This is a genomic window from Microbacterium sp. PF5 (assembly GCF_004794315.1).
Taxonomy (GTDB): domain Bacteria; phylum Actinomycetota; class Actinomycetes; order Actinomycetales; family Microbacteriaceae; genus Microbacterium; species Microbacterium sufflavum.
The window spans coordinates 1-56,815 of sequence record NZ_SSDQ01000046.1 but is presented as its reverse complement, the minus strand read 5'-3'; the positions used below and the strand labels follow the sequence as shown (position 1 = coordinate 56,815).

General features: G+C 72.1%; 49 protein-coding genes, 1 pseudogene and 1 riboswitch (1 of these 51 cut by a window edge). Of the genes and pseudogenes, 22 read left to right on the top strand and 28 right to left on the bottom strand.

Features of this window, described 5'->3' with window-relative positions:
* Positions 1 to 96, top strand: a riboswitch (FMN riboswitch) (it extends 49 nt beyond the left edge of the window).
* A 65-nt stretch (positions 97 to 161) separates the two neighbouring features.
* Genes ribD through DW297_RS02650 form a run of 5 tightly spaced genes read left to right on the top strand, consistent with a single transcriptional unit; the run spans position 162 to position 3,976 of the window.
* The gene (gene ribD / locus DW297_RS02670) at positions 162 to 1,205 is read left to right on the top strand and encodes a bifunctional diaminohydroxyphosphoribosylaminopyrimidine deaminase/5-amino-6-(5-phosphoribosylamino)uracil reductase RibD (RefSeq protein ID WP_136029098.1); all 1,044 of its coding nucleotides are present in this window, start codon (positions 162 to 164) and stop codon (positions 1,203 to 1,205) included.
* The gene (locus DW297_RS02665; RefSeq protein WP_136029096.1) at positions 1,205 to 1,834 is read left to right on the top strand and encodes a riboflavin synthase; all 630 of its coding nucleotides are present in this window, start codon (positions 1,205 to 1,207) and stop codon (positions 1,832 to 1,834) included. Before ribD ends, DW297_RS02665 begins: the two co-directional genes overlap by 1 nt.
* Complete coding sequence (ribA, locus tag DW297_RS02660; protein ID WP_136029095.1) at positions 1,831 to 3,099, top strand: GTP cyclohydrolase II; 1,269 nt, start codon at positions 1,831 to 1,833, stop codon at positions 3,097 to 3,099. The genes DW297_RS02665 and ribA overlap by 4 nt, the downstream gene beginning before the upstream one ends.
* A complete protein-coding gene (gene ribH / locus DW297_RS02655; protein ID WP_136029093.1) occupies positions 3,096 to 3,569 on the top strand; it encodes a 6,7-dimethyl-8-ribityllumazine synthase in 474 nt (157 codons plus the stop codon). The genes ribA and ribH overlap by 4 nt, the downstream gene beginning before the upstream one ends.
* 53 nt (positions 3,570 to 3,622) lie before the next feature.
* A complete protein-coding gene (locus tag DW297_RS02650; protein ID WP_136029091.1) occupies positions 3,623 to 3,976 on the top strand; it encodes a Fe-S protein in 354 nt (117 codons plus the stop codon).
* Positions 3,977 to 4,057: 81 nt separating this feature from the next.
* On the opposite strand, the gene DW297_RS02645 is transcribed toward DW297_RS02650, so the two are convergent.
* Together DW297_RS02645 and DW297_RS02640 are read right to left on the bottom strand one after the other, a co-directional pair.
* Positions 4,058 to 4,585, bottom strand: a complete 528-nt coding sequence (locus DW297_RS02645) for a GAF domain-containing protein (protein WP_240744496.1) — start codon at positions 4,583 to 4,585, stop codon at positions 4,058 to 4,060.
* The gene (locus DW297_RS02640; RefSeq protein WP_136029089.1) at positions 4,582 to 5,079 is read right to left on the bottom strand and encodes a metallophosphoesterase family protein; all 498 of its coding nucleotides are present in this window, start codon (positions 5,077 to 5,079) and stop codon (positions 4,582 to 4,584) included. The genes DW297_RS02645 and DW297_RS02640 overlap by 4 nt, the downstream gene beginning before the upstream one ends.
* Before the next feature lie 178 nt (positions 5,080 to 5,257).
* Between DW297_RS02640 and DW297_RS02635 the strand changes: the two genes are divergently transcribed.
* The 3 genes from DW297_RS02635 to DW297_RS02620 all read left to right on the top strand — a co-directional run bounded on the left by DW297_RS02635 (position 5,258) and on the right by DW297_RS02620 (position 9,286).
* Entirely contained in the window at positions 5,258 to 6,718 is a 1,461-nt protein-coding gene (locus DW297_RS02635) for an MFS transporter (protein ID WP_136029087.1), read from the top strand.
* A 392-nt stretch (positions 6,719 to 7,110) separates the two neighbouring features.
* A complete protein-coding gene (locus DW297_RS02625) occupies positions 7,111 to 7,314 on the top strand; it encodes an AsnC family protein (protein ID WP_136029086.1) in 204 nt (67 codons plus the stop codon).
* 79 nt (positions 7,315 to 7,393) lie between these two features.
* A complete protein-coding gene (locus tag DW297_RS02620; RefSeq protein WP_136029083.1) occupies positions 7,394 to 9,286 on the top strand; it encodes an ABC transporter ATP-binding protein in 1,893 nt (630 codons plus the stop codon).
* Between the two features lie 142 nt (positions 9,287 to 9,428).
* On the opposite strand, the gene DW297_RS02615 is transcribed toward DW297_RS02620, so the two are convergent.
* Positions 9,429 to 11,294, bottom strand: coding sequence for a phosphoenolpyruvate carboxykinase (GTP) (locus DW297_RS02615; RefSeq protein ID WP_205828210.1), 1,866 nt, complete (start codon positions 11,292 to 11,294; stop codon positions 9,429 to 9,431).
* A gap of 110 nt (positions 11,295 to 11,404) precedes the next feature.
* Between DW297_RS02615 and DW297_RS02610 the strand changes: the two genes are divergently transcribed.
* From DW297_RS02610 to DW297_RS02600, 3 genes are read left to right on the top strand one after another with little or no spacing between them, the layout of a single operon-like run.
* On the top strand, positions 11,405 to 12,847 hold the full coding sequence (locus DW297_RS02610; protein ID WP_136029081.1) for an XRE family transcriptional regulator: 1,443 nt from the start codon (positions 11,405 to 11,407) through the stop codon (positions 12,845 to 12,847).
* 46 nt (positions 12,848 to 12,893) lie between these two features.
* Positions 12,894 to 14,360: a S10 family peptidase gene (locus tag DW297_RS02605; protein ID WP_205828209.1), complete on the top strand. Its 1,467-nt coding sequence runs from the start codon at positions 12,894 to 12,896 to the stop codon at positions 14,358 to 14,360.
* Complete coding sequence (locus DW297_RS02600) at positions 14,360 to 15,751, top strand: S10 family serine carboxypeptidase-like protein (protein ID WP_136029077.1); 1,392 nt, start codon at positions 14,360 to 14,362, stop codon at positions 15,749 to 15,751. The genes DW297_RS02605 and DW297_RS02600 overlap by 1 nt, the downstream gene beginning before the upstream one ends.
* An 8-nt stretch (positions 15,752 to 15,759) precedes the next feature.
* On the opposite strand, the gene DW297_RS02595 is transcribed toward DW297_RS02600, so the two are convergent.
* The 7 genes from DW297_RS02595 to DW297_RS02565 form a co-directional block, all read right to left on the bottom strand.
* On the bottom strand, positions 15,760 to 16,965 hold the full coding sequence (locus tag DW297_RS02595; protein ID WP_136029075.1) for a M20 metallopeptidase family protein: 1,206 nt from the start codon (positions 16,963 to 16,965) through the stop codon (positions 15,760 to 15,762).
* Positions 16,965 to 17,768: an ABC transporter ATP-binding protein gene (locus tag DW297_RS02590; protein ID WP_136029073.1), complete on the bottom strand. Its 804-nt coding sequence runs from the start codon at positions 17,766 to 17,768 to the stop codon at positions 16,965 to 16,967. The genes DW297_RS02595 and DW297_RS02590 overlap by 1 nt, the downstream gene beginning before the upstream one ends.
* The gene (locus tag DW297_RS02585; protein ID WP_136029071.1) at positions 17,768 to 19,714 is read right to left on the bottom strand and encodes a dipeptide/oligopeptide/nickel ABC transporter permease/ATP-binding protein; all 1,947 of its coding nucleotides are present in this window, start codon (positions 19,712 to 19,714) and stop codon (positions 17,768 to 17,770) included. The genes DW297_RS02590 and DW297_RS02585 overlap by 1 nt, the downstream gene beginning before the upstream one ends.
* Complete coding sequence (locus DW297_RS02580; RefSeq protein ID WP_136029069.1) at positions 19,714 to 20,727, bottom strand: ABC transporter permease; 1,014 nt, start codon at positions 20,725 to 20,727, stop codon at positions 19,714 to 19,716. The genes DW297_RS02585 and DW297_RS02580 overlap by 1 nt, the downstream gene beginning before the upstream one ends.
* Before the next feature lie 7 nt (positions 20,728 to 20,734).
* Complete coding sequence (locus DW297_RS02575; RefSeq protein WP_136029067.1) at positions 20,735 to 22,303, bottom strand: ABC transporter substrate-binding protein; 1,569 nt, start codon at positions 22,301 to 22,303, stop codon at positions 20,735 to 20,737.
* Between the two features lie 104 nt (positions 22,304 to 22,407).
* Positions 22,408 to 23,847 carry an aldehyde dehydrogenase family protein gene (locus DW297_RS02570; protein ID WP_136029065.1) on the bottom strand — a complete coding sequence of 480 codons (1,440 nt, stop codon included), beginning with the start codon at positions 23,845 to 23,847 and terminating at the stop codon, positions 22,408 to 22,410.
* Between the two features lies 1 nt (position 23,848).
* Complete coding sequence (locus DW297_RS02565) at positions 23,849 to 25,516, bottom strand: thiamine pyrophosphate-dependent enzyme (protein WP_136029063.1); 1,668 nt, start codon at positions 25,514 to 25,516, stop codon at positions 23,849 to 23,851.
* Positions 25,517 to 25,675: 159 nt separating this feature from the next.
* Here DW297_RS02565 and DW297_RS02560 point away from each other — a divergent pair, with 159 nt between their 5' ends.
* Positions 25,676 to 26,404: a FadR/GntR family transcriptional regulator gene (locus DW297_RS02560; RefSeq protein ID WP_136029061.1), complete on the top strand. Its 729-nt coding sequence runs from the start codon at positions 25,676 to 25,678 to the stop codon at positions 26,402 to 26,404.
* Between the two features lie 64 nt (positions 26,405 to 26,468).
* Here DW297_RS02560 and DW297_RS02555 read toward each other — a convergent pair whose 3' ends face one another.
* The 5 genes from DW297_RS02555 to DW297_RS02535 are packed head-to-tail and all read right to left on the bottom strand — an operon-like array spanning position 26,469 to position 31,561.
* Positions 26,469 to 27,659, bottom strand: a complete 1,191-nt coding sequence (locus tag DW297_RS02555; protein ID WP_136029059.1) for a M20 metallopeptidase family protein — start codon at positions 27,657 to 27,659, stop codon at positions 26,469 to 26,471.
* Positions 27,656 to 28,849, bottom strand: coding sequence for an amidohydrolase (locus tag DW297_RS02550; RefSeq protein WP_136029057.1), 1,194 nt, complete (start codon positions 28,847 to 28,849; stop codon positions 27,656 to 27,658). Before DW297_RS02550 ends, DW297_RS02555 begins: the two co-directional genes overlap by 4 nt.
* The gene (locus DW297_RS02545) at positions 28,846 to 29,367 is read right to left on the bottom strand and encodes a hypothetical protein (protein ID WP_136029055.1); all 522 of its coding nucleotides are present in this window, start codon (positions 29,365 to 29,367) and stop codon (positions 28,846 to 28,848) included. The genes DW297_RS02550 and DW297_RS02545 overlap by 4 nt, the downstream gene beginning before the upstream one ends.
* A gap of 1 nt (position 29,368) precedes the next feature.
* Positions 29,369 to 30,571, bottom strand: coding sequence for an aromatic ring-hydroxylating dioxygenase subunit alpha (locus DW297_RS02540; RefSeq protein ID WP_136029053.1), 1,203 nt, complete (start codon positions 30,569 to 30,571; stop codon positions 29,369 to 29,371).
* A 21-nt stretch (positions 30,572 to 30,592) separates the two neighbouring features.
* Complete coding sequence (locus DW297_RS02535) at positions 30,593 to 31,561, bottom strand: PDR/VanB family oxidoreductase (RefSeq protein ID WP_240744495.1); 969 nt, start codon at positions 31,559 to 31,561, stop codon at positions 30,593 to 30,595.
* A gap of 145 nt (positions 31,562 to 31,706) precedes the next feature.
* Between DW297_RS02535 and hisC the strand changes: the two genes are divergently transcribed.
* Complete coding sequence (gene hisC / locus DW297_RS02530) at positions 31,707 to 32,807, top strand: histidinol-phosphate transaminase (RefSeq protein ID WP_136029051.1); 1,101 nt, start codon at positions 31,707 to 31,709, stop codon at positions 32,805 to 32,807.
* A 21-nt stretch (positions 32,808 to 32,828) separates the two neighbouring features.
* On the opposite strand, the gene DW297_RS02525 is transcribed toward hisC, so the two are convergent.
* Positions 32,829 to 33,875 carry a winged helix DNA-binding domain-containing protein gene (locus DW297_RS02525; protein WP_136029049.1) on the bottom strand — a complete coding sequence of 349 codons (1,047 nt, stop codon included), beginning with the start codon at positions 33,873 to 33,875 and terminating at the stop codon, positions 32,829 to 32,831.
* 36 nt (positions 33,876 to 33,911) lie between these two features.
* Complete coding sequence (locus DW297_RS02520) at positions 33,912 to 35,360, bottom strand: glyceraldehyde-3-phosphate dehydrogenase (protein ID WP_136029047.1); 1,449 nt, start codon at positions 35,358 to 35,360, stop codon at positions 33,912 to 33,914.
* 163 nt (positions 35,361 to 35,523) lie between these two features.
* On the opposite strand from DW297_RS02520, the gene DW297_RS02515 reads away from it, so the two are divergent.
* On the top strand, positions 35,524 to 36,867 hold the full coding sequence (locus tag DW297_RS02515) for an amidohydrolase (RefSeq protein WP_136029045.1): 1,344 nt from the start codon (positions 35,524 to 35,526) through the stop codon (positions 36,865 to 36,867).
* A 272-nt stretch (positions 36,868 to 37,139) separates the two neighbouring features.
* Here DW297_RS02515 and DW297_RS02510 read toward each other — a convergent pair whose 3' ends face one another.
* The 8 genes from DW297_RS02510 to DW297_RS02475 form a co-directional block, all read right to left on the bottom strand.
* Positions 37,140 to 38,129, bottom strand: a complete 990-nt coding sequence (locus DW297_RS02510) for a methyltransferase family protein (RefSeq protein WP_136029043.1) — start codon at positions 38,127 to 38,129, stop codon at positions 37,140 to 37,142.
* Positions 38,130 to 38,200: 71 nt separating this feature from the next.
* Entirely contained in the window at positions 38,201 to 38,875 is a 675-nt protein-coding gene (locus DW297_RS02505; protein ID WP_136029041.1) for an alpha/beta fold hydrolase, read from the bottom strand.
* A 34-nt stretch (positions 38,876 to 38,909) separates the two neighbouring features.
* Positions 38,910 to 39,497 (bottom strand): TetR/AcrR family transcriptional regulator, encoded by a 588-nt coding sequence (locus DW297_RS02500; RefSeq protein WP_136029039.1) that lies wholly within the window; start codon positions 39,495 to 39,497, stop codon positions 38,910 to 38,912.
* A 47-nt stretch (positions 39,498 to 39,544) separates the two neighbouring features.
* Positions 39,545 to 40,402, bottom strand: a complete 858-nt coding sequence (locus DW297_RS02495; RefSeq protein WP_136029037.1) for an ATP-binding cassette domain-containing protein — start codon at positions 40,400 to 40,402, stop codon at positions 39,545 to 39,547.
* Positions 40,399 to 42,186, bottom strand: coding sequence for a dipeptide/oligopeptide/nickel ABC transporter permease/ATP-binding protein (locus DW297_RS02490; protein ID WP_136029035.1), 1,788 nt, complete (start codon positions 42,184 to 42,186; stop codon positions 40,399 to 40,401). Before DW297_RS02490 ends, DW297_RS02495 begins: the two co-directional genes overlap by 4 nt.
* Complete coding sequence (locus DW297_RS02485; protein ID WP_136029033.1) at positions 42,183 to 43,124, bottom strand: ABC transporter permease; 942 nt, start codon at positions 43,122 to 43,124, stop codon at positions 42,183 to 42,185. Before DW297_RS02485 ends, DW297_RS02490 begins: the two co-directional genes overlap by 4 nt.
* Positions 43,125 to 43,203: 79 nt before the next feature.
* Entirely contained in the window at positions 43,204 to 44,733 is a 1,530-nt protein-coding gene (locus tag DW297_RS02480; RefSeq protein WP_206251570.1) for an ABC transporter substrate-binding protein, read from the bottom strand.
* Positions 44,734 to 44,944: 211 nt separating this feature from the next.
* Positions 44,945 to 45,907 (bottom strand): aldo/keto reductase, encoded by a 963-nt coding sequence (locus tag DW297_RS02475; RefSeq protein WP_136029031.1) that lies wholly within the window; start codon positions 45,905 to 45,907, stop codon positions 44,945 to 44,947.
* Between the two features lie 123 nt (positions 45,908 to 46,030).
* Between DW297_RS02475 and DW297_RS02470 the strand changes: the two genes are divergently transcribed.
* From DW297_RS02470 to DW297_RS02445, 6 genes are all read left to right on the top strand, one after another.
* A complete protein-coding gene (locus DW297_RS02470; protein WP_136029029.1) occupies positions 46,031 to 46,765 on the top strand; it encodes an SDR family NAD(P)-dependent oxidoreductase in 735 nt (244 codons plus the stop codon).
* Positions 46,766 to 46,859: 94 nt separating this feature from the next.
* Positions 46,860 to 47,975, top strand: coding sequence for a zinc-binding dehydrogenase (locus DW297_RS02465; RefSeq protein WP_136029027.1), 1,116 nt, complete (start codon positions 46,860 to 46,862; stop codon positions 47,973 to 47,975).
* 8 nt (positions 47,976 to 47,983) lie between these two features.
* Positions 47,984 to 48,943: an aldo/keto reductase gene (locus DW297_RS02460; protein ID WP_136029025.1), complete on the top strand. Its 960-nt coding sequence runs from the start codon at positions 47,984 to 47,986 to the stop codon at positions 48,941 to 48,943.
* Between the two features lie 81 nt (positions 48,944 to 49,024).
* Positions 49,025 to 50,023 (top strand): alpha/beta hydrolase, encoded by a 999-nt coding sequence (locus tag DW297_RS02455; protein WP_136029023.1) that lies wholly within the window; start codon positions 49,025 to 49,027, stop codon positions 50,021 to 50,023.
* Entirely contained in the window at positions 50,020 to 51,003 is a 984-nt protein-coding gene (locus DW297_RS02450) for an alpha/beta hydrolase (RefSeq protein WP_136029021.1), read from the top strand. The genes DW297_RS02455 and DW297_RS02450 overlap by 4 nt, the downstream gene beginning before the upstream one ends.
* Positions 51,000 to 52,211, top strand: coding sequence for a multidrug effflux MFS transporter (locus DW297_RS02445; protein ID WP_240744494.1), 1,212 nt, complete (start codon positions 51,000 to 51,002; stop codon positions 52,209 to 52,211). Before DW297_RS02450 ends, DW297_RS02445 begins: the two co-directional genes overlap by 4 nt.
* Before the next feature lie 40 nt (positions 52,212 to 52,251).
* On the opposite strand, the gene DW297_RS02440 is transcribed toward DW297_RS02445, so the two are convergent.
* Complete coding sequence (locus tag DW297_RS02440) at positions 52,252 to 52,791, bottom strand: hypothetical protein (RefSeq protein ID WP_136029019.1); 540 nt, start codon at positions 52,789 to 52,791, stop codon at positions 52,252 to 52,254.
* A 65-nt stretch (positions 52,792 to 52,856) separates the two neighbouring features.
* Here DW297_RS02440 and DW297_RS02435 point away from each other — a divergent pair, with 65 nt between their 5' ends.
* Both DW297_RS02435 and DW297_RS02430 read left to right on the top strand, forming a co-directional pair.
* Positions 52,857 to 53,441, top strand: a complete 585-nt coding sequence (locus DW297_RS02435) for a TetR/AcrR family transcriptional regulator (protein WP_136029017.1) — start codon at positions 52,857 to 52,859, stop codon at positions 53,439 to 53,441.
* 94 nt (positions 53,442 to 53,535) lie between these two features.
* On the top strand, positions 53,536 to 55,524 hold the full coding sequence (locus DW297_RS02430) for a primary-amine oxidase (protein ID WP_205828207.1): 1,989 nt from the start codon (positions 53,536 to 53,538) through the stop codon (positions 55,522 to 55,524).
* 39 nt (positions 55,525 to 55,563) lie between these two features.
* Here DW297_RS02430 and murQ read toward each other — a convergent pair whose 3' ends face one another.
* Positions 55,564 to 56,499 carry an N-acetylmuramic acid 6-phosphate etherase gene (gene murQ, locus DW297_RS02425; RefSeq protein ID WP_136029015.1) on the bottom strand — a complete coding sequence of 312 codons (936 nt, stop codon included), beginning with the start codon at positions 56,497 to 56,499 and terminating at the stop codon, positions 55,564 to 55,566.
* Positions 56,489 to 56,815, bottom strand: a pseudogene (locus DW297_RS18720) (ATPase); the annotation flags it as partial. The pseudogene DW297_RS18720 and the gene murQ, both read right to left, overlap by 11 nt.

Here is a 56,815-nt window from a genome sequence, read left to right as displayed (position 1 = left end):
AGCGTCTCGAGTGATCGGGATGCCGATCCGGTGGAACTCCGGGACCGACGGTGATGCGAGGGTGACCTCGCTAGTCCGGAAGGGAGGCAGCACGAGGCGCACGCGTGTGCGTCCGTTCCGCCACCCCTGCGAGAGCCCCGAGGCCGCAGAGAGGACGACGGATGGCAGTGACCGCGATCGAGCAGCGTGCGATGGACCGCGCGCTCGAGCTCGCCGCCCGCGGCCCCCGCGGGGTCAATCCGCAGGTGGGCGCCGTGCTCCTCTCCCCCGCCGGTGAGGTGCTGGCCGAGGGGTGGCACCGCGGCTCCGGCACCGCGCACGCCGAGGTCGATGCGCTGTCGAAGCTCCCGGCGGGTGCCGCGCGCGGGGCGACCGCGGTCGTGACGCTCGAGCCGTGCAACCACACCGGCCGCACGGGTCCCTGCGCCGTGGCTCTCATCGAGGCCGGGGTCGCCCGCGTGGTCTACGCCCTCGACGATCCGGGCGAGGTGTCCGGCGGCGGGGCCGAGCGGCTCCGCGCCGCCGGGGTCGACGTGGAGTCGGGCGTGCGCGCCGCGGAGGCCGAGGCGCTGATCGCCTCCTGGCTCACCGCGAAGCGCCTGGGCCGCCCGCACGTCACGGTCAAGTGGGCGCAGAGCCTCGACGGCCGTGCCGCCGCGGACGACGGCTCCAGTCGATGGATCACCGGCCCCGAGGCGCGCGCCGACGTGCACCGCCGTCGTGCCGAGGCCGACGCGATCGTCGTGGGCACCGGCACCGTGCTGGCCGACGACCCGGCTCTGACCGCGCGCGACGGTGACGCCCTCCACCCGCGGCAGCCCGTGCCGGTCGTGATCGGCGCCCGCGCGACGCCCGCACACGCGGCGGTGCACCGGCACCCGCACGCTCCCCTCTTCTACGACACCCACGAGCTGCCCGCGGTGCTCGCCGACCTGCACGATCGCGGCCACCACAGCGTGTTCGTGGAGGGCGGGCCGACCCTGGCCAGCGCATTCGTCGCGGCGGGACTCGCGGATCGCGTGCTCGCGTACGTCGCACCGGTGCTGCTGGGCGGGGGCCGCCTCGCGCTCACCGACATCGGCGTCTCCCGCATCGACGAGGCGCGCCGGCTGACCGTCGAGGAGTGGGTGCCGCTCGGCGCCGACCTCCTGGCCGTCGCCCGCTTCACAGACCCCCACGCCCCCGAGCAGGAAGGTGCCTGGTGATGTTCACCGGAATCATCGAGGAGATCGGCGAGATCACGGCGATCGCGGAGTCCGGCGACGGCTGGCGGCTCACCGTGCGCGCGCCGAGGGCCGCGGCCGACGCCGTGCACGGCGAGTCGATCGCGGTGTCGGGCGTGTGCCTGACCGTGGTCGACTCGACCGCCGACACGTTCGACGCCGACGTGATGAAGCAGACGCTCGACGTCGCCGCGATCGGATCGGCCGTGGTCGGCACGCGCGTGAACATCGAGAAGGCGATGCCGGTGGGCGCGCGGCTCGGCGGGCACATCGTCCAGGGCCACGTCGACGGCACCGGCGAGGTGCGGGAGGTGCGGCCGGGTGCGCAGTGGAGCGTGCTGCGGATCGGCCTGCCCCACGATCTCGCGCCGCTCGTGGTCGACAAGGGCTCCATCTCGGTGGACGGCACCTCGCTGACCGTGAGCGCCGTGAGCGCGCCCGACGAGGCGGCGCCGTGGTTCGAGGTGTCGCTCATCCCGGAGACGCTCGCCGCCACCACGCTCGGAACCCGCGCGGTCGGTGACCGCGTGAACCTCGAGACCGACATCCTCGCGCGGCACGTCGAGCGTCTGCTCGCGTTCCGCGCCGCACCGGAAGGGGGCTCGCGATGAGCCTGTCATCCATCCCCGAGGCCCTGGAGGCACTGCGCGCCGGACGGCCGGTCCTCGTGGCCGACGACGAGAACCGCGAGAACGAGGGCGACGTGGTGCTCTCGGCGGAGCTGGCGACGCCCGAGTGGGTCGCGTGGACCGTGCGCTGGTCGTCGGGGTTCCTGTGCGCGCCCATGCCCGCCGACCTGGCCGATCAGCTGAACCTGCCGCCCATGGTCGCGGCGAGCGAGGACGCCCGCTCCACCGCGTACACGGTGAGCGTGGACGCCGCCGACGGCGTGACCACCGGCATCAGCGCGAGCGACCGGGCCCGCACCCTCAACGTGCTCGCGAACCCCGACTCGACCGCGACGAGCATCATCCGCCCCGGGCACGTGCTGCCGCTGCGCGCGGTGGACGGCGGCGTGCGCGAGCGCAGCGGCCACACCGAGGCCGCTGTCGAGCTGATGAAGCTCGCGGGTCTGCGACCGGTCGGCGCGATCGCCGAGGTCGTGGCGGAGGACGGCAGCATGATGCGGCTGCCGGGACTGATCGAGCTGGGCGCGCGTGACGGTGTGCCCGTCATCACGATCGAGCAGCTCATCGCGCACCTCAACGAGATCGACCCCGCGGGGGCGACGCCGGCCGCGCACCGCGGTCGCCGGGTGAGCCTGCGCGCCGACGCGACCGTGCCCACCGAGCACGGCTCGTTCCGGTTCCTCGCCTATAAGGATCGCGTGACCGGCACCGACCACATCGCGGTCGTGTCGGGCGAGCTGAGCGAGACCGCCCTCGTGCGCGTGCACTCCGAGTGCCTGACGGGCGAGGCGTTCGGGTCGCTGAAGTGCGAGTGCGGACCGCAGCTCGACGCCGCGCTCGACGCGATCGAGCAGGACGGCGGGGTCGTGGTCTACATGCGCGGGCACGAGGGGCGCGGCATCGGGCTGATCAACAAGCTCCGCGCCTACAGCCTTCAAGAGGACGGCCTGGACACGGTCGATGCGAACCTCGCGCTCGGGCTGCCCGCCGATGCGCGCGACTACGCCGCCGCGGCCGGCATCCTCGCCGACCTCGGCGTGTCGAAGGTGCGACTGCTGACCAACAACACCGACAAGGTGAACCAGCTGCGCGAGCTGGGGCTCGACGTGGTGGAGCAGGTGCCGCTGATCGTGGGCGTCGGCCCGAACAACCACCAGTACCTGGAGACCAAGCGTGACCGGATGGGTCACATCATCGGCGAGGCAGAGCTCGCCCAGGCCCTCGCGGCCGGGAAGGACGAGGAATGAGCGGCGCAGGAGCACCGAAGGCCGGGAGCATCGACGGGCGGGGACTGCACGTCGTCGTGATCGCCGGCACGTGGCACGAGACCATCTCGAACGGACTGATCGCGGGCACGCAGCGGGTGCTCGACGAGGCGCAGGCGTCGCACACGCTCGTGCGGGTGCCTGGCTCGTTCGAGCTCGCGGTGGCCGCGCAGGCCGCGTTCGCCGGAGGTGCCGACGCGGTGGTCGCGCTCGGCGTGATCATCCGCGGCGGCACCCCCCACTTCGAGTACGTGTCCGCCGCGGCCACCGACGGCCTCACCCGGGTGTCGCTCGACGCGGGACGGCCGGTCGGCTTCGGCCTGCTGACCCTCGACGACGAGAAGCAGGGCCTGGACCGCGCGGGTCTCGAGGGCTCGAAGGAGGACAAGGGCGCGGAGGCGGCCGACGCTGCGCTGCGCACGGCCCTCGTGATCCGGGAGCTGCGCGGCTGAGGTCAGGGCGGCCTTGCTAGCGGCGCAGTACCCCCCTCACGTACGGTGAGGGCATGGAGATCCTGCGCCACATCGTCGTGTTCGTCCACCTCATCGGCTTCGCGGTGCTGTTCGGCGCCTGGGCGGCCCAGGCGTTCGGCGGCAAGCGGCAGATCACCCGGCTGATGGATTACGGCCTGCTGATCGCCGGTGTCGCCGGACTGGCGCTGGCCGCTCCGTGGGGCATCGAGTACGACCTGAACTACGTCAAGATCGGCGTGAAGCTCGTGGTGCTCCTCGTGATCGGTGCGCTCCTGGGCATCGGCTCCGCGCGGCAGAAGCGCGGCGAGGCGGTGCCCTCCGCCGTGTTCTGGCTCATCGGCATCCTCGCGCTGGCCAACGCCGGCATGGCCGTCATCTGGCGCTGACCCGTCCGGCGCTGACCCGTCTGGCGCTGACCCGTCCGGCGCCGACCCCTGACACCTCCGCGGTCTGAGCGACCGCGGGGATCATCCGCCGACGATGCGCTCCCACACCGCTGCGGTCGCCGCACCCGCTCCCGGCGTCCCGATGCGCTGACCGTTGCGACCGCCGCGCGCGAACGTTGCGGTGACGGCGGCGGGAGCCACGGCCGGGGCCACGGGGGCCGGAAGCCACACGCACGACCGCACGTGCACGAGGTCGACCGCCGCGGCCTCCGCCGAACCGTCGTACCACCACGAGCCGTCGAGCCGCCCGAGCCAGAGCAGGCCGTCTCCGTCACGGGTCCAGACGAAGGTGCCCTCCGGCAGCGCCACGAAGCGCTCGAGGCGTCGGGCGGCGCGCTCGCCCCAGCGGGCGTCCACCGCCGACAGCGCCTCTGCCGGCGACGAGGGCACCCGCTCCAGCCGTCCTCCCATCCCCACCAGGCCGCGCGTGAGACCGCGCTCGGCTCCGGCACCGTCGGGCACCGCGTCGTCGCGCGAGCGCATCGGTGCGCGGTAGGCCAGCGGCTCCGCGACGACCTCGGGGCCGGAGGCGGCGGGAGGCTCTTTCACGAGAGCGGCACGAGGGTCGCGTCGATGTCGGCGCCGTCGATCACGACCGTCATCAGGGTGCACACGGGCTGACGGCGGCGGTCGGTCGGCGACCCCGGGTTCAGCAGACGCAGGCCGCGCGGGGTCACCGTGTCCCACGGGATGTGCGAGTGCCCGAACACCAGGAGGTCGTCGTCGGGGAACGCCGCGTCCATGCGCCGCTCCCGCCCCGCCGCGCCCCCGGTCTCGTGGATCACCGCGACGGACGTGTCCTCCACCCGGAACCGGGCGACCTCGGGCAGCCGGCCGCGCAGACCGGGGCCGTCGTTGTTGCCGAACACGGCGTGCAGCACCGCGGCGCGCTCGGCGAGGAGATCGAGCGTGGCCTCGTCGACCCAGTCGCCCGCGTGCACCACCACGTCGGCCTCGTCGACGGCGCGCAGCACGGCGTCGGGCAGTCGCTTGGCGCGCTTCGGCACGTGCGTGTCGGCCAGCAGCAGCATCCGCGTCGTCATATCGGCTCCCCCGCGTCGTGTGCTCCGTGTCGTGCGTTCCGCGTCGTGTGCTCCGACTCTACGGGGGTGGCGCGCCGCCGGGACCGGGCAGCGTCATCCGCGTTCAGGCAACTCCCAGGAAGGCGTAGACTCGCCCGGGTCCTGGTATACCAGCGGCGACATCCGAGAAAGAGACCCCATGAGCAGCGCCCCCGCCCCCGCGAATCCCCGCTCGCGCGTCATCACCGCGAGCCTCGTCGGCACCACCATCGAGTTCTACGACTTCTACGTCTACGCGACGGCAGCGGTCCTGGTGTTCCCGACGCTCTTCTTCCCCAGCACCAACGACACCGCCTCGCTGCTGTCGTCGTTCGCCGTGTTCGGCGCCGCGATGGTCGCCCGCCCGATCGGCGCAGTCGTGTTCGGCCACTTCGGCGACAAGTTCGGCCGCAAGGCGACGCTCGTCGCGTCCCTGCTCACGATGGGCATCGCGACCTTCGTGATCGGCCTGCTGCCCACGTTCCAGCAGATCAGCTGGGTCGCGCCGCTGCTGCTGCTCGTGCTGCGCCTCGCCCAGGGCTTCGCGCTCGGCGGCGAGTGGTCGGGCGCGGCGCTGGTCGCGACCGAGAACGCCCCGAAGGGCAAGCGCGCCTGGTACGGGTCGTTCCCGCAGCTGGGTGCGCCCCTCGGGTTCATCATCGCGAACGGCATCTTCCTCGCCATCAACTTCGCCCTGCCCCACCCCGAGGACCCGGCGCTGAAGTCGGAGGCGTTCCTGTCGTGGGGCTGGCGGGTGCCGTTCCTGTTCTCGGCCGTCATGGTCATCATCGGCCTGTGGGTGCGCCTGCGCCTGGTCGAGTCGGACACGTTCAAGAAGGCGGAGAAGACCGGCGCCATCCGCAAGCTGCCGCTGGCCACCGTCTTCCGCCACCACTGGAAGCAGCTGATCCTCGGCACGTTCATCATGCTGGCGACCTACGTGCTGTTCTACCTGATGACGAACTTCACCCTGACGTACGGCACCAAGGCCGCCGACGTGGAGACCGCGTCGGCCGCCGCCCGCGCCGCCGCGGAGGCGACCGGCAAGGACTTCGACCCCACGGCGTTCGCGGCCCAGTTCTACCCGGGGCTCGGCTTCGGCTACACCGACTTCGTGCTGATGCAGATCATCGGCGTGGTGTTCTTCGGCATCTTCACGCTGCTGTCGGGTCCGATCGCCGACGCCATCGGCCGCCGCAAGCTGCTGCTGTGGGTCACGGGCCTCATCGTGGTGTTCGGCCTGTCGTTCAACCTCTTCCTGCTGCCCCAGGCCGACCCGAAGTTCACGGGCGCGCTCACGCAGGCGTTCCTGGTGTTCGGGTTCATGCTCATGGGCACGACGTTCGGCCCGATGGGCGCGCTGCTGCCCGAGCTGTTCCCGACGAACGTGCGCTACTCGGGCTCCGCGATCGCCTACAACGTGTCGTCGATCCTCGGCGCGGCCGTGGCCCCGTTCATCGCCGTGGCACTGTGGGCGGCGGTCGGCGGCGAGCCGTGGCTGGTCGGCGTGTACCTCTCCTCGATGGCCGTGCTCACCTTCGTGGCGCTGATCTTCACGCCGGAGACGAAGGACCACGACTACGAGGACGACCTGGGGCTGGCAGCCTCCGCCGAGCTCTGAGCGCCCGACGACGAACCCCGGAACGGCCGCCCTCCCCGCGAGGTGCGGCCGTTTCCGCGTCTCCGGGCCGCCGTCCGCGCGCGGGAGCGCTCAGAGGACGACGACATCGCAGTACCGCGCCGCGGTCTTCGCCAGCCGGCGGTCGAGCGTGAGCAGCGGGACGCCGAGCGCCTCCGCCAGCGCGACGGAGCCGGCGTCGTATGCGGAGACCTCCTCGCGCAGCGTCCAGATGCGCGGGATCAGGCGGCGCAGCGGGTGGCGGGTGATCTGCCCATGCCCCCGTGATCACATGTGGCGCGCATGCGCAGTGTTCGCGATCTGTGGACACCGTGCGTCAACAGAGATTGACAACGGTGGTGCGCGTCAATGATCATTGACGCAGGAGGTGTCCGATGAACACGATCACGATCGCCCAGGCCGAGGGCGGCGAGCCGCTCGCCGAGCTGCACCGCCTGGCCGGGCTCCGCATCGAGATCGCTCGCGCCGAGGAGGCGCAGGTGCGCCGCGCGCGCAACGACGGCTACTCGTGGCAGGCGATCGCCAGCGCCCTGGGCGTGACCAAGCAGGCCGCGCATCGCCGCTTCGGGCGCCACTGAGTGCATACAGCAGCCGCATAGGAAGCGACCGGCCCCCGAGTACGGTCGAAGTACCCCCCTCTCCGGATCGAGGTCCCGCATGTCCACCACGGCGACAGCACGCCGACGCCGCCGGGGCGCACAGCCCGACGGCCCTCGCGCCACCTTCCGTCAGCTCCTCCCCTTCCTGTTCGAGCACAAGCGCACCCTCATCGTCGTCGCGATCCTCAGCGTCATCGGCGCGGCGACCTCGCTCGTGCAGCCGGTGCTGGTCGGCCAGGTCATCGAGGCCGTGCAGACCGACGGCACGATCGGGGTCCTGGTGTGGCTGCTCGTCGGCTTCGTGATCGTGTCGTCGATCATCTCCGGCTTCCAGCACTACCTGCTGCAGCGCACCGGAACGGCCGTGGTGTACTCCAGCCGGCGCAAGCTCATCGCGCGCATCCTGCACCTGCCCACCGCGGAGTTCGACGCCCGCCGCACCGGCGACCTCGTCTCGCGCGTCGGCACCGACACCACCCTGCTGTACGCCGTGCTCACGCAGGGTCTCGCCGATGCGGTCGGCAGCGCGGTCCTGTTCGTGGGCGCCCTGGTCGCGATGCTGCTGATCGATCCGGTGCTGCTGCTGCTCATCGTGGTCGTGATCGGCGTCTCGGTCGTGGTCGTGGTGTCGCTCAGCGGCCGCATCCGCACCGCGTCGACCGCCCAGCAGGAGAAGGTGGGCGAACTCGCCTCCGGCGTCGAGCGTGCCGTGGGCTCGATCCGCACCATCCGCGCCTCGGGGGCGACCGAGCGCGAGACCGCAGCCGTCTCCGACCGGGCCGCCGAGGCCTACGGCATCGGTGTGCGCATCGCCAAGATCTCGTCTCTCGTGGTGCCGGTCTCGGGCATCGCCCTGCAGCTGTCGCTCCTCGTCGTGCTGGGTGTGGGCGGGTTCCGTGTGGCCGCCGGCGCCATCACGATCGCCTCGCTGATCGCGTTCATCATGTTCCTGTTCCTGCTCGTGATGCCACTGGCGACCACCTTCGGGGCGATCACCTCGGTGAACCAGGCCCTCGGCGCGCTCGGCCGCATCCAGGAGGTGCTCGACCTGCCCACCGAGTCGCAGGACGACGCCGCCACCGCCGCATCGATCCCCCGCGAGGCCGACGACCCCGCGGCGCCCGCGATCGAGTTCCGCGATGTACGCTTCCACTACCCCGCGAACGTCGTGGCCGCACGACAGGCCGCGGCGAAGGCGGCCAAGGATCTGCTCGCCGACGCTCACCTCGACTCCGCCGCGCCGGTGCCCGTCGACGCGGAGGCCGCCGATCACGAGGTGCTGCGCGGCGTGTCGTTCACGGTGCCGCGCGGCGCCCGGGTGGCGCTGGTCGGCCCGAGCGGCGCGGGCAAGAGCACGATCCTGTCGCTCATCGAGCGCTTCTACGACCCCACGGGCGGCTCCATCCGGGTGCACGGCCACGACGCCCGCACGTACCCGCGGGAGGAGCTGCGCGCGCACTTCGGCTATGTCGAGCAGGACGCCCCGACCCTCGCCGGCACGCTCGCCGAGAATCTGCGACTCGCGTCGCCCGACGCCAGCGACGCCGACTGCGAACGGGTGCTGCGCGCCGTGAACCTCGGCGACGTGCTCGAGCGCGACCCGCTCGGCATCGACGCGCCGGTCGGCGAGGACGGCGTGATGCTGTCGGGCGGCGAGCGTCAGCGCCTCGCGATCGCGCGCGCACTGCTCACGGACGCCCCGATCCTGCTGCTGGACGAATCCACGTCGTCGCTCGACGGCGTGAACGAGCAGCGCATGCGCGAGGCCATCGAGGCGGCGTCCACCGACCGCACCCTGGTCGTGATCGCCCATCGGCTGTCGACGGTGGTCGACAGCGACCTCATCGTCGTGTTGCAGGACGGCACGGTCGTCGGCCAGGGCACCCACGCGGAGCTGGTCGAGTCGACGCCGCTGTACCGCGACCTCGCGCGCCACCAGCTCCTCGCCTGACCGCACTCGCACGGGCAACGCGAAGGCGGGGTGCCGGAGACCACTCAGCCATGGGTTCGTCTCCGACGCCCCGCCTTCGCGGGTCTGGGGGCCACGGGGGCCCGAAGGTGCCGGCTCCCCCGAACCGGCACCGGTCTGGGGGCTACGACGCCTTCGCGAGCCGGTAGCGCAGCGAGGCCAGCTCGGTGCGCAGCGCCGCGGGCACGCGGTCGCCGAAGGTGTCGTAGAACTCCTCGGTCAGGTCGGCCTCGACCTTCCACGCCTCCGGGTCGACCGAGAAGAGCTCCTCCAGGTCTTCCGCCGGCAGGTCGAGCCCGTCGAGGTTGAGGTCCTCCACGCGCGGCAGCCGTCCGATGGGGCTGTCAACGGCGGGCACGGCGCCCGAGATGCGGCGGATGATCCAGTCGACCACGCGGGAGTTGTCGCCGAAGCCGGGCCACAGGAAGCGGCCGTCCGCACCGCGGCGGAACCAGTTGACCTGGAAGATGCGCGGCGCCCGGTCGAAGCGCACGCTGCGGCCGACCTTCAGCCAGTGCCCGAAGTAATCGGCCATGTTGTAGCCGCAGAACGGCAGCATCGCGAACGGGTCGCGGCGCAGCTCGCCCACGGTGCCCTCGGCCGCCGCGGTGCGCTCGGACGAGATGTTCGAGCCGAGGAACACGCCGTGCGTCCAGTCGGTGGCCTCCACCACGAGCGGCACGTTGCTCGCGCGACGCCCGCCGAACAGGATCACGTCGAGCGGCACGGCCTCCTCCCAGTCCTCCGAGATCTGCGGGCACTGCGCCGCCGACACCGTGAAGCGCGAGTTGGGGTGCGCCGCCGGACGACCCGAGTCGGGCGTCCAGTCGTTGCCCTCCCAGTCGATCAGGTGCGCGGGCGCCTCGTCGGTCAGCCCCTCCCACCACACGTCGCCGTCGGGCCGGAGCGCGACGTTCGTGAAGATCGTGTTGCCCCACAGCGTCTCGACGGCCGTGACGTTGGTGGACTCGCCCGTGCCCGGCGCGACACCGAAGAAGCCGGCCTCGGGGTTGATGGCCCACAGACGCCCGTCCTCGCCCGGACGGATCCAGGCGATGTCGTCGCCGAGCGTCTCGACCCGCCATCCCGGGATCGTCGGACGCAGCATCGCGAGGTTCGTCTTGCCGCACGCCGAGGGGAACGCGGCAGCGACGTGGTAGGCCGTGCCCTGCGGATCGATCACGCGGATGAGCAGCATGTGCTCGGCGAGCCAGCCCTCGTCGCGGGCGATCACCGAGGCGATGCGCAGCGCGAAGCACTTCTTCGCGAGGATCGCGTTGCCGCCGTAGCCCGAGCCGTACGAGTAGACCTCGAGCGTCTCGGGGAAGTGCACGATGTACTTCTCGTCGTTGCACGGCCACTCGACGTCGGGCTCGCCCGCGGCCAGCGGAGCGCCCACCGAGTGGACGGTCTTGACCCACGGCGCCCCCTCCGCGATCTGGCGGGTGACGGCGTCGCCCACCCGGGTCATGATGCCGATCGAGGCGACCGCGTAGGCGCTGTCGGTGATCTGCACGCCGATGTGCGAGAGCGGTCCGCCGACGCGACCCATCGAGAACGGGACGACGTACATCGTGCGACCGCGCATCGAGCCCGCGAAGATCTCGGTCATGGTGGCGCGCATCTCGGCGGGGTCCGCCCAGTTGTTGGTGGGACCGGCGTCCTCCTCGCGCTCCGAGGCGATGAAGGTGCGCCCCTCGGTGCGGGCGACGTCACTCGGGTGCGAGCGGGCGAGGTACGAGCCGGGACGCCACTCCGGGTTGAGCTTGATGAGCTTGCCCTCGTCGACCAGCCCGCGCAGCAGCCAGTCGTTCTCGGCGCGGGAGCCGTCGACCCAGTGCACGGCGTCGGGCTGGGTGAGCGCCCGGATCTCTTCGACCCACGCGAGCAGCTCGGCCATCGCGGGGGTGTCGGAGGAGGGGGCCGTGCCGAACGTGCGCATCGTCGCGACGGGAGACGTGCGGGGGGTGATGACTTCGGCCATGGCCATGACTGCTCCTTAGAAGTGTGGGGCGTTGCACCTATCTTCTTCCGCCTCCACCCCGACTTTCGGACAAATCGGGCCGAAAGAATCGATGTTCTTTCGCTACACTCAAAACCATGCCGCCCTCCGGACTCCACCTCACGACCCTCGGTCACCGCATCCGCCACCACCGCCTGCAGAAGGGGTACACGCTCGACGAGCTCGGCGCCGTCGTCGGGGTCGCCGGCTCGCAGCTCAGCCTCATCGAGAACGGCAAGCGCGAACCCAAGCTCTCCCTGCTCCAGGCGATCGCGCACGCCACGGGCACCGAGGTCACCGACCTCATCTCCGGCGAGCCGCCCAACCGCCGTGCGGCGCTCGAGATCGAGCTGGAGCGCGCGCAGGAGAGCCCGGTGTTCCGCCAGCTCGGCGTCGCTCCCGTGCGCGTCACGAAGGGCATGAGCGACGAGACCATCGAGTCGATCCTCGGGCTGCACAACGAGCTGCAGCGGAGGGAGCGCGAGGCGATCGCGACCCCCGAGGAGGCCAGGCGTGCGAACACCGAGCTGCGGCTGCGGATGCGCGCACAGAACAACTACCTGCCCGAGATCGAGAAGCTCGCCGAGAAACAGCTCAAGGCGGCGGGGCACACGCAGGGGGCCCTCACCCACCGCACCGTGAGCATCATGGCGGAGAAGCTCGGCTTCGAGCTCATCTACGTCAACGACCTGCCGCACTCCACCCGCTCGGTCACCGACCTCGAGAACGGCCGCATCTATCTGCCGCCCGCCTCCATCCCCGGCGGACACGGCCTGCGCTCGATGGCACTGCAGGCCATGGCCCACCGCCTGCTCGGGCACACCCCGCCCACCGACTACGCCGACTTCCTGCAGCAGCGCCTGGAGATCAACTACTTCGCCGCCTGCTGCCTGATGCCCGAGACCGCCGCCGTCGCTTTCCTGCAGCAGGCGAAGAAGGACCGCAACCTCGCCGTCGAGGACTTCCGCGACGGCTTCGGCGTCACGCACGAGGCCGCCGGCATGCGGATGACCAACCTGATGACGCAGCACCTGGGCATGTCGCTGCACTTCCTGCGCGTCGACTCGACCGGAGCCATCACCCGCGTCTACGAGAACGACGGGCTGCCGCTGCCGATGGACGTCACCGGCGCCGTCGAGGGCCAGCGCGTGTGCCGCAAGTTCCAGGCGCGCTCCGCCTTCACGCAGCAGAACCGCACGGTCGAGCACCACCAGTACACCGACACCCCGTCCGGGACGTTCTGGTGCTCCACCCAGACCGGCTCCTCCACCGACGGCGAGTTCTCCGTCACGGTCGGCGTGCCGTTCGACGACGCCCGCTGGTGGCGGGGCAGGGAGACGAGCGACCGCGCCGTGTCGACCTGCCCCGACGAGGCGTGCTGCCGGCGCCCCTCGACCGAGCTGACCGAGCGCTGGCAGGGGCGGGCGTGGCCGAGCGCCCGCGTGCACACGCACATGTTCTCGCCGCTCCCCCGCGGCGCCTTCCCCGGCGTGGACGACAACGAGGTGTACGACTTCCTCGCGCGGCACGCGAGCGAGTGATTAAGATATATTCAATTCACTCATTGCCAGCCTCCCAGGGAGCCCCGTGACCGAGCAGACCCCCGCCGCCGACACCGCAGCGACCGAGACGTTCACCTCGCGCCGCCACCGCATCACGGCGGGTGGACGCACGCTCGACTACACGGCGGGCGCCGGCACCGTGATCGTGCGCGACGACGAGCACACCCCGCTCGCCAGCGTCTTCTACACGTCCTACGTGGCCGACCGCGAGGAGGGCGCTGCGCCGCGCCCGGTGACCTTCCTGTTCAACGGCGGACCCGGCTCCGCCAGCCTGTGGCTCAACATCGGCGGCTTCGGCGTCAAGCGCACCCCCACCAACACGCCGAAGGCGACCCCACCCGCTCCCTACGCGTGGGGCGACAACCCGCACACGCTGCTCACCGAGTCCGACCTCGTCTTCATCGACGCCCCCGGCACCGGCTACTCGCGACTGCTGGGAGACACCGCGCCCGCGCAGGTATGGGGCGTCGACCAGGACGTCGACGCGTTCGCGAAGGCGATCACCCGGTGGCTCACCCTCACGAACAACTGGAACGCCCCGCGGTTCCTGTTCGGCGAGTCGTACGGCACCACGCGCGCCGCGTCCCTCGTGCACCGCCTGCAGAACCAGGGCCTCGACTTCAACGGCGTCGTGCTGCTGTCCACCGTGCTGAACTGGGGCGAGAGCAACCTCGGGGGTCCGCGCGAGTACATCAACCTGCTGCCCTCGTTCGCCGCGACCGCCTGGTATCACGGCAGGGCGCGCACCGAGCACACCGAGCTGGAGCCGTTCCTGGTGGAGGCCAGGGCCTTCGCGCAGGGACCCTTCGCGGCCGCCCTGCTGCAGGGCGACCTGATCCCGTCCGAGGTCGAAGACGAGGTCGCCGCGCGCATGAGCGCCCTCGTCGGTCTCGATTCCGACTACCTAAAGACGCACCACTTCCGCATCGGCATGGAGCAGTACCGCTACGCGCTGCTCGCCGACGAGGGTCGCGTGATCGGCCGCTTCGACACCCGCTTCACCGCCGAGCACCAGTACGTGGTGGGCGGCGGCTCGCACGACCCCGCCACCGACGACGCCGCCACCGCCGGGGTGAACAGCGCGCACCTGTCGACCTACCGCGCGCACCTCGTCGACGACATCGGCTACACCAGCGACCTGCACTACCGGCACCTGCACAACATGCCCATCTCGCGGGCCTGGGACTGGAAGCACAAGGCGCCGGGCGTCGACGCCCCCCAGCTCGTGCCCGACGTGTCGCTCGACCTGTCGGCGGCGGTGCGGCGCAACCCGAACCTCCGCGTGTTCGTGATGGGCGGGTACTACGACCTCGCGACCCCGTTCTTCGGGCCGGAGGTCGACGTGGCGCACCTGTACCTCGCCCCCGCGCTGCGCGACAACATCCGTTTCGCGTTCTACGAGTCCGGCCACATGACGTTCGTGGACGAAGATGCCGTCGTGCGCATGAAGAGCGACCTCGACGACTTCTACCGCGACGCCACCGCGCGCTGATGAGCGCACGCGAGACGACGGGCCGACTCGGAGAGCGGGAGTACGTCGCGCGGGTGGAGGAGCTGCCACTGCGGCGCTCCGACGGCACGCCGCAGGGCACGCTGTCGGCGTTCAGCTATACGGTCGACGCACCCGGCCGGCCGGTGCTGTTCCTCACCAACGGCGGGCCCGGCGTCTCGTCGATCTACCTGCACCTGAGCGGCATCGGACCGTGGCGGGCGCGCGTCCCGGTGGACCCGGACGACGCCGGCCAGCCGCCGTACGGCATCGAGGAGAGCCCGTCGAGCATCCTCGACGTCGCCGACCTCGTGTTCCTCGACGCACCGGGCACCGGCTTCGGCACGTTCGCGGACGACGCCGACCGCTCGCTCTTCCGCACCGTGGAGGGCGACGCCGACGCGGTCGCCGCCGCGATCGGCGACTGGCGCGACCGGCACGGCCGCTGGGACGCGCCCACGTACTTCCTCGGCGAGAGCTACGGCACGCTGCGCGCGGCGTTCCTGGCGACGAACCCGCACAGCATGGACACGGCGCCCCTGGCCGGGATCGCGCTGCTCGGTCAGGCGGTGAACATCCAGGAGACGCAGGACCGGCCGGGGAGCATCGTCGGAGCCCTCGCCAACCTGCCCTACAAGGCCGCCACCGCCTGGTACCACGGCACGGGGTCGCGCGGGCACGCCACGGTCGAGGACGCCATCGCGGACGCCCTCGACTTCGCGCGCGGCGACCTGGCCGCGGCCATGCTGCAGGGCGACGAGCTGCCGGCGGGCGACCGGGACGCGGTCGCCGAGCGGTTGTCCGCCATGATCGGCCTCCCCGCCGACGAGCTCGTGCGCGACCGACTGTGGATCAGCAAGACCGACTTCCGCGAACGGCTGCTCGAGGGCCAGGTGCTGGGCGTCACGGACAGTCGCTACCGCGCCCCCGCCGCCGACCGCCGTGTCGGCGAGCTCGGCCACGACCCCGCCGACACCGCGCTCTCCCCGCGCTACGTCACCGGGCTGTCGCGTCTGCGGCTCGACGTGTTCGGCGACGACTCCGCGCGACCGTACCGGGTCGTCGACACGGAGGCCGGCCGTGACTGGGACTGGCAGGAACAGGGCGGCGCCGCGTTCCCCACCTATGGCCGACCGTCGCCGTTCCACACCTACCCCTACCCGGCGCGGCTCTCGCGGTGGATGAAGCAGAACCCGCACGCGCGGCTCTTCCTCGGCACGGGCGTGTACGACGCGCTGACCACCGTGGGGGCCGCCGACCATCTGCTGCGGCACTTCGGCCTGCCCCGCGAACGCACCACCTCGCACTGGTACCGGGCCGGGCACATGATGTACAGCGACCCGGCGGTCGCGGCGCAGCTGAACGCCGACCTCCGCGCGTTCCTGACGGCCTGAGGCAGGGCTCAGGCGCTGAGGCGGCCGAGCGCGAGGGCGGCGAGCGCCGCGGCCTGATCCGCGAGCACCGCGTCGTCGAACACGACGGTCGGCGAGTGGTTCGGGGACGCCGTCTCCAGGTCGACCTCGTCGGGGGTGGCGCGCAGGAACAGGAACGCGCCCGGCACCTGCTCCAGCACGAACGAGAAGTCCTCCGACCCCATCACGGGGTGTGCGGTCTCCCACACCCGCTCCTCGCCGAACAGGCCGCTCAGGGTGCTGCGCACGTGCGCGACGGCCTGCGGGTCGTTCACGGTGGGCGCGCACAGGATGGTGACGTCGACCTCGACCGTGCAGCCGTGCGCCGCCGCGATCTCCTGCACCAGGGCGGGGATCTCGGTCTGCACGCGGGCGCTGTTCTCGTGCGAGAGCACGCGCACCGACGCCACGAGCGACGCCGTGTCGGAGATGATGTTGCGGGCGGGTCCGCCGGCGTGCAGCTGTGTGACGCTCAGCACCACCGGGTCAAACACGTCGAAGCGCCGCGTGACGAACGCCTGCAGCGCCGTCACGAGCTCCGCGGCCACCGGCACGGGGTCACGCGTGAGGTGCGGGGCCGACGCGTGTCCCCCGGACCCGGTGATCGTGACCTCCACCTCGATCGCGCCCGCCATCAGCGCACCGGGTCGCGTGGAGAACACCCCGAACTCACCGGGGACCACGTGGATGCCGAACGCGGCCACCGGCCGCGAGCCGGTGACGTCGAGCAGTCCCTCGGCCAGCATGCGGGTGGCACCGTCGCCGAGCTCCTCGCCCGGCTGGAACATCAGGAGCACGTCGCCGTGCAGTTCGTCGCGACGGGCGGCGAGCAGCTGCGCCGCGCCGACGAGACCCGCCACGTGCAGGTCGTGTCCGCACGCGTGCATGCGCTCCCCGGTGGCGGCATAGTCGAGACCGGTCTCCTCGGTGAGCGGCAGTGCGTCCATGTCGGCGCGCAGCAGCACGGTCGGGCCGGGATGCGCGCCGCGGATGACGGCGGCGATCGAGCTCAGTCCCGCGCCGAGGGTCACCTCGACGCCCAGCGGCTCGAGCGCATCGAGGATCCGCCGCTGCGTGCGCGGCAGTTCGAGCCCGAGCTCCGGATCGGCGTGGATCGCGCGGCGCAGGCCGACCAGACCGGGGAGCAGATCGCGGGCGTCGTCGCGCAGACCGGTGGTGGGGTGGAGCAGGGTCATCAGTGTCCGATCGCGTGCAGGAGGTGGTCGGTGCCGGCGTTCTGGATGCGCGGGATCGCGGCGACGAGGGACTGCGTGTAGGCGTGCTGCGGATTCGACACGATCTCGTCCGCGTCGCCGTGCTCGACGATCCGCCCCTTGCGCATCACGGCCGTGGTGTCGGCGATGTACCGCACGGCGGCGAGGTTGTGGGTGATGAACAGCACCGACAGCTCCAGCTCGCGCTGCAGATCGCGCACCAGGTTCAGCACGGCACCCTGCACCGACGCATCGAGCGCCGACGTGATCTCGTCGGCGATGATGAGCCGCGGCTTCACGGCCAGACAGCGGGCGATCGCGACGCGCTGCCGCATGCCGCCGGACAGCTGAGACGGATACTGGTCGACCGTGCCCGGCTTCAGGCGCACCAGCCGCAACAGCTCCTTCACGCCGTCGGCGCGCGCCTTGGCGTTGCCGCTGCCGTGCAGCGCGAGCGCCTCGTCGAGCGTGTCGCCGATGGTCATGCGCGGATTCAGCGAGGAGTACGGGTCCTGGAAGATCATCTGCACGTCGCGGGCGCGCGCGAGGCGCTGCCGCCCGGTCGCCGGTCGCAGCTCCTCGCCGTCGAGCAGCAGGCGTCCGGCCGTGGCCGGCTGGAGACCGGCGATGACGCGCGCGATGGTGGACTTGCCCGAGCCGGACTCCCCGACCAGTCCGACGATGCTGCCGTGCGGCACCGTGAGCGACACGCCGTCCACGGCGTTGAACGACGAGTCGCCGTGCCCGAAGGTCACCACCAGATCGTCGACGACGAGCTCGGCCATCAGCGCACCTCCTGCGTGGTCTGCGTGGTCTGCGACCCGGTGAGCACGACCGGCTCCCCGAGGATGCCCTCGATCGGCACGCCGTCCTGCGGGTGCCAGCAGGCCACGCGACCGCCGTGACCGTGGGCCACCGGCTCCGGGGTGACCGCGCGGCACTGCTCGGTCGCGAACGGGCAGCGCGGAGCGAACCCGCAGCCCACGAGCGGCAGCGAGAGGTCCGGCGGCTCGCCGGGGATCGTCGCGAGCGGCTGGGTGCGATCGGTGTCGAGGTCGGGCAGCGACTCGGCGAGCGCACGCGTGTAGGGGTGCGCGAGCTTCTCGGGCGTCGCGAGCAGGCGCACGTCCACGTCCTCCACGATGCGTCCCGCGTACATCACCAGGATGCGCTGGCACAGCTCGGCGAGCACGGCGATGTCGTGCGACACCACGATCGCGGCCGCCCCGGTCTCCTCGCACTCGCGTCGGAGCAGCGCGAGCACACGCTGCTGCACCGTGACGTCGAGGGCCGTGGTGGGCTCGTCGGCGATGATGAGTCGCGGCTTGCCGATCTGCGACATCGCGATGAGCGCGCGCTGCCGCATGCCGCCCGAGTACTCGTGCGGGAACTGCCGGGAGCGCCGCTCCGGCTCGTCGATCGCGACGTCCTTCAGCGCGGCGACGGCCTTCTGATGTGCGGCGCCGCGGGCATCCCTGGCGTGGAAACGCGGGATCTCGGCGAGCTGCGTGCCCACGCGCAGCGCCGGGTTGAGCGCCGTGAGCGAATCCTGGAACACGACGCCGATCTTCGTGCCGAGCCGCTTCTTCATCACGGCGGGCGGCAGGTCGAGCACGTCGTCGCCATCGAAGCGCAGCTCCTGCGCGGTCACGGCGGCGCCCGCGGCGGACAGCTGGGCGACCGCCATCAGCGCCACCGACTTGCCGCTGCCGGACTCGCCGACGACGCCGACGATCTCCCCCGGTGCGACCGAGAACGAGACGTCCTGCACGGGACGCACCCAGCCGGACGGCGAGGGGAACGAGACCGACAGGCCGTCGACCACGAGCAGCGCGTCGTCGTCGGCCACCCGCTCGCGGGCCTCGACGCGCGGCGCGGAGCCCAGCTTGCGCCGGGAGAGCACGCTGCCCTTGCCGTGGCTGCGCAGGTGCGCGGCGAGCGACTCGCCCAGCGTGCCGAACGCCACGCCGGCGAACACGACGGCGACTCCGGGGCCGACCACCGCGGTCGGGTTGGTGTACACCTGGTCGAACGCCTCGCTGAGCATGCGGCCCCAGTCGTAGTCCGGCGGCTGCACGCCGACGCCGAGGAAGCTGAGGCTGGAGAGCGCGAGCAGGCCGCCGCCGATCGACAGGGTGACGTTGACGATGATGGGTTCGGCGATGTTCGGCAGCACGTAGCGAGTGAACTGCCGTCCGCGCGAGACGCCCATCATGCGCGCCGCCGCCAGGTACTCCGATCCGCCGACGCGCGACGACAGCGTCTGGGCGAGGCGGGCGAACGACGGCACCATCGTGAGGCCGAGCGCGATCACCGCGGACGACGAGCTGGGCCCGAGCAGGATCACGGTCAGCATCGCCACCAGCAGCACCGGGAACGCCAGCCATGTGCTGATCACGGAGCTGAACAGGCGCTGCACCCGCGGTCCGAGCACCGACGGGAGGGCACCGAGCAGCAGACCGAAGACGAGGCCGATGACGGTGGCGATCAGCGCCATCCCCAGCGACAGCCGTGCGGCGACGACCGTGCGGAGCAGGAGGTCGCGCCCGAGGCCGTCGGTACCGAGCGGGTGCGCGGCGCTGGGTCCCTGCAGCAGCGCCGACGTGTCGGTCTGGTTCGCCTGCGCGCCCCAGATCCCCGGGGCGAACAGCGCGAGGAACACCAGCACGAGCACCATGACGGTGCTGATCGCGCCGAGCGGGTTGCGCAGGAAGGTGAGGATCGAGCGCATCAGGTCGTCTCCAGGAGGGTGGTGCGCCGGTCGAGGAGCGACAGCACGATGTCGACCGCGAGGGTGATGACGAGGATGATGGCCGCGTACACGAGCGCGAGGCCCTGCACGATGCCGTAGTCCTTCGTGGCGATGGCGTCGACGAACGCCGAGCCCAGACCCGGCCAGTTGAACACCTTCTCCACGAGCACGCTGGAGGCGACCATGGTCGACAGCAGCGTGCCGCCGATCGTCAGCGTGGCGGTGAGCATGTTGGGCAGCGCATGGCGGAAGTACACCCACGACGCGGGGATGCGCTTGGAGCGGGCCGTGCGCACGTAGTCGTCGGACAGCGTGTTCAGCGCCTCGACGCGGGCGATGCGCGACAGCGACGCCCACGAGGCGACCGTCATGGCCAGCACCGGCAGCACGTACGACGCGGGGCCCGAGCGTCCGGCCACGGGGAACCAGTGCAGCCCCACCGCGAAGATCACGACCAGTGCCACGCCCAGGAGGTACTCCGGGATCGCGGCGATCACGCCGGTGATGCCGGTGAACGTCACCTCGACGCCGCGGCGTCGGCTGCCCTGCGTGAGGATCGCGATGCCGAGGCCCACGGGCACGGCCACCAGCAGCACGATCACGAACGAGATGCCGGCGAGCTCCAGGGTGGCCGGGAGCCGGTTCTGCACGAGCTCCGACACCGACCGTCCGGTGATGAGGGACGAGCCCAGATCGCCCTGGACGATGCCGGTGAGATAGTTCCAGAACTGCACGATCAGCGGGTCGTTGAGACCCAGCTGATCGCGCCGGGCCTGGACCACGGCCTCGTCGGCCGTCGCGCCGAGTGCGGCGCGCACGGGGTCGCCGCCGGATGCCCTGAGCACGAAGAACGCGACCGCGATGATCACGAACATCGCCACCAGCATGCGCAGCGCGCGGCGGAGGAGGAATCTCAGCCAGGGGTTGCCGTGGCGGCGCTTCCGAAGAAACACCGCCACGGTGTCCGTCCTGGCGGACGCGTGGTCCAGCATGCGGCTCCTAGCCTCGGAGGCTCGTCGGGATCAGCAGTCCGTTGGTGGTGACCTCGAACTCCACGCCCGCTCCGTACAGCGTGCTCGTGGACTCCGCGAACGGCATCACCTCGAGGTTACCGATCGCCGAGGCCTGCGCGGCGGTCCACGCGTCGCAGCTGTCCTCGCCGGCCAGCTGCTGTGCCTCGGCCGTCAGGTCGAAGAACTCCTGGTTGGTGTTGTACGTCCAGTTGCCGCCGTCCGGGGGGAACGGACCCGAGAGGATGCCGGCCCAGGTGGAGGGCAGCGTGGTGGAGATCGGGGCCCAGATGAGGTCCCAGTCGCCGCCCTGGAAGATGACGTCGGTGTACGACGACGACGGTGCCGGAGTGACCTCGACGCCGATCTCGCCCAGCTGCTGCTGGATGAGCTCGATGCCGGCCACGACCGACTGCGCCTCGGTGGACGGGTAGACGAAGGTGAGCTCCAGCTTCGCGCCGTCCTTCTCCCGCACGCCGTCGGCGCCCACGGTCCAGCCGGCCTCGTCGAGCGATGCGGCCGCCGCGTCGGCGTCGAAGCCGATCAGCGACGTGGTGGCATCCGCCCCGACGCACACCGCGGTGAACGAGGAGACGAGCGAGGTCATCAGCTCGCCGCGACCACCGGTGGAGACCGAGGCGACCTCGTCGCGGTCGATGCCGCCGGCGATGCCCTCCCGCACCAGCAGGTCGTTGGTCGGGCGTCCCTCCGACTGGTTGAAGAACATCAGGCCGGGACGGGCGGGCACGTCGATCGTGAACAGATCGCCGCTCTCCAGCCGGTCGCGATCCGTGCCGCCGACCTCGGCGACGTTGATCTCGGAAGACAGGAGCATGTTCGCGCGCGTGGGCTCGGTGTCGACGACCTCCAGCTCGACGGTCTTCGGCAGCCCCTCGGTGTCGCTCGTGACGTCGCCGGGACCCCACGTGTAGTCGTCGCGCAGGGCGAGCGTGTAGGTCTGCCCGGGCGAGGAGTCCTCGAGCGTGTAGATGCCGGTGCCGACGGGGGTGGAGTCGAGCGACGCGGGGTCCTCGATGCCGGCTGCGCACACGACCGGCATCTGGCCGATGTTGCTGAGCAGGAAGCTCTGCGGCTGCGCGCTGGTGAACGTGACGGTGCGCGAGGCGTCGTCGGCCTCGACGGTCAGGCCCTCGGCGGGGAAGTAGACGCCGGAGTAGGGCGATGCCGTCTCGGGGTCTGCGGCGTAGTCGAACGAGGCCTTGACGTCGGAGGCGGTGAGCTCGGAGCCGTCCGTGCAGACGATCCCCTCCTTCAGCACGAACGACACCTCGGTCGTCGACTCCGTCCAGCTCTCGGCGAGCAGGCCCTCGGCGTCCTTGCCGTGGGCGAACGACATGAGGGTCTCGTACAGGTAGGCCGAGACCTCCTGCCCCGCCTGCGTCGCGTTCGTGATCGGGTTGAGCGAACCCGGGTCGGCGGCGATGGCGATGGTGGCCTTCTCGACCGCTCCGCCTCCTGACCCGTCTCCCCCGCCGGCGCAGCCGGTCAGGGCGAGTGCCGTCACGCCGACGACCGCGGCTACGATGCTGCGTCTCATGGGTGTCCTCTCTTCACGGAACCCTCGGGCGGGTTCCAACTCATTGAATATTATGAATTGCTCTTTATTGCCTCGTGTCGGCGGTGTTTCGGGTTTGTTACCGGTCACGAGTGGTCGTCGAGAAGGGCGGCGGCGCCCATCACCGACTTCAGCTCGAGGAACTCCTCGAACCCGTGCACGCCGCACTCCCGGCCGACGCCCGACTGCTTGTACCCCCCGAAGGGAGCCCCCACGTCGAGCCCGGCGCCGTTGATGCCGACGGTGCCGGTGCGCATGCGCAGCGCGACCTCGAGGGCGCGTCGAGGGTCGCTCGACCACACGCCGCCCGACAGGCCGTACACGCTGTCGTTCGCCAGGTCGACAGCCTCATCGACCGTGGCGTACGGAGTGATCGTGAGCACCGGACCGAAGACCTCCTCGTGGAAGATCCTCATGTCGGGTGTCACATCGGTGAAGATCGTGGGCTGCACGTAGGCGCCGCCGGCCGTCGGTTCGACGATATCGAGGCCGCCGGTCAGCACGCGCGCACCCTCGGCGATCGCCGTCTCGATGTGCGACCGCACCCGCTCGCGCTGCAGCGTCGAGGCGACCGGCCCCGTGGCCGTCCCCTCCGCGCGCGGGTCGCCGGGCGCCCAGCCCGCCGCGGCCTCGACGGCCGCGCGCTCCCACGCCTCCCGCATGCCCTCCGGCACCAGCACGCGCGTCTGCGCCGCGCAGGTCTGTCCGGCGTTCGCGAAGCACGAGGCGAGGACCCCCCGCACGGACTCGTCCAGCGGCGCGTCGTCGAGCACGATCGCCGCCGACTTGCCCCCGAGCTCCAGCGCGACCTTCTTGATGGTCGCGGCGGCGGCGCGCGCCACCTGCTCCCCCACCTGGCGCGAACCCGTGAAGGTGACCATGTCGACGCCGGGGTGCGCCACCAGCGGCGAGCCGACACCGGCGCCGTCGCCGTGCACGATGTTCACGACGCCGGCCGGTAGCCCGGTCTCGCGGAGGATGTCGCCCACGATCGCGGCGTTCAGCGGCGCGACCTCGCTGGGCTTGAGCACCACGGTGCAGCCGGCGAGGATCGCGGCGCCCACCTTGAGCATGATCTGGTGCAGGGGGAAGTTCCAGGGCGTGATCGCGGCGACCACACCGACCGGCTCCGCGACCACGAGGGAGTTCGAGACCGCCTCGCGCTCGACGTGCGCGCGGGCGGCCTCGACCAGCCGGGCGAGGTCGGCGATCGCGACGCCCACCTGGGCGGAGCGCGCGAACGCGATCGGCGACCCCATCTCCGCGCTCAACGTCGCAGCGAGCAGCTCACGGTGGCGCGCCAACCCCTCGGCGAGCGCCTCGACATGAGCGATCCGCTGCGACATCGGCGTCGTCGACCAGGTGCCGAACGCGCCCGCGGCCGCAGCCACCGCACGATCCACATCGGCGGGGCCGCCAGCCACGACGGCACCGATCACGGTGCCGTCGGCCGGGCTGACGACATCGATCGAGGCCTGCCCTGCGGCATCCTCCCTGATGCCGGCGATGTCGTGCCCGATGACCATGTCAGACCCCCGCCTGCCGCACGAGATGCGCATCGGGGGCGAGCGGCGCCGGGCGCGGCACACCCTCGTGGATCAGGTGCCACGGCGACGGGAACTCGCCGACCGGCACGTTGATGAGGATCGGCTCGTTCGCGGGCACGGCGTCGGCCAGCACCCCCGAGAGCTCCTGCGGGGTGGTGGCCCGTGCGGAGCGGATGCCGAACGCCTCCGCGAGCGTGCCGTAGTCCGGATTGGTGAGGTCGCTGGCGAAGTAGCGTGCCCCGTACCGGTTCTTCTGGATGCGGCGCACGTTGCCGTAGAACCCGTCGTGGAACACGATCGTCACGAGGCCGAGACCGTAGCGCTTGGCCGTGGACAGCTCCTGCAGCGTCCAGGAGAAGCCGCCGTCGCCGTTCACCGACACGACGGCGCGGTCGGGGTCGGCCGCCTTGACGCCGAGGGCCGTGGCGAAGCCGTAGCCGAGCGTGCCCTGGTAACCGGGGCCGATGTAGGTGCGCGGCTGGTACGCCGGATAGCAGGCGCTGGCGGCGTAGCCCACCTGCGTGAACTCGCTCACGAAGACGCCGTCTTCGGGGAGCGCGCCGCGGATCGCGGACAGGTACTCGCGCTGCGGGGCGATGTCGGCGAACTGCGCGGCGAGCCAGGTGCGCACGCGGGCGAACTCGCTCTCCCGCGAGTCGCGCGCCGGGGTGCCGACCTCGGCGGCCAGGGCGGCGAGGGCGAGGCGGGCATCGGCGTGCAGCGTCTGCGCGGCGGCACGCGGGCCCTCGAGGTCGGCGGCCTCCGCGTTCACGAGGATCACGGGGGCGCCGTTCGTGTCGACCTGGGCGCCGAACGTCGAGACGAAGCGCGTGCCGACGGCGAGCACCAGGTCGGCGTCCTCCCGGAACGCGCGGAGGGCGAGCGCGTCGAAGGCCAGACGGTGGCGGGCGTCGAGCGCACCGCGGCCGTTCTCGGTCATGAGCACGGGGGCCTCCAGTGCCTCGGCGAGTGCCTGGAGGGCGACCGATGCGTTCGCGGCGAGCACTCCCCCGCCCACCACGATCATCGGGCGCTTGGCCGCGAGCAGGCGGGCGGCGGCGTCGCGGATCTGCTGCTCCTCCGGCACGAGGGGTGCGTCGGCGACACGCTCGGCCGCGACGGCACGCGAGGTGGCGGCCAGCACGTCCGGCGGCACCTCGAGCGCGACGGGGCGAGGACGGCCGCTGCGCAGCTGCGTGAACGCCTCGCGCACGAGCCCGGGGATCTCATCGGCGGAGCGGGCGGTGCCCGTCCATTTCGTGAGTCGCTGCAGGATGCCCGTCTGGTCGGGGATCTCGTGCAGGGCGCCGAGTCCGCGGCCGATGGCCTGCGAGTCGATCTGGCCCGCGATCAGGAGCATCGGCGAGTTGGCCGAGTAGCCGGTCGCGACGCCGGAGAGGGCGTTGAGCACGCCGGGGCCCGGCACGACCATCGCGACACCGACGTCGCCGGTGCTCCGCGCGTAGCCGTCCGCCATGTAGGTCGTGGCCTGCTCGTTGCGCGCGCAGATGAAGTCGACCTGGTCGGTGCGGGCGTGGAGGGCGTCTGCGGCGGCATCGAGCTGGACGCCCGGGATGCCGAAGATCCGTGAGACTCCCTGGTTGATGAGGGAGTCTGCGAGCAGATCGCCACCGGTGGGGTCGGTCATCTGTTTCCTCTCGTGAGCAGCATTGCGTGATTGACTGTATTAGATACATTCAATTACTGCAAATAGGAGAATCGCCCGCCGCCACCGCCCCGGCGCGGCAGGCGCTCCTTAGGATGTGAGAGATCCGCTCCACAGCCCCGCTCCGACCGAAGGATCCCCGTGGCCAGCACCCAGGAAGAAGCGCGCACGTTCCAGCGCGTCGCGCCCGCGCAGTCCGTCGCCGACCGCGTGGTCACCGAGGTCGAGGCGATGATCAAGACGGAGGGTCTCGAGCCGGGTCATCGCATCGGCACCCGCCAGGAGCTGTGCGAGCAGTTCGGTGTGGCGCCGGCCACGCTCGGCGAGGCGCTGCGGGTGCTGCGGGCGCGCGGCTCGGTCGATCTGCGCCCGGGTCCCGGTGGCGGCATCTTCGTCGCCGACCAGTCCCCGCTGATCCGCCTCGCGCACAGCGTGCTGCGGCTGCGGCAGACCGGCGCTCCGGTGAACGACGTGATCAAGGTGCTGGACGCGCTCGACGAGGCCGTCATGCAGGACGCGGTGCAGCACCGCACGGACGCCGACATCGCCGATCTCGAAGCCGTGATGGCGGAGCTGACCGAGCACTGGCACGACCCCATCGAGGGCCTGCACGGCAACTGGCGGCTGCACCGGCGGATCGCCGAGATCTCCCCCAACGCCGTGCTGCGTACGTTCTACCTCAACCTCGTCGACTACATCGAGGGTGAGACCGCGGGGGCCGCGACCGACGACGCCCTGGCCGTGCCGGGCTTCCGGCAGGACACCGACGAGCGCCTGCGCATCCACGAGGCCCTGATCGACGCGATCCGCTCCGGCGATGTGAAGGTCGGCCGCAAGGCCGTGCTGGACCACCGCACGCTCGGTCGCTGACACGCGCGCCCCTCGTCTCGCTCCGCTCACTCAGGCAGCACCCCGGCGACGAGACGACGGGCGCCTACGCGTCGCCGACTCCGACGTGGCGCCAGGCGAGCGCCGCGAGAGCCGCGGCCTGATCGCCCAGCACCGCGTCGTCGAACCGCGCATGCGGCGAGTGGTTCATCGGGATGTCGTCCTGGTCCACATCCGGCGGAGTCGCGCACAGGAACAGGAACGTGCCTGGCACCTCCCTGAGCACGAACGAGAAGTCCTCCGACGCCATCCAGGGCGCATCGATCTCCTCCACGCGGTCCTCGCCGAACTCGGCGCGGAGCACCGCTGCCGCCGCCGCCGTCTCCTCGCCCGTGTTGACCGTGACCGGATAGCCGACGATCACCTCGACGTCGGCCGTGCAGCCGTGCGCCGCGGCGATGCGCTCGATCAGCGGCGGGAGCTCGGCCTGCGCCTGCGCGATCGACGCCTCGGACAGCGTGCGCAGGGTCGCCGCGAAGCCCGCGTCCTCGGGGATCACATTCGTGATCTCCCCCGCGTACAGCGTCGTGACCGACAGCACCACGGGATCGAACACGTCGATGCGGCGCGTGACCCAGGACTGCAGGGCGAGGATCAGCTCGGCCACCACGGGCACGGGATCCACGGCCTGCTGCGGCCTCGACCCGTGCCCTCCCCTCCCGTGCACGCGCACCCGCAGCACGTTGGCGCCCGCCATGATCGTGCCGGACTTCAGCTGGAACGTGCCGCGCGCGCCCGGACCCACGTGGATGCCGTAGGCGGCCTCGACCCGCGTGCCCGCGGCGTCGAGCACGCCGTCGCGGATCATGAGCGGAGCCCCGCCGCCCGCTTCCTCGCCGGGCTGGAACATGAAGACGACGGAGCCGGCGATGCGGTCGCGCCGCCCGGCGAGCAGGCGTGCGGCCCCCACGAGTCCGGCCACGTGCAGGTCGTGCCCGCACGCGTGCATCGCCCCGTTCGCCGACGCGTACTCGAGTCCGGTCTCCTCGACGATGGCGAGCGCGTCCATGTCTCCGCGCAGGAGCACGGACGGGCCGTCGGTCGCGCCGCGCAGCACGGCCGTGACCGAGCTGAGGTCCGATCCGGTCGTGATCTCCAGGCCCAGGCCGTCGATCGCGTCGAGCACGGCGCGCTGCGTCAGCGGCAGGTCGAACCCGGGCTCGGGGATGCGGTGCAGACGACGGCGCAGCTCCACCAGCTCCGGCTGCAGGCGTGCGGCGTCGTCGTGCAGCGTCATCCGTTCCCCTCCTGCGCCGCGGATGGCGCCGAGTACACCGTGCGCCCGTCGATGAGCACCTCCCGCACGGTCGAGGCGACGTCGAGCGGGTCTCCGGTCCACAGAACCACATCCGCGTCGCGGCCGGGCTCCAGCGCGCCGACCCGGTCGTCGATGCCGGCGATGGCCGCGGCCGTCGAGGTCATCGCCGCGAGCGCTGTCTCCCTCGGCAGCCCGGCCCGCACGGCCACGGCCGCCTGCATCGCGAGCAGGCCGATGGGCACGACCGGGTGGTCGGTGGTGAGCGCCACGCGCACACCCGCCGCGGCGAGCGCGGCGAGGTTCGCGGGATCGGCTTCGCGTACCTCCACCTTGGAGCGGCTCGACAGGATGGGTCCGTAGATCACGGGCACGTCGCGCGCGGCGAGGATGCCGGCGAGCTTGTGCGCCTCGGTGCCGTGATTGAGCACGAGGCGCAGCCCGAACTCGTCGGCGATGCGCAGCGCCGTGGCGATGTCGTCGTGCCGGTGCGCGTGCTGCTCCCACGTGAGCGTGCCGTCGAGGGCTTCCGTGAGCGCCTGCTTTCCGAGGTCCACGGCGAACGGCGTGCCGTCGGCGCGGGCCTTGTCACGCCGGACCGCGTAGTCCTGCGCGTCGCGCAGCGCCTGACGGATGACGAGGGCGATGCCGAGCCGGGTCGACGGCAGCTGCTTGCGCTCCCCGTAGGCCTGCTTGGGGTTCTCGCCGAGCGCCGACTTCATGCCGAGCGCCGCGCGGATCACCTGCTCGTCGACCGAGCGCCCTCCCGCCGTCTTGATGGCGACGCTCTGCCCGCCGATCGGGTTGCCCGATCCCGGCTTCACGACCACGGCGGTGATGCCACCGGCGAGCGCGTCGCGGAAGGCGATGTCCTCGATGTTGACGGCGTCGACGGCCCGCACGCCGGCGGTGACCGGCGACGAGACCTCGCTGCCGTCGAACCCGGCGGGGCCGTTGGCCTCCTCGTGCGCGCCGATGTGGCTGTGCGGGTCGATGAGGCCGGGCAGCACCCAGCATCCGGCGGCGTCGATCACCCGGGCGCCCTCGGGCACGGCGAGCCCTGTGCCGACGGCCTCGATGCGCCCGTCGGACAGCAGCACGGTGCCGCTCTCGATCTCCTCGCCCAGGCCCGTGACGACCCGCCCTCCCACGATCGCGACGGCATCCGTCATGCGTTCTCCTCGTCTTCCTCGGCGCGACGCTCGACCAGCTCGCGCGTCTTCGTCAGCAGCTCGTCGACGTCCAGGCTGAGGATGCCGGCGGCCGGGTCCACGCGCACCACGATGCCGTCGTCGCACCGGGGCGGCTCGCCGCTCAGGTCGACGAGCGGATCGTCGACCCAGATCCACGGCAGACCGTCCGCGTACCGGCGGATGTGCGCGAGCTTGTCGAACTGCACGGGCAGGAACGGCCACGGCTCCTCCGGCAGCTCGAGCGGCTCGCGGAACGCGGTGTGCGCGTTGTGGCCCCACTCCGACGCCCACACGATGTCGAAGTGCTCCGCCAGCTCGTGCAGCCGCTGCGCCGCGGCGTCGGGGATGGCGACGTCGCGCACCCACCGCCCCCACGCCGACAGGTGGTGCGTGCTCACCGGCACGGCCGGCTCGCCCTCGATCACGACGACGTCGCTGATGCCCAGCACGAGGACCGGACGGTCCCCGCGGGGCCGCCGCGCCGTGTACTTGGCCATGTCAGTCGTCCACCGCGTCGGCGAGCAGCGGCGCGTCGGGCGCGCCCTCGAAGTAGTTGCCACCCTCGATGCGGATCAGCCGCTCCGACTCGTCGAAGAACACGCCCACCGGGTCGCCGCCGCCCGCCACGGCCCGGTGCTGCTTGGCCATCATGCGCCGGATCATCGCGATGCCCTGGTCGGTGGTGGTGAGGTGATCCTCGGAGTGCAGCGAGATGGCGCCCTGCGACTTCTGCGCCTCGTAGTCGCCGGGCAGCCGCTGGTGCTCCAGGTCGGTGAGCTCCTTCCACGGCTTGCCCTCGTGGGTGGAGCGCAGCTTGGTGAGGAAGTCGGGGTCGCTGTCGCGCGCGACCGTGAAGATGCGGAAGTTGGTGTCGTCCATCGGCACCACCCAGCCGATCATGTTCGTCTGTCCGGAGGCGAGCTTGGGGCTCGCCACCACACGCAGGTTCGGGAAGATCACCTCGGTCACGCGGCGCAGCTGCCGGCCGTCGCCGAGGTCGCGCATCTGGATGCTCCGAACGCCCAGCGGCGTGTACTCGTACTCGACCTCGGGGATCAGCGCCATCTCCGGCGTGAACTGGTTGCCGCTGAACCGGGCGTGCAGGATCGGCACGTGGAACGGGTCCATCACGTTCTCCCAGTGCTGCAGCCAGTTGAAGTCGAGCTGTGCCGGGCCGCCTCCGCCCACGCCCTGGTCGTTCACGATGAGCTGCTCGTCGTCGGCCAGCTCCTCGAGCGTGTCGTAGCGCGGCAGCACCGGCTTCTTGTCGGGCGGGCCCATGTAGGCCCAGATCAGGCCGTACTGCTCCTCGACGGGGTACCACGGCTGACGTACGCGATCGCGGTGCAGTCCCAGGTCGGGCTCGCACGGCTGCTCCAGGCAGTGCCCCTCGGTGTCGAACACCCAGCCGTGGTAGCAGCAGCGGATGCCCTCGTCCTCGACCCCGCCGTAGAACAGCGACGCGCCGCGGTGGATGCAGCGCGGGTGCAGCAGACCCGCCTTGCCCTTGCGGGTGCGGAACAGCACGAGCTCCTCGCCCAGCACGCGCAGCGAGAGGGGTCGTGTCGTCGCATCCTCGACCTTCGCGACCGGGTGCCAGTAGCGGCGCAGCACCTCGCCGTAGGGGGTGCCAGGACCCACCTGGGCGAGCTCGTTCAGCGGCTGCCCGAGGCGCAGCCCGTATGCGGTTCCGGTGTCCATGGTCGCTCCGTTCGTGGGGGGTCAGATGTCGAGGACGAGACGGTCGCCGAGCGAACGGGAGACGCAGATCATCATCGTCTCGTTGCTCTCGCGCTCGTCGGGGGTGAGGATCGAGTCGCGGTGCTCGGGCGCCCCGTCGACGACGGCGGTCTCGCACGTGCCGCACACGCCCTCCAGGCAGGAGCTGGGCACGCCGATACCGGCGTTCTCGAGCATCTCGAGGATGCTGCACCCGCGGTCCACCGTGACGACGAGGTCGGACCGGCTGGCGACCACCTCGAACGACTCGGCGCCCTGCGATTCGCCGAAGGTCTTCGCCTGGAAGCGCTCGACGTGCAGCACCCCGCGCGGCCATCCGGCGCTCAGCTCTTCCAGCGCATCGAGCATGCGCTCCGGACCGCACGCGTACACACCGGTCTCGGCGGAGGGCGCACCGATCCAGGCGGCCAGGTCGAGCCGGTCGTCGACGTCGCCGCGCACCAGCAGCAGTTCGCCGCCCGCGAGCTGGGTCGAGGAGAGGAATGCCATGCGCTCCCCCGCCGAGCCGAGGTACGCGAGCCGCCACGGAACGCCGCGGCGGGTGGCCTCCTGCAGCATCGGCAGGATGGGCGTGATGCCGATGCCGCCGGCCACGAAGACGTAGTCGTCCGCCGGCGCGAGTGCGAAGTGGTTGATGGGGTCGGAGGCCGTGACGGGGTCACCGACGCGCAGCGTCTGGTGCACGTAGCGGGAGCCGCCGCGGCTCGGGCTCTCGGCGAGCACCGCGATGCGCCAGGCGGTGCGGTCGCCGGGGTCGGAGCACAGCGAGTACTGGCGTTCGACGCCGTTCGCGAAGCGGAGGTCGATGTGCGCTCCCGGCTCCCAGGCCGGCAGTTCGGCGCCGGTGGGGTCGTCGAGCTCGAGGGACAGCACGTCCTTCGCCTCCTGGCGCATGGCGCGCACGCGCAGGGCGAGGCGCTGTTCCGGGGAATCGACCGCAGTGTGGGGCACCGTCGCTCCGCTCCTTCCGTCGCATCCGATCGCCGTGGATCGGATTGACAACATTCTTTATATTCAATTGCGATAGTATGAAGTCCGCTCGGGCCTGTCAAACGGACACGGCCCGCAGGAGCGCACACGAGAGAAGGGCCATCGGATGTCGGAGCTGAGACTGCGGGGAGACCTGGACGCGATCCCCGGCTACAAGCCGGGCAAGGCGGCACCGCAGACCGAGACCACCGGGCCCGTGCACAAGATCTCGTCGAACGAGAACCCCTATCCCCCGCTCCCCTCAGTGACCGCCGCGATCGCCGACGAGCTCGCCACCATCAACCGCTACCCCGAGACCGCGGCCACCGCCCTCACCACCGAGCTGTGTGCGCGCTTCGGTGTCGAGCCCGTCAACGTGGTGCTCGGCAGCGGCTCGGTCGAGGTCGTGTCGCAGCTGATGCGGGCCACGGCCGGCGAGGGTGACGAGGTGCTGTTCGCCTGGCGCTCGTTCGAGGCGTACCCGATGCTGGCCAGGGCCGCCGGGGCCGTACCCGTGATGGTGCCGCTCACCGCCGACCACCGCCACGACCTCGACGCCATGCTCGCCGCCATCACCGACCGCACGCGCCTGATCCTCGTGTGCAACCCGAACAACCCGACCGGCACGACCGTCGGCGACGCCGAGCTCGACCGGTTCCTGTCGCAGGTGCCGGCGCACATCGTCGTGGTGATCGACGAGGCGTACGTGCAGTTCAACGACCGCGCCGACTCGCCCGTGGGCATCGAGTACTTCCGCCGCTACCCCAACGTGGCCGTCGCGCACACGTTCTCGAAGGCGTACGGGCTGGCCGGCATGCGGGTGGGCTACGCCATCGCCCCCGAGCAGCTGGGCATCGCGCTGCGCAAGGTCGCCATCCCGTTCGGCGTCACGAACCTCGCCCAGACCGCCGCGGTCGCCTCCCTCGCTGCGGAGGACGAGCTGCAGGAGCGCATCGACGCCCTCGTGCAGGAGCGCGAGCGCGTCGTCACCGCCTTCGCCGCCGCCGGGATCACCGTGCCCGAGAGCCGCGGCAACTTCGTCTGGCTGCCGCTGGGCGACACGACCGCCGCAGTCGCCGAACTGCTGGAGCACCACGGGCTGCTCGTGCGCCCGTTCCCCGGCGAGGGCCTGCGGGCCACCGTGGCCGAGACCGAGGCGAACGATCGCCTCATCGCGCTCGCACCGCAGATCGCCGCACTGCTCGCCCCGGTGCCGGTCGCGGGCTGACGCCGGGCCGCTCCGGGCGGGTCAGCCGTCGATGAACGCGGCGAACCGGGCGAGCGCGGCGCTCACGGCATCGGGGTCGCCCGGCTCGGTGAACAACTCGGGATCGGCCGTATGCGCGGCGGCCGCGTGGGTCCAGCAGCCGATGACGCGTCCGTCCTCCACGATCGTCGCGCGCACCATGCCGTTCTTGCCCGGGCCGACGCGACCCAGGTACGCCGGGTCGCACACGGGCGTGCGGTCGGCGTAGGAGATGTAGTACTCGTCGAACGCGGGCAGCGCCTGCACCGACGGCGCGGCGGGCGCCCGGCGCGGATGCGCGACCGCGGTGAACAGGCCCTCCGCGACCTCGGTCACGCGCCCGGCGGCGCGCGCGGCGGCCTCCCTCGACTGCCCGAGGGTGAGCCCGGACCACCACGCGAAGTCCGCGACGCCCGCGGGGCCGTGACCGTCGATGTAGCGCACGAACAGCTCGGCCAGCGGGTCGTCCGGCCGCTCGTGCGCACGGATGTGTTCCTCGACGAGCACGAACCGCTGGTCGCGCGTGATGCCGGAGCGCGGCACGATCGGCCCCTGGCACACGAGCCCGTCGATCGTGAGCGCGAACAGCAGGTGGATGCCGCGCTGGCCCGCCGGGTCGATGCCCGCAGCCTCCCACACCGCGAAGACCTCGGCCCGCGTGAGCCCGCCGTCGCGCAGTCGCGGGACGAGCACCTTCACCGCGGTCGCCGTGACCTCCGCGTCGATCCCGAGCTGCCGCTGCCGGGAGGCCGCCTGCTGCCGCTGCCGCTCGGCCGTGACCTCCAGCATCCAGCCGAGGTCGCGCGCGGGCACGGTGTGCAGCGTGCCGCGCATGGTCCACGCGCGCACGAGCTCCCCGCGGGCGAACGCGGCGTCCACATCGCGCAGGCGGACGGCGCCCCTGGCGCGGCAGGCCAGGGCCCACCGGCCGGCCGTGAGGTCTTGGCTCTGCACGGCCAGCAGGTGGCGCGCGGCGTCGGCGACCGTCGGCGCCGGCGCGGTCAGACGGTGGGAGCGGAGGCGCTCGGACAGCAGGGCCGCGGGAGTCATGCCCCCATCATGGCGGGTGCCTCCCCCATTCGCGGGTCAGGCCTGCAGCGTGACCTCGCGGCGCTCCGGAAGCACGATCGGGTGCGACCCGGCCATGACCTCCAGCACCCGGATGACCTGGCACGAGTAGCCGAACTCGTTGTCGTACCAGACGTAGAGGATGAGCGTGTTGCCGTGGGCGACGGTCGCGAGCCCGTCGACGATGCCCGCCCTGTGCGATCCCACGAAGTCGGTGGAGACGACGTCGGGGCTCTCGACGTAGTCGATCTGCTGGCGCAGCTTCGAGTGCAGCGAGATGCGCCGCAGGTAGTCGTTGACCTGCTCCTTCTCCACGGGGCGCTCGCAGGTCAGGTGCAGCACCGCGAGCGACACGTCGGGCGTGGGCACGCGGATGGAGCTGCCGGTGAGCTTGCCCTCCAGCTGCGGCAGCGCCTTGGCGACCGCCTTCGCGGCACCGGTCTCGGTGATGACCATGTTGAGCACGGCCGAGCGGCCGCGGCGATCGCCCTTGTGGAAGTTGTCGATGAGGTTCTGGTCGTTCGTGAACGAGTGCACGGTCTCCACGTGCCCGGCGACCACGCCGTAGGCCTCGTCGATCGCGGCGAGCACCGGGGTGATCGCATTGGTGGTGCAGGACGCCGCCGAGACAATGCGGTCCTCCGGCGTGACGTCGGCGTCGTTGATGCCGTGCACGATGTTCTTCAGCGCGCCCTTGCCCGGCGCGGTCAGCAGCACGCGCGCGACCCCGGCGGACCGCAGGTGCTGCGAGAGCCCGGCCTCGTCGCGCCAGCGGCCGGTGTTGTCGACGACGATCGCGTCGTGGATGCCGTAGGCGGTGTAGTCGATCGTGGCGGGGTCGTCGGAGTAGATCACCTGGATGCGGGTGCCGTTGGCGATGATCTGCTCGGCCTCTTCGTCGACCGTGACCGAGCCCGCGAAGCGGCCGTGCACCGAGTCGCGCAGCAGCAGCGAGGCGCGCTTGACGAGGTCGTTGTCGGAGCCCCGGCGCACGACGATGGCACGCAGGCGCAGGCCGCTGCCGCCGCCGGTGTGGGCGATGAGGATGCGCGCGAGCAGACGCCCGATGCGACCGAAGCCGTACAGCACCACGTCGGTCGGGTCGGCGGGCACGGCACCGATCGCGGGGGCCAGCGCCTCTGCCAGGTACTCGTCGAGCGGGCGGCCGCTCGCCGCGTGGCCCTCCGCGAGCCGGGCCACGTCGAGCGAGGAGGCTCCTGGTCCGAGTGCGTGGATGGCCTCGAGCACGGCGAGGGTGTCGTCGATCGAGAGTCGTTCGTGGCCGAGCTGCGCGACGCGGTCGTGCACCTCGACGAGACCGGTCGCCGACAGGCCGAGCAGCCGGTGCCCGTGCAACGACGTGACCACGTCGTGCTCCCGCTTGAGCGCTCCGACGAGCGGGGTCATCCGCTCCGCCAGCTCTTCGCTCGCCGTCCATTCGTCGCGGGGTGCCGCGGAATCGTTCATCTGCGTCCTTGCATGTGTGAGCGCGCGCCGAGGTCGCCGGCTCGCGCGAGGTTGCCGGTGGATTCGGGGGATGCCCCCAGCGTACAAGCCGGGCGAGGGCAGCGCCGAATCGGGTGTCCGGGGTCCCCGCTCGGCCGTTCTTTTCGTCTACACTGGTGGAATAATGAGCACTGCACTCTCCGGCGACGGCGCCGACCTGATCATCCGCGGCGGCCGCATCCACACCCTCGACCCGCACGACACCACCACGTCGGCCCTCGCCGTGCGCGACGGGGCGATCGTCGCCACCGGTGCCGATGCCGAGGCGCTCCCCGCCCGGAGCACGCTCGAGCTCGACGGCCGCACGGTCGTGCCCGGCCTCAACGACGCCCACCTGCACGCCGCCTGGCTCGGCGCCCGCTGGCCCCACCTCTTCTTCTCCGACACCCCGCCGGAGCAGCAGCCGTCCGGCCGCCTGGTCTCCACGGCCGGGGAGCGACGCGCCACCCTGCGACGGGCATGGCGGCTGCTCGCCGAGCTCGGGATCACCAGCTACACCGAACCCGGCATCGGCCCCGGCGAGGACGACGGCGAGACGGGATGCTTCGGCAGCGACATGCTCGACGCCTACGTGGAGCTGCACCGCGAGGGCGCGCAGACCTCCCGCGTCACGCTGCTGCGCCTGTTCGGCACGATCGACGGCGAGAGCACGCTCGACGACTTCGAGCGCGGGCTTCAGACCCCGCCGCCCTCGACCGACGCGCGCTGGCTCGCGATCCCCGGGGTCAAGATCTTCGCCGACGGCATCCCGCCGATGGCCACCGCCTGGACGGACGAGCCCTACGCCGACGGCACGACCGGACACCTGCTCACGCGCGGCGGCGGCGATCCGCTGTCAGCGTTCCAGCGCATGATCGAGCTCGCCGCCGCGCGCGGCCTGCAGATCGCGGTGCACGCCACGGGCGACCGCTCGATCGCCGAGTTCCTCGCGGTGCTGGAACGGCTCGACCCGGCACCCGCCGCGCCGGGACCGCACTACGTCGTGCACGGCGACCTCGCGACGCCCGCGCAGATCGCCCGCATGCGCGACATCGGCGCCGGGTTCGCGATCCAGCCGCTGATCGCCGCGCACACCCACTCGTGGGCCGCCGTCCAGCTCGGCGAGGCACGGGTCGCCGCGGCCTGGCCGCTCGCCGAGATGTTCGGCTCGGGCGCCCTCACCACGCTGACGAGCGACGCCCCGATCGCGACCCCGGACTGGCGCCCGAGCCTCGACGCCTCACTGCGGCTCGTGACCGCGGCGAGCGGGGTGGACGACGCCGAGCTGCGGCGACGGCTCCTGCGCGCGATGACCGTGGAGGCCGCGCGGCAGGACGGCACCGCCGACTGGAAGGGCACGCTCGAGCCGGGTCGCGTCGCCGACCTCACGGTGCTCGACGAGGATCCGCTCGAACCAGGGCGGGCGTTCACCTCCGTCACGGTGGAGCGCACGGTCGTCGACGGCCGGACGGTCTTCGCGCGCGACTGAGGCGGCAGCGCCACCGCCCGGGGCCCCGGTGCGGGATCGAAAACGTGCCGGAAACCCGCCGGGAAGGCGCGGTTTCGCGCCCGCATCCGCGCACCAGCGCCCGGGCCCCCGGTAGCGGGATCGAAAACGTGCCGGAAACCCGCCGGGAAGGCGCGGTTTCGCGCCCGCATCCCCGCACGTCACGCGACGGGCACACACGAAAACGGCGGGCGGCATGTTCACGCATGCCGCCCGCCTCTGATCCCCCTCGGACCAGTCTCAGACCACGGTTCTCACACCGCGGTGGCCACCAGCACCCGCGGGCTCCCCGGCAGGGCGATCGTGTCGCGCACCGACCAGCCGGCGTCGCTCAGCCAGCCGCGCACCTCGGACTCCGGGTACACCACGGTGCCGTCGATCACCAGGTACTCCCCCGCGTGGAGGGCGTCGAGCGCGCGCTGCTCGGCGTCGTCGTCGAGGAAGAAGTCGAGCACGGTCAGGGTCGCACCGTCGGCCGCGGCCGCCCGCAGGTTGCGGAAGATCTGCGCGTTCTCCTCCGCCGAGAAGCGGTGGATCACGTGGTTGGCGAACACGGCGTCGTACGAGCCCTCGGGCGTCGCGGTCGCGGTCTCCCCCACCTCCACGGTCGTGCGGTCGGCCACGCCCGCGGACTGCACGGCCTCGGCCAGGCCGTCCTCGAACCCTGGCGCGTACACGAAGGTCGTGTGCAGCTGCGGGTTGCGCGCCATGACCGACAGCGCGAACTCGGCCGAGAGCCCGCCGAAGTCGAGGGCGTTCGTGGCACCGGAGAGGTCGACGAGGCGTCCGAACTCCTGCGCGTGCAGGCGGTTGTACGTCATGACGCCCGCCATGAACGTGCCCCAGCGGGCGTCGTCCATCTGCAGGTCACCCGGCTGGGTGGTGTCGACGGTGTGCGCGAACTGCAGCCAGTGCGGGTAGCTGATCTCGTCGAGGAAGGTGAGGAACGGCGCGAGGTCGATCGCGGCGGCGTCGCCCGTGAGGTAGGCCGCGGCGTCGTCGGCGAGGGCGTAGCGTCCGTCGGTGCGCACGAGCAGCCCCTTGGCCGCCATCGCGTCGGCGAGCAGGCGCGCGATGCGCTCGCTCACCCCGCAGCGCTCGGCGATCGCGCTGACCGTGTCTGCGCCGTCGGCGACGGCGGCGAACAGGCCGATCCGGCTGGCCTGGAACAGCTGCTTGGCGGCCATGTAGCCGGTGGCGATGTCGAGGATCCGCGCGGCGTCCGGCGTGGAGGTGTCGGTCATGGGGTGCCTTTCGATTGTCTACGAACGTGGGAAATAAAGGTCAGGGTGCGGGCCGTCCGACGGGCCCCGGCTCAGTCCGCGAGGAAGTCGCGGACCGCCGCGCGGAACTCCGGCGTGTGCGGCGCCGTGAGGTGGTCCCCCGGCACCCGCTGCACGCGGGCGTCGGGCAGCAGTGCGGCGAGGCCGTCGATGCCCGCCGCCATCGCGTCATCGGCGCCGCCCAGCAGCAGCACCGGCTGCGCGGGCACGCCGCCCTCGGGCGCGAACGGCTCAGTGGCGAGCCCCTCGATCAGGTCGAGCAGCGCGCCGGCGCGGTTGCCGGGAAGAGTCGCCATGTGCACGATCATCGCGGTCAGTGGATCCGCGGGCGCCGCCCCTCCCCCGACGGCGGCACGGGCAGCCGGAAGGTCGACCAGCGCGAAGGGCTCCCCCGCGCTGAGCCCGCCGAGGACCAGGCGGCGCACCGCCACGCGCGGGTGACGAGCGAGGTCCCAGGCGAGCCGGGCGCCCAGCGAGTAGCCGACCAGATCGATCTCGTCCGGTCCGATCGTCTCGGCGAGCGCGTCGAGCACGGCCGAGGTCGGGACCACGCCGAGCGCCTCCGCCTCACCGTGCGCCGGGAGGTCGATCACGACGCGCGGGCGGTCGCCGAGCACCTCCGTCCACTCCGTCTCCGGCCAGTCCTGGGAGCCGCGCGAGGCGAGGCCGTGCAGGAACACCACGGGTCGAGCTGTCTGTGCGGTCATGCGGCGCCTCCCTGTGCGGACCGGCGCCCCGCGATCAGCGCAGCCGCGCCAGGAACCGGTCGATGTAGCTCTCGTAGTCGGCGATGCGGTCGCCGTCCGGATACATGAGGTTGATGACGGTCGCGCCCACCGCCGCCGAGATGAACTCGTCCGCGAGCGAGCCGTAGTCCTGCTCGCGGATCGACCCCTCGTCGCGGGCCGCCTCCATCCGCTCGATCAGCGAGCGCCGCCACGACGCCAGGTGCCCGCGATACAGCTCCGCGAGCGCCTCGTTCGCCATCGCGTACTCCCACAGCGCCAGCAGCACCCGCCCCGCGGCGATCTGCTCCCGGTCGCGCGGGATGGTCGCCTGCAGGAAGCCCCGCAGCGCATCGTCGGCCGCGACCGGCTCCTCGCCCGCCGCCTGCACGCCCTCCGACATCTGCTGCAGGATCGTCTCGAACGTCGCCGCGACGATGCTCTCCTTGCCGGGGAAGTAGTGCTTCAGAGCCCCGTTCGCGAACCCCGCCTCCGCGGCGATGCTGCGCATCGTCGCAGCCTCGAAGCCGCCCTTCAGGATGATGCTCTTGGCCACCTCGACGATGTCCCGTCGCCGCTGGTCGTGGTCGATGATCTTCGGCATGGCGTCCTTCCGGCCGGGTCCGGGTGAGTGCGAGTTCCGGCCTGGAGCTACCGTACCGCCGCATCGGGCACCTCCCGCAGAGCGAGCCACTGCGCCCGGCGCTCCCGCTGCGCGACCGGGTCGGCCACGGGCGAGGCGAGGCGCAGCCGCTCGGAGTAGGGGTGCCGCGGGGCGCGGGTGACCTGCTCGCCCTCGCCCACCTCCACCAGCTCGCCGCGGTACATCACGGCCACCCGGTGGCACACGCGCCGCACGACGCCGAGGTCGTGCGACACGAACAGGTACGCCACGCCGGTGTCGCGCTGCAGCTCGATGAACAGGTCGAGGATGGTGGCCTGCGTGGTGAGGTCGAGCGCGCTCACGGGCTCGTCGCACACGATCAGCCGCGGTCCGCGCACCAGGGCGCGGGCGATCGCGACGCGCTGCCGCTGACCGCCGGAGAACTCGCTCGGGTAGCGGTCCATGCTGGCCGAGGGCAGCCGCACCCGGTCGAGCATCTCGCGCACCTTCGCCTCGGCGGCCTTCGCGCCGAGGCCGGTCGTGAGCAGCGGCTCGGTGAGGATGTCGCCGATCGTGAGGGCGGGGTTGAGCGAACCGTACGGGTCCTGGAACACGACCTGCACGTCGTCGGCGAGCGCGCGGCGGGCACGACCGCCCAGGCGGCTGATCTCGCGTCCGTCGAAGCGGATGCTCCCCTCGGTCACAGGGGCCAGGCCGAGGATGGCCTTGCCGAGCGTGGACTTGCCCGACCCGGACTCGCCCACGAGCCCGAGGCACTCCCCCGGCGCGATGTCGAGCGAGACCCCGTGCAGCGCGCGGAACGCGGTGCGCCCGCGCCCGTACTCCACCACCAGGTCGCTCACCTCGAGCAGCGGGCGGGTCGCGGTGTCGGTCGCGGCGGTCATGCGGGCACCTCCGTACGGTGGCGGTCGAGCTCGGCGCGGCCGGCGGCGTCGTCGAGCGAGGCGGCGATCAGCTCGCGCGTGTAGGGCTCCGCGGGCGCGGCGAACAGGTCGTCGACCGGTCCGGACTCCACGATGTCGCCGCCGCGCATCACGATCACGCGGTCGCAGATGTCGGCGACGACGCCGAAGTTGTGCGTGACGATCAGCAGCGCCATGCCGTACTCGGCCTGCAGCTCGCGCAGCAGCTCGAGCACCTCGGCCTGCACGGTCACGTCGAGCGCCGTGGTGGGCTCATCGGCCACGAGCAGTGAGGGCCGCCCGGCGATCGCGCCCGCGATGAGCACGCGCTGCGCCATGCCGCCGGACACCTGATGCGGGTAGCTGCGCATGACCCGGTCGGGGTCGGTGAGACCGACCCGCACGAGCACGGCGCGCGCCCGCTCGGTCGCGGCCGCGCGGCTGAGTCCGTGCACGCGGCGCAGCGGCTCGACCAGCTGGTGCCCGATCGTGTACGAGGGGTCGAGGTTGCTCATGGGCTCCTGCGGCACGTAGCCGATCGTGCGCCCGAGCAGTGCGTGCCGCTGGGCGGGCGTCGCCGCGGTCACGTCGGTGCCGCCCACCCAGATCGCGTCGGCGGTCGCGCGGCCGGTGGAGGGCAGCAGATCGAGCACCGAGAACACCGTCTGCGACTTACCCGATCCGGACTCGCCCACGATGCCGACCACCTCGCCGGGGGCGACGTCGAGGGTGACCCCGTGGACGACCTCGGTCTCGCCGTTCGGCGTGGCGTGCACGACGCGCAGGTTCTCGACGCGCAGCGCCGACGAGGCGGCCTCGTGCTGCGCGGCCCCGGTCGGGGCGGGGGCGTCGGCGGCGGCGACCACCGCGGCGTCCTTCCGGCGGCGGGCCCGGGGCGTGCGCACCTGCACGAGCTCCGCGAGGGTCGAGCCCATGATCGCGAGCACCGCGATCGTGAGGCCGAGGGCGGCGGAGGGCCACAGCAGCATCAGCGGGTACGTGAGCATCAGGCGGAAGCCCTCGAGCATCATGGCGCCCCAGCTGGGGACGTTCGAGTCGCCGATGCCGAGGAACTGCAGTCCCGCCTGCATGCCCATCGCGATGCCGGCGGTGAGCGCGGTCTGGATGATCACGGGCGGGTACACGGCGGTGATCACGTGGCGGAAGATGATGCGCCCGTCGGAGAGCCCGGAGACGCGGGCGGCATCGATGTACGGCTCGCCGCGCACCGCGAGCGTCTGCGACCGGGCGATGCGGAAGTACCCGGGCACCATGAACACGCCGACCGTGGCCATCAGCAGCTCGAAGTTGTTGCGGCTGCCGGCGGCGACCACGAGCAGGATGATCATGCCGGGGATCGACTGCAGCGCGTCGCTGATCCAGGTGGCGACCCGGTCGAACACGCCGCCGAAGTAGCCCGCAGCGACGCCGGTGGGCACACCGATCACGAGGGCCGTGACGATCGTGATGAGCGCGCCCCAGAGGGTCGTCCGGGTGCCGTAGATGAGGCGGCTGAGGATGTCGCGGCCGGTGGAGTCTCCGCCGAGGAGGTGCTCGGGCGAGGGCGGCGCCTTGGCGGCGGCGAGGTCGACGAGGTTCGGGTCCATGGGCGCCAGCAGCGGCGCGAAGACGCCGACCAGCACGATGAGCAGGAAGATCGCGAGCGGGAGGTAGCCGCCGGGGTGGCGGAGGAAGCGCCGGAACAGGCTCGAGCGCCGCTTCTGGGCGGCGCGGTCGAATGCGACGCGGATGTCGGTCGTGGTCATGCGACGCGCACCTTCGGGTTGATCCAGCCGAGCACGAGGTCGAGCAGGAGGTTGATCACGACGACGAACACGATGGAGATGACCGTGATGCCCAGGAGCATCGGGATGTCGCCGTTCTGCGAGGACTGGTTCGTGAGCTGGCCGAGGCCGGGGAGGCTGAAGATCTGCTCCACCACGATCGCGCCGGACAGCAGTCCCACGAACATGAGGGCGATCACGGTGAGCGCGGCGGGCGAGGCGTTGCGGAGGATGTGCAGGTTGACCCGCGCGGCGGAGAGCCCGCGGCTGCGGAGCGTGCGCACCCAGTCCTGCCTGCTCTGCGCGATCACGGCGTTGCGCAGCTGCTCCGACACGGCGACGATGCCGCCGAGCGCGAGGGAGATCGCCGGCAGGGTGATCGAGCGCAGCCATCCCTCGACGGACTGCGTCGGCGGCACGTAGCCGACCGCGGGGAACCACTTCAGCTGCACGGCGAGCCACATGACCAGCACCAGGCTCACCCAGAATCCGGGGAGCGCGAACAGCACGACCGAGATGCCCTTGATGATCCGGTCGAACCAGGTGCCGGGGCGCAGCCCGGTGATCATGCCGAACGCGATGCCGATCACGGCCGTGATGAGCGTCGCGAAGGTGACCACCGAGAGCGTCACGGGGACCTTGATCGCGAGCTGGGCGCCGACGGGCTGGAAGTTGCGCCACGACTCGCCGAAGTCGAGGAGCACGGCGTGCGAGAACCAGTCCCAGAACTGCACGATCAGGGGGCGGTCGAGGCCGATCTTCTCGGCCAGGGCCTGCTGTTGCGCGGGGCTCGCGGTGGTGCCCAGCAGCGAGGCGGTCGGGTCGCTGATCGCGAGGTGCGCCAGGAAGAAGGTGCCGATCGAGACCGCGACGAGCAGCAGGATGCCGGACAGCACCCGCTTCGCCGTGAACAGGAGCATGGGGGCCTCTCGGGGTGAGGAGGGTCGGAGGGGGAAGGGTGCCGGGGCGGCCGGTGTCGGGTGGCCGCCCCGGCGGGCATCAGCCCTGGGTGATGTAGCGCAGGGTCGGGAACATCATGCCCACGACGGGCTGCAGCTGGATGCCGGGCGCCGTGTAGTAGATGTTGTTCGCCTGGTACCAGACCGACCACCACGCCTGGTCGACGAGGGCCTCGTTGAGCTCCTTGACGGCCGCGGTCTGGGCGTCGCCGCGTTCGGTCTGCACCTTCTCGACGAGCGGCGCGATGACGTCGTTCTCGGCGTAGTCGGGCTCCGGGTTGAACCACTGGACGCTCGTGACCTGGCGGGCCACCGTGGCGACGTCGTTGCCGTCCATCGCGAGGAACGAGATGAACATCGGGTAGTTCGGCGCGTTGAGCTGGTAGTCCGGCATCTGCATGTTGTCCCACGTGACGGTGATGCCGAGCTCGGTGAGCGCCTGCTCCGCCGAGGGCTTCCACATCTCGAAGATGGGCGACATGGGCATCGAGATCGCGAAGCCGTCTGGGTACCCGGCGTCGGCGAGCAGCTCCTTCGCCTTGTCCATGTTGACCGCGTAGGCGTCGTTGAGGGACGGGTCGTTGATCGGCCCTCCGTCGGGGAAGACCTGGTTGGTGGCGACACCGGCGCCGCTGCCGACCGCGGCGAGGATCGCGGCACCGTCGAACGCGTAGTTCAGGGCCTGGCGCACCTCGAGCTTGCCGAGGGGCTCGCTCTTGGCCCCCGTGTGGTCGGTGATGACCAGGCCCGCCCAGCCGGACACGCGCTGCGCGGTGTTCCAGCCCTGCTGCTCGGCCTGCTCCAGGTTGGCGACGTCGCCGTACTGCACGTTGATCTGGCCGCTGAGCATGGCGTTGTGCCGGGCGGTCGCGTCGGTGATCGGGTAGATCGCGAGCTCGGCGAAGGGGTAGGTCTTCGCGTCCCAGTGGTCCTCGGTCTTGGTGAAGTGGTACTCCGCGCCGGGGACGCTGGTGGCGCTGTCGAGCACGTAGGGACCGGAGCCGACCGGCTCGCTGCCGAGCGTTCCGGCCTCGATCGACGCGGGCGACGCGATGTAGCTGCGCCCGAGGCCCATGAAGTAGAGGATCGTGTCGTCGCGCTGCGTGAGGTTGATGCGGACGGTGTCGTCGTCGACCTTCTCGAAGCTGTCGACGTTGACGTAGGCCTCACCCGAGCGGGCGCCGGCCTTGAGGTACTCGAGGCTCGCGAGCACGGCGTCGACGTCGACCGGGGTGCCGTCGCTGAACACGGCGTCGGTGCGGAGGTCGAGGTCGATGCTCAGGTCGTCGTCGGCCACGGTCCACTCGGTGGCGAGCGACGGGATCGGGTCGCCGTCGGCGTCGAGGGCGATCAGGGCGTCGTAGACCGCGGAGAGGTACGGGCCGTCGAACCCGATGTCGGCCAGGGACGGATCCCACGACGTGATGTCGAGGAAGTTGCCGATGTTGAGCGCGTCGGGGCCTTCGGCGCCGCCGCCCTCGGAGGGCGATGGCGTTCCGCCGCCGCTGCAGCTGGTGAGCGCGAGGGTCGCGGCCACGGCTGCGGCGAGCGCGAGGGGCATTCGTTTCATGGTTCCTTCTCTCGGGTGCAGGGGTGGTGAAGAAGGTTCGAAGAGCCGCTGACCGGGAGACCGGATCGACGCCACCTCGATGTGTCGTGCTGGTTAGTCTACATGTGTGGAAAAAGAGCGCAAGCATGTTTCCCGCGGCAACGGGCACAGCTCATGACACCGGGCGCACCCGGCTTGTCTCTGCGCGCAGCATCCCGTCTCGCCACTCCCGTCACCACACCCCGTCCGCGCGCACGTCGCGGTCCACGGCGACGTCGGAGAGGGCCGCCCGCACCTCGGGGCCGTGGTCGCGGACGAGCGCGAGCGCGGCGTGGTTCTGCTCGAGCTGCTCGAGCCGTGAGGCGCCGAACAGCACGTTCGCGGTGGCGGGATTCGCGAGGCAGAAGGCGATGCCGAGCGCGGCCGGCGTCACCCCGAACTCCCCCGCCACCCGCGCGACCTCGGGGTACAGGGCCGCGATCCGCTCGCGGATGCCGCCCACGTCGGCGCCGATCTTGCGCTGCGGCGCCCGGCCCGTGGCGAGGATGCCGCCCTCGAACACGTCGGACGCCTGCAGGGTGAGGGTGCCGTCGGCGAACAGCGGCCCGTACGCGTCGCCCTCGGCCATCGACCGCCGCGCGATGCCGTACTTCAGCTGCGCGAACGCGGGGCCGGCCAGCCCGCGCGTCCGAGCCTCGGCGAGCGCGGCGCGGGTGTCGGCGATGCGCCAGTTGTTGATGCCCCACGAGCCGACGAGACCCTCGTCGATCAGGGCGTTCACGTCGGCGACGAGCCGCGGGAGGTCGGGCGCATCGAGGTAGTCGCCCACCACGAGGGTGTCGAACCGGTCGAGCCCCGCCCGCTCGAGCGACTCGACGAGCTGCGCGCGGAACCCCTGGTTCGGCCAGTCCCACAGCCACAGCTTGCCGCACAGCACGATGTCGTCGCGGTCGACACCGCTCGCCCGCAGCGCCTGCCCGAACAGGATGTCGGTCGTCGAGTTCTCGGCGTGCGGGCCCATGTTGTAGTACGCGACGTCGAAGAACCCGGCGTCGAGCTCGACCGCGCGGCGGATCAGCGCGACCGCCTCCTCCGGCGCCATGCGGTCCCACGTGTTCCAGGAGCCGAGGGCGAGGGGCGGCACCGGGGCACCGCCCGTCTGCAGCGGACGGCGGGGGTGGGTCGATTCGGGCATGACGCTCCTTCGCGTGCTTCGTCTCGTCACTGCGCTCCTCGCTCAGCAACCGGGGTTGTGTTTTTCTATGGTTGTAGAATATAACGGACTCATCCCGTCAGAGCACCGTCAGTGAGGACGAACATGACCGCATCCCCGCGCCGCATCCTGATCACCGGAGGGGCGTCCGGCCTCGGCCGCGGCATCGCCACCGCCTTCCGCTCCGCGGGCGACGAGGTGTTCCTCGGCGACGTGAACGCCGACGCCGCCGCCGCGGTCGCGGCCGAGATCGGCGCCACCGCCCTCCCCCTCGACATCGCCGACGAGGTCTCCGTCCTGGCCGCAGCCGACCGCGTCACGGCCGCCGGCGGGCTCGACGTGCTCGTGAACAACGCCGGGGTCGTCGCGGGCGGCGGCACGCTGCAGGAGGTCCCGGTCGACGCGGTCGATGCGGCCCTGCGCGTCAACGTGCGCGGCACGTTCCTCATGCTCCGCGTGTTCGGCGCACTGCTCGCGGCGGCCGGACGCGGCAGCATCGTCAACATCTCGTCCATCGGCGCCCGACAGCCCACCCCGGGCCTCGGGCACTACGAGGCCACCAAGGCCGCGGTCGACGCCCTCACCCGCACCGCCGCGATCGAGCTCGCCACCGCGGGCGTGCGCGTGAACGCGGTCGCCCCCGGCCCGGTGCTCACCCCGCTCACCGCCGACTTCGCCTCGAACCCCGACGCCCGCGCGGCCTGGGAGTCGCGCATCCCGCTCGGCACGATCGCCGAGGTCGACCAGGTCACGCCGCTCGTGCTGTTCCTCGCGAGCGACGCCGCCGGCCACATCACCGGCGTCTCGGTGCCGGTCGACGGCGGCCAGCTCCTGGTCTGACCCGTCCGCCCGCATCCGTCACGGGATCGGATCCGCACCCCGCCCCTCGCGGAGCGTTCCCGATCCCCCACCCGTCCCGCGACAGGAGAACCGCATGACCCTCCCCGCCCCGACCCTCCCGACCACGACCCGCGCCGCCGTGCTCACCGCGCACGGCGAGCCGCTCACCCTGCAGGACCTCCCGCTGCCGACCGAGATCGAGCCGGGCGCCGCCCTCGTGCGCATCGCCTGCACGACCCTGTGCGGCACCGACATCGAGATCTGGGAGGGCCGGATGACCTTCCCCGGCATGCTCCCGATGGTGCTCGGCCACGAGATGGTCGGCGAGATCGTGGCCACCGGACCCGACACGCGCGACGCCCTCGGCCGCCCGCTCTCCCCCGGCGACCGCATCGGCTGGTCGGAGTCCACGTGCGGCGAGTGCCACGGCTGCGTCGTGCTGCGCGAACCCGTCGCCTGCTCGCGCCGCGGCTACGGCTTCCTGCAGCGGTCCGACGTACCGCCGTACGCCACCGCCGGGCTGTCGGAGTACGCCTACGTCACCCCCGGCGCCGCGAAGCTGCTGCTGCCCGCGGCGGTGAAGGACACCTGGGCGTCGATGGCGGGCTGCGCGGCCAAGACCGTGCTGCGCGCGTTCGAGCGCGCCGGCCGCATCCGCCCCGGCTCCCGCGTCGTGGTGCAGGGGTCGGGCGCGCTCGGCATCTTCGCCACCGCCGTCGCCACCATCGCGGGCGCCGGGCAGGTCATCACGGTCGGCGCCCCCGCCGCCCGGCTGGAGCTCGCCGCCCGCTTCGGCGCCGACGCCGTGGTCGACTTCCGCGACGGGCCCGTCGTCGACCAGGTCATGGAGCTCACGGGCGGCCACGGTGCCGACCACGTGTTCGACTTCGCGGGCGCCCCGAGCGTGGGTCCCGACGCGGTGGGCATGGCGGCGCAGCGCGGCACCATCGCGATCGTCGGCTCCACCGGCCCCGCGGGCGACGGCTTCCCCCTCAGCACGATCATGGGCAAGGAGCTCACGGTCGTCGGCTCGCTCAACGGCGACATCTCCGACTACGCCCGCGCCATCGACTTCTTCACCGCGTTCGCCGACCGCTTCCCCTGGGACGACCTGTTCAGCGCCCCGGTCGGTCTCGCCGAGGCCTCCGCCAAGATCGCCCACATGCACCACCTCGATGAGGTCAAGGCCGTCATCGACCCGAGCCTCTGAGGAGCACCATGACCACCCCTCTCCCCCGCCGCGAGATCGGCCGCAGCAGCCTGCACGCCTCCCTGTTCTCGCTCGGCTCGTGGCACACCTACGACCGCATGGACTTCGCCGACGCCGTCGAGCTGCTGCGCCAGGCGACCGACCGCGGCGTGAATCTCTTCGACGTCGGCGTCTACTCTGCGCCCGGCGCCCCTCCGGTGTTCACCGACGTGATCTTCTCGGCCATGGTGCGCGCGGCGGGTCTGCGCCGCGACGAGTGGCTGCTGTCGTCGAAGCTGTGGCTGGAGGCCTTCGGCGACGACGGCTTCCGCCCGCAGCTCGAGAACGCCCTGATGCGGGTGGGCGTGGAGCACGCCGACCTCGTGATCCTGGGCGACCTGCGCCGCGACGACCTCGACCTGCGCGACCTCGTGCTCGACCTCGCCCGCCTCGCCGATGCGGGACTCATCCGCGCGTGGGGCGTGAACAACTGGTCGGCGTCGTCCATCCAGCGCCTGCTCGACCTCGCCGCGGCGGAGGGCGTGCCCGGGCCGCAGATCGCGCAGCTGAAGTACAGCGTGGCACGGCGCTCGATCCCCGACGGCGAGCCGTTCGCGCGGCTCTGGGAGCAGGGCCTCACGCTGCAGGCCTCCGACTGCCTGGAGGGCGGCGTGCTCGCGGGGAACGTGAAGGGCGACCGCCAGATCGGCCGCGACCCCGGCGACATCCGGGAGCGGATCATCGCCGACGTGCCGGCGTTCACGGCGCTCGCGGAGTCGCTCGACACGACCCCGGCCCAGCTCGGCATCGCGTTCACGCTCACGCACCCCGCCCTCACGACCACCCTGTTCGGCGCCTCCCGCGTGGCACAGCTGCACGCGAACCTCGACGCCGCCGACCTCGTCGACCGCATCGGCGCCGACGAGCTGCGCCGCCTGGTCGAACCCTTCTGGGCCGACCGCGGCGTGGTCGACCCCGAAGGCCCCTGACACCGTCCGCGGACCCCCACACACCCGCCCCGCACCACGCCGCCCCCGCCCCACGCCGCCCCCGCCCCACTGAGGAGAGACATGACCGCCACCGCCGCCGGACACCCCACCGTCCCGCCCGTCCCGTTCGACCCCGAGGTGCAGGCCGTGCTGGACGAGATCGCGAAGAACCCGCAGCCTCCCCTCACCCGCGAAACGCTGCCGCGCGAGGGCGTCGACCGGATGTTCCCCGACAACGACACCGTCATCGCGGGCCGCCCGATCGTGTGGGAGGACCGCGTGATCCCCGGCCCCGCGGGCGCACCCGACATCGAGATCACGGTGTTCCGCCCCGCGGATTCCGCGACCGAGGTGCTGCCCGGGTTCGTGAACATCCACGGCGGCGGCATGATCGTCGGCCACCGCTCGTGGGAGACCGCGCGCGTGGTCGACATCGTCGCGGAGCACCGCGTGGTCGCCGTGAACGTGGAGTACCGGCTCGCCCCGGAAGACCCGTACCCCGCCGGTGTGGAGGACTGCTACGCGGCGTTCGTCTGGACGCACGAGCACGCCGCCGAGCTCGGCATCGACCCGGAGCGCCTCGTCGTCGGCGGCGGCAGCGCCGGGGGCGGGCTCACGGCCGCGGTCGCCCTGCTGGCGCGCGACCGGAAGGGCCCGGTCATGGCGGGGCAGCTGCTGCTGTGCCCCATGATCGACAACACCAACACCTCGGTCGCCAGCTTCCAGTACGACGGCATCGGCACGTGGCAGCGCGACATGAACCTGCTGGCGTGGTCGTGCGTGCTCGGCGACGACCTCGCGTTCAGCGACGAGGCCCCCGCCTACGCGGCCCCGAGCCGCGCGACCGATCTGTCCGGTCTTCCCCCCGCGTACATCGAGGTGGGCGAGGCGGAGACCTTCCGCGACGAGGACACCGCGTATGCGCTCGGCATCTGGGCCACGGGCGGCCAGGCCGAGCTGCACGTGTGGGGCGGCGGCGCGCACGGCTTCGACATGTACATGCCGGAGGCGGAGATCACCCGGGCCGCCCTCGCCGCACGGTCGTCGTGGCTGCGCCGGATCTGGCGGGCCGCCCGATGACCGCGCCCGCTCCCGTGCCGTACGACCCCGAGCTGGTCGCCGGGCTCGACGCGTTCGTGCAGCTCGTGGAGGGCATCCCGCTGCGCGCCGACACCATCCACGCCAACCGCGACCACTTCGCCACGATCATCCCGCCCATCGCGGTGCAGGCCGAGGGCAGGGCGGTGACGTGGGAGGACCGCGTGATCCCCGGCCCCGCCGGCGCGCCCGACCTGGAGGTCACGATCGTGCGGCCGTCCGCCCCCGCGACCGGACCGGCGCCCGCCGTCCTGTCGATCCACGGCGGTGGCATGGTGCTCGGCACCCGCTTCTTCGGCACCGCCGAGCTGATCGACCTGGCCGACCGGCACGGCGTCGTCGGCGTCGCGGTGGAGTACCGCCTCGCGCCGGAGCATCCGGGTCCCGCGCAGGCGGAGGACTGCTACGCGGCGCTGGAGTGGATGGCCGCGCACGCCGACGACCTCGGCATCGACCCCGACCGCATCATCGCGTCGGGGCAGAGCGCGGGCGGCGGGCTGTCCGCCGCGGTGGCCCTGCTCTCCCGCGACCGCGGCGGACCGCGGCTGGCCGGGCAGCTGCTCGGCTGCCCGATGCTGGACGACCGCAACGAGACGCCGTCCGCCCGGCAGTACGACGGCTTCGGCGCCTGGGACCGCAACAACAACGACACCGCGTGGGACGCCATCGCCGGAGACGACCGCTTCACCGACCGGGTCTCGCCGTACACGGCCCCCGCACGCGCCACCGACCTGTCCGGACTCGCCCCCGCGTTCATCGAGGTCGGGGCTGCCGAGACCTTCCGCGACGAGGCCGTGGACTACGCGCTGCGCATCTGGGCGACCGGCGGTCAGGCCGAGCTGCACGTGTGGGCCGGCGGGTACCACGGCTTCTCCGGGTTCTCGCCGGAGGCCGAGGTGTCGCTGGCGGCGGTCGCGGCGCGGGAGAGCTGGCTGCGCCGCGTGCTGCGCCCGGGCGGATGAGCATCCCGGCGCGCCCGGAGCCCGCCCGCATGGGCACGCTCCGGGCGATGCTCGTGCTCGGGATGCTGGAGGCGTTCGGGCCGCTGTCGATGGACCTGTACCTGCCGCAGCTGCCGCAGCTCGCGGCGTCGCTCGGCACGACCGAGGCGCTCGCGCAGGTCACGATGTCGGCGTGCATGATCGGCCTGGGTCTCGGGCAGCTCATCGCCGGTCCCCTCAGCGACCGGCTGGGCCGGAAGCGTCCGCTCCTCGTCGGCGTGGCCGCGTTCGCGGCGCTGTCCGCCGTGTGCGCGGTCGCCCCGAGCATCGAGCTGCTGCTGGTGGCGCGGTTCCTGCAGGGTCTCGCCGGATCGGCGGGCATCGTCATCTGCCTCGCGGTCGCGCGCGATCAGTTCGAGGGCGTGGAGCTGTCGCGCATGCTGTCGCTGCTGTTCCTGGTCTCGGGCACGGCCCCGATCATCGCCCCCGTGGTGGGCGGCCAGCTCGCACGGGTCATGGACTGGCGCGGCATCTTCGGCGTGCTCGCGGCGGTCGGGGTCGTGCTGCTGCTCGTGGTCGTGTTCGCCCTGCCCGAGACGCTGCACCCCGACGACCGGCACGGCGGCGGCCTGCGCACGCTCGGCGGTCACGCGGGCGCCGTGCTGCACGACCGCCTGTTCGCCGCGGTGCTGTGCGCCTCGGCGGGCGGCGGGGTGGCGTTCTTCACCTACCTGTCGATGTCGTCGTTCGTGCTGCAGGACGAGTTCGGGCTGAGCCCGCAGGCGTTCAGCCTGGCGTTCGCGGCCGGGGCGCTCGCGAGCATCGTGGGCAGCCAGACGAGCCGGCTGGTGGTGCGACGGTGGGGCCCGCTCCGCGTGTACCTGGGCGGCAGCACCGCGACGCTGCTGGCGACCGCGACCTTCCTGGTGCTGGCCGTCGCCGGGACCGGGGTGACCGGGGTGATCGCGGCCCTGGTCGGCTTCATGCTGTGCTCCGGCGTCGGCGGCCCGAACGGGCAGACCCTCGCGCTCGCGCACCACGGTTCGCGCGCGGGCACCGCATCGGCCCTGCTCGGCATGTCCACCTTCCTGTTCGGGCCCGTGCTGGCCCCGGTCGCGGCGGGCGTCGGCGGCACGAACGCCATGACCATGGCCGTGACCATGACCCTCGCGGCCGCCGTCGCCGCGGTCGCCGCGTGGGCGTTCGTGCGTCCGGCCGCGCGCACCTGAGCCGCCCGGTCGGGTCGCCCGGGTCCCGCCCGCCCCGCGGTCAGAAGCCGAGGCACATGACGGCGACGCCCGCGGCCATCGCCCACGACTCCGTGGCGAGCAGACGCCCGGTGCGACCGTGGTGCTGCGGAGGCACGAACCACGCCGCCGCCACGGTCCACAGCACGACCGCGGCGACCCCGATCATCACGAGCGCCGAGAGCACGCCCCCGAGGCCGTGCCCGCCGTGGCCGGTCGGCGTGACGGCGCGCTCGACCGAGGAGACCACGACGGATCCGTCGAACGCGCACACCGCCATCACGAGCGACACCAGCGCCCGGTGACAGCAGGTGGCGGCGGCCGCGGTGCCGCGCACGCCCATGGTGCCGAGCATTGCGGAGACCAGGAGCACCGCGCCGAGCGCGAGCCGCGTCAGGGCGTCGACCCCGGGGATCGCGAGCACGAGCATCCCGGCGGCCATCACCAGCGCCGACTGCCTCCCCTGCCACGGCACCGCCCGCCACGCCGCCACGCACGCGACGGCGGAGACGAGCGCGGCCGCGGCCATCAGCCACGGTGCTGCGGGGACGAGGGGTTCCACGGTCGCAGTATATTGATCGAGCGCTCAATATCGCTAGACCCGACCGTCTACGAGAGGATGGGCACGTGCCCCGCATCGTCGACCACGATGAGCGCCGCCGGCAGATCGCCGAGGCGCTGCTCGCCGTCGCCGCCCGCGACGGCCACGAGAGCGTGTCCTCCCGCGCGGTCGCGAAGGAGCTCGGGGTGGCCACCGGTTCGCTGTGGCACTACTTCGACGGGTTCGACGACGTCGTCCGCGCGGCCGCCGCCGAGGTCACCCGCCGCACCGACCAGCGCATCGCCGAGGCCACCGCGGGGCTGCGCGGCCTCGCGCGCCTCGACGCCCTGATGCGCGAGGTGCTGCCGGTCGACGAGCGCACCCGCACCGAGGCGCACGTCGTGGTGGGGTTCTGGGGGCGCCTGGCCACGCTCGCCCCCGCGCCCGATGCGGCCTCCCCGACCCTCGCGACCTGGCAGGACAGCATCCGCGAGGCCCTGCAGGAGGCGGTCGACGACGGAGAGCTGCGGCCGCAGACGCCCACCGCGGCGGTCATGGCGCTGCTGCGCTCCATCACGTACGGCCAGCAGATCGTCGAGGTGACCGAGCCGCAGCCCGCCGCGGCCCACCTCGCAGTGCTCGACGGCATCCTCGCCCCCTGGCGCGCCTGACCCGCGAGCCGGCGCTTGTGCACGCGCGTCCGCGCGGCCTATCATCGTGCCATCCCGTTTCTTGAGCGTTTGCTCGAAAATAGTGAGGTCGACGATGTCCCACCACGCCCCGCAGCCCGTCTCCGTCGAGAAGATCGCGGTTCCGCACCCGCTCGACCCGCTCACCGGTGCCGAGATCGCCGCCGCCCGCGCGGTGCTGGAGGCGGCCGGACTGATGACCGAGACCACCCGCGTGCCGATGCTGCTGCCCGACGAGGCCACCAAGGAGGAGCTCGCGGCGTGGAGCCCCGGCTCCCCCATCGATCGCCGCGCCGACGTGACGCTGCTCGACACCGCCACGGGCGTCGCCACCGAGGTGATCGTGTCGATCACGCGCGGGGAGATCGTGCGCAGCGAGCGCGTGCCCAACGACGCCCCGCCGTACGGTCAGCCGCAGTACCTGTTCGAGGAGTACGAGCGGGCCGAGGCCATCGCGAAGGCGTCGCCCGAGTGGCGGGCCGCCATGGAGCGACGGGGCCTCGCGGAGCACATCGACCTCGCGTTCTGCTCCCCCCTCGCCCCCGGCTACACGGGTCGCGCCGACGAGGTGGGCCGCCGGGTCATCCGCTCGCTCACCTTCCTCAAGTACGACGAGAACGACTCGCCGTGGGCACACCCGGTCGAGGGTCTGATCGTGCACATCGACCTCACCGCGAACAGCGTGATCCGCGTGGAGGACGAGGGGGATGTGCCGGTGCCCGCCGGTCACGGCAACTACTACCCCGAGGTGCAGGGCGAGGCGCGCACGACGCTCATGCCCATCGAGATCACCCAGCCGCAGGGCACGAGCTTCCACGTGTCCGGCTCGCTCGTCGAGTGGGAGGGCTGGTCGATGCGCGTCGGCTTCAACGCCCGCGAGGGCCTCGTGCTGCACGATGTCTCGTTCCAGGGGCGCTCCGTGCTGCATCGCGCGAGCGTGCCCGAGATGGTGGTGCCCTACGGCGACACGGCCCCCGGGCGATTCTGGATCAGCTACTTCGACGCGGGCGAGTACCTGCTCGGCAAGAACGCCAACCACCTGGAACTGGGGTGCGACTGCCTCGGCGTGATCCGCTACCTCGACGGCTACGTCGCCGACGACCACGGCCACCCGGTGCGCATCCCGAACGTGATCTGCATGCACGAGGAGGACTTCGGGATCCTGTGGAAGCACACCGATCTCGCGGGCCGATCCGACGTGCGGCGCTCCCGGCGCTTCGTGGTGTCGTACTTCTCCACGATCGGCAACTACGACTACGGCTTCTACTGGAACTTCGGACTGGACGGCTCGATCGAGGTGGTCGCCAAGGCCACGGGCATCGTGTTCGCGGGCGCCGGGGAGCCGGGCGTGCGGCAGAAGCACGCCACCGAGCTCGCGCCAGGGGTGTTCGCCCCCGTGCACCAGCACCTCTTCTGCGCCCGGCTCGACGTGGCGATCGACGGCTCCGACAACCGGCTCGTCGAGGTCGACGCGCAGCGGGTGCCGATGGGACCGGAGAACCCCTTCGGCAACGCGTTCTCCTGGTCGGAGACGGTGCTGGAGACCGAGCACGCCGCACAGCGCGAGGCCGACACCTCGGTCGCCCGGGTGTGGGAGGTGCAGAGCGCCTCGCGCACGAACCACGTCGGCCGACCCACTGCCTACCACCTGGTGCCGGAGCCGACCGCACTGCTGATGGCCGACCCCGCCTCGTCGGTGGCGGCGCGGGCGACGTTCGCGACCAAGCACCTGTGGGCGACGCGCTACGAGCACGGGCAGATCTGGCCGGCCGGCCGCTACCCCAACGCGCACCAGGGCGGCTCCGGCCTCCCCGAGTACAGCGCGGGCGACCGTCGCATCGACGGCGAAGATCTGGTGCTGTGGCACACGTTCGGCCTCACGCACTTCCCCCGCCCGGAGGACTGGCCGATCATGCCCGTCGACTATGCGGGCTTCTGGTTCAAGCCCTACGGCTTCCTCGACCAGAACCCGGCGATGGACGTGCCCGAGTCGTCGCAGGCCCACGGCGGCGCCGCGGCCTCGTCGTGCTGCGGCGGCGGGGCCGACTGCACCTGCGGCCACTGACGAGCCGCGTCCTCCGCCCGCATCCGTCGCGGGCGGGGGTCAGGCGAGGGCGGAGATCGCGTCGCGGAGGATGCCGTCGGCACCGGCGAGCGCGGTCGCGGCGGTCTCGGCGGGAGCAGCCGTGGCGAGCATGAGCAAGGCGAGCTTGACCGAGCCCTGCGCCTGCTGCAGTGCCGAGGCGGCCTCGTCGACGCCGACCCCCGACAGCTGCGACACGGTGCGGATCGACCGCGCGTGCAGCTTCTCGTTGGTGGCGAGCAGGTCGACCATGACGCCGCGGTACGTCTTGCCGAGCTTGATCATGGAGAGCGTGGTGAGCATGTTGACCACGAGCTTCTGCGCCGTGCCCGACTTCAGGCGCGTGGAGCCGGAGATGAACTCGGGCCCGGTCACGACCTCGATCGGGATGTCGGCCACCGCGCCGATCGCCGAGTTCGCGTTCGACGCGATCGCCACGGTCAGCGCGCCGACGCTGCGGGCGTACTCGAGCCCACCGACGACGTACGGCGTGCGACCGGACGCGGAGATGCCGACCACCGTGTCGCGCTCGGTGAGGTCGAGCGCGCGCAGCGAGTCACCGGCGGCCTCCTCGTCGTCTTCGGCGTTCTCGACGGCGGAGCGGATCGCGGTCTCGCCGCCCGCGATCAGGCCGACCACCATGGAGGGGTCGGTGCCGAAGGTGGGCGGGCATTCGCTGGCGTCGAGCACGCCGATGCGCCCGGCCGTCCCCGCGCCGATGTAGATCAGGCGTCCCCCGCGGCGGAACCGCTCCGTGATGCCGTCGACCGCGGCGGCGATCTCGGCCGTCCGCTCGGCGACGGCCTCGGGCACCCGGCGGTCCTCGGCGTTCATGCGGCGCACGAGCTCGGTCGTCTCGAGCAGGTCGAGGTCGCCGCGCTCGGTCGTCGACGCCTCGGTGTCGAGCGTCTCCAGGACGGAGAGGAGGGCGGCGAGGCGGGAGTCGTCATTCGGCACGGTGCACGAACCTTTCGTGAGGGAGGTCGACGCGGCGGGTCAGCAGCAGCGCGCCGGCCAGGGCATCGCCCCGCGCCGGGACGACACGACGGCCGGCCGCACGCAGGGAGGAGCTCAGGGTGTCGCGGAACCAGGCGTGATCGGCGAGCCCGCCGTGCACGGCCACGTCGGTCGTGACGGCGGAGGCGGCGACCGCGCTGGTGGTGAGCAGGCGCACGGCCTCGGTCGCGATCGCGGCGGCGACGTCGTCTCCGGCTTCGGCGGCGTCGAGCACGAGCGGGGCGAGGGTCGCCAGGCGCCGGGCGAGCGCACCGTC

Coding starts and splice junctions, on each gene's coding strand:
- DW297_RS02525 (WP_136029049.1), bottom strand. CDS start 33,875: ATGACTCCCGCGGCCCTGCTGTCCGAGCGCCTCCGCTCCCACCGTCTG.
- ribA (WP_136029095.1), top strand. CDS start 1,831: ATGAGCCTGTCATCCATCCCCGAGGCCCTGGAGGCACTGCGCGCCGGA.
- DW297_RS02485 (WP_136029033.1), bottom strand. CDS start 43,124: ATGCTCCTGTTCACGGCGAAGCGGGTGCTGTCCGGCATCCTGCTGCTC.
- DW297_RS02600 (WP_136029077.1), top strand. CDS start 14,360: ATGAGCGCACGCGAGACGACGGGCCGACTCGGAGAGCGGGAGTACGTC.
- DW297_RS02450 (WP_136029021.1), top strand. CDS start 50,020: ATGACCGCGCCCGCTCCCGTGCCGTACGACCCCGAGCTGGTCGCCGGG.
- DW297_RS02640 (WP_136029089.1), bottom strand. CDS start 5,079: ATGACGACGCGGATGCTGCTGCTGGCCGACACGCACGTGCCGAAGCGC.
- DW297_RS02620 (WP_136029083.1), top strand. CDS start 7,394: ATGTCCACCACGGCGACAGCACGCCGACGCCGCCGGGGCGCACAGCCC.
- DW297_RS02520 (WP_136029047.1), bottom strand. CDS start 35,360: ATGAACGATTCCGCGGCACCCCGCGACGAATGGACGGCGAGCGAAGAG.
- DW297_RS02625 (WP_136029086.1), top strand. CDS start 7,111: ATGAACACGATCACGATCGCCCAGGCCGAGGGCGGCGAGCCGCTCGCC.
- DW297_RS02635 (WP_136029087.1), top strand. CDS start 5,258: ATGAGCAGCGCCCCCGCCCCCGCGAATCCCCGCTCGCGCGTCATCACC.
- DW297_RS02445 (WP_240744494.1), top strand. CDS start 51,000: ATGAGCATCCCGGCGCGCCCGGAGCCCGCCCGCATGGGCACGCTCCGG.
- DW297_RS02510 (WP_136029043.1), bottom strand. CDS start 38,129: ATGACCGACACCTCCACGCCGGACGCCGCGCGGATCCTCGACATCGCC.
- DW297_RS02540 (WP_136029053.1), bottom strand. CDS start 30,571: ATGGACACCGGAACCGCATACGGGCTGCGCCTCGGGCAGCCGCTGAAC.
- hisC (WP_136029051.1), top strand. CDS start 31,707: ATGTCGGAGCTGAGACTGCGGGGAGACCTGGACGCGATCCCCGGCTAC.
- DW297_RS02665 (WP_136029096.1), top strand. CDS start 1,205: ATGTTCACCGGAATCATCGAGGAGATCGGCGAGATCACGGCGATCGCG.
- DW297_RS02465 (WP_136029027.1), top strand. CDS start 46,860: ATGACCCTCCCCGCCCCGACCCTCCCGACCACGACCCGCGCCGCCGTG.
- DW297_RS02455 (WP_136029023.1), top strand. CDS start 49,025: ATGACCGCCACCGCCGCCGGACACCCCACCGTCCCGCCCGTCCCGTTC.
- DW297_RS02565 (WP_136029063.1), bottom strand. CDS start 25,516: ATGACCGACCCCACCGGTGGCGATCTGCTCGCAGACTCCCTCATCAAC.
- DW297_RS02545 (WP_136029055.1), bottom strand. CDS start 29,367: ATGGCCAAGTACACGGCGCGGCGGCCCCGCGGGGACCGTCCGGTCCTC.
- DW297_RS02470 (WP_136029029.1), top strand. CDS start 46,031: ATGACCGCATCCCCGCGCCGCATCCTGATCACCGGAGGGGCGTCCGGC.
- DW297_RS02500 (WP_136029039.1), bottom strand. CDS start 39,497: ATGCCGAAGATCATCGACCACGACCAGCGGCGACGGGACATCGTCGAG.
- DW297_RS02650 (WP_136029091.1), top strand. CDS start 3,623: ATGGAGATCCTGCGCCACATCGTCGTGTTCGTCCACCTCATCGGCTTC.
- DW297_RS02570 (WP_136029065.1), bottom strand. CDS start 23,847: ATGGTCATCGGGCACGACATCGCCGGCATCAGGGAGGATGCCGCAGGG.
- DW297_RS02480 (WP_206251570.1), bottom strand. CDS start 44,733: ATGAAACGAATGCCCCTCGCGCTCGCCGCAGCCGTGGCCGCGACCCTC.
- DW297_RS02430 (WP_205828207.1), top strand. CDS start 53,536: ATGTCCCACCACGCCCCGCAGCCCGTCTCCGTCGAGAAGATCGCGGTT.
- DW297_RS02550 (WP_136029057.1), bottom strand. CDS start 28,849: ATGACGGATGCCGTCGCGATCGTGGGAGGGCGGGTCGTCACGGGCCTG.
- DW297_RS02580 (WP_136029069.1), bottom strand. CDS start 20,727: ATGCTGGACCACGCGTCCGCCAGGACGGACACCGTGGCGGTGTTTCTT.
- DW297_RS02615 (WP_205828210.1), bottom strand. CDS start 11,294: ATGGCCATGGCCGAAGTCATCACCCCCCGCACGTCTCCCGTCGCGACG.
- DW297_RS02460 (WP_136029025.1), top strand. CDS start 47,984: ATGACCACCCCTCTCCCCCGCCGCGAGATCGGCCGCAGCAGCCTGCAC.
- ribD (WP_136029098.1), top strand. CDS start 162: ATGGCAGTGACCGCGATCGAGCAGCGTGCGATGGACCGCGCGCTCGAG.
- DW297_RS02490 (WP_136029035.1), bottom strand. CDS start 42,186: ATGACCACGACCGACATCCGCGTCGCATTCGACCGCGCCGCCCAGAAG.
- DW297_RS02505 (WP_136029041.1), bottom strand. CDS start 38,875: ATGACCGCACAGACAGCTCGACCCGTGGTGTTCCTGCACGGCCTCGCC.
- DW297_RS02595 (WP_136029075.1), bottom strand. CDS start 16,965: ATGACCCTGCTCCACCCCACCACCGGTCTGCGCGACGACGCCCGCGAT.
- DW297_RS02585 (WP_136029071.1), bottom strand. CDS start 19,714: ATGCGCTCGATCCTCACCTTCCTGCGCAACCCGCTCGGCGCGATCAGC.
- DW297_RS02475 (WP_136029031.1), bottom strand. CDS start 45,907: ATGCCCGAATCGACCCACCCCCGCCGTCCGCTGCAGACGGGCGGTGCC.
- DW297_RS02590 (WP_136029073.1), bottom strand. CDS start 17,768: ATGGCCGAGCTCGTCGTCGACGATCTGGTGGTGACCTTCGGGCACGGC.
- DW297_RS02555 (WP_136029059.1), bottom strand. CDS start 27,659: ATGACGCTGCACGACGACGCCGCACGCCTGCAGCCGGAGCTGGTGGAG.
- DW297_RS02495 (WP_136029037.1), bottom strand. CDS start 40,402: ATGACCGCCGCGACCGACACCGCGACCCGCCCGCTGCTCGAGGTGAGC.
- DW297_RS02575 (WP_136029067.1), bottom strand. CDS start 22,303: ATGAGACGCAGCATCGTAGCCGCGGTCGTCGGCGTGACGGCACTCGCC.
- DW297_RS02515 (WP_136029045.1), top strand. CDS start 35,524: ATGAGCACTGCACTCTCCGGCGACGGCGCCGACCTGATCATCCGCGGC.
- DW297_RS02610 (WP_136029081.1), top strand. CDS start 11,405: ATGCCGCCCTCCGGACTCCACCTCACGACCCTCGGTCACCGCATCCGC.
- ribH (WP_136029093.1), top strand. CDS start 3,096: ATGAGCGGCGCAGGAGCACCGAAGGCCGGGAGCATCGACGGGCGGGGA.